Here is a 57,400-nt window from a genome sequence, read left to right on the forward strand (position 1 = left end):
ACGTGGTAGCCGGCCTTCACGGCGCGGCGGGCCAGGTCGACCTGGAAGCAGTAGCCCTGCGAGGCCACGTCGGTGAGGCCGAGGCCCTCCAGGGTCTCGCGGCGGAAGGCGCGGTAGCCGCCGGTGACATCACGCAGCGGGACATCGAGCAGGACCCGGGAGTAGAGGCTGCCGCCGCGGGAGATGAACTCTCGGCTGCGCGGCCAGTTCACCACCCGCCCGCCGGGCACCCAACGTGAGCCGAGCACCAGGTCGGCGCCCTTGAGGGCGGTGAGCAGCCGGGGCAGTTCCTCGGGCTGGTGGGAGCCGTCGGCGTCCATCTCGATCAGTACGCCGAAGTCGCGTTCCAGGCCCCAGCGGAAGCCGGCGACGTAGGCGGCGCCCAGGCCCTCCTTGCCCTGCCGGTGCAGTACGTGGACCTGCTCGTCCTCGGCGGTCAGCTCGTCGGCAAGCTTCCCGGTGCCGTCGGGGCTGTTGTCGTCGGCCACGAGGACGTGCGCCTCGGGGACCGCCGCGCGCACCCGGCCGACGATGGTCTTGACGTTCTCCGCCTCGTTGTACGTCGGGATGATCACCAAGACCGTGCCGAGCGGACCGAAACGCCCGCTCTTGGCCGGTGTGCCCGGCACCCCGTCACCGTCGTTCACTGCTGCCCCTTCGAGTCCGTCCGCAGGCGTCCACCATAGTGGCCGCGGCCTGCGGTGACGTGACAGCACAGTCGTACGGCCCGCACGATCGCGCAAGTGTCGGGGGCGAGTCCGGGCAGGCGGGCAGGAACCGGGCGGAATGACGCTCGGGGCTGCGGATGGGGGCCCGGCGCCCTTCGGGCCGACCTGGGACCCGCTGGCTGCGAATCGTCCGAAAGCCGTTGTCTACTGAGCACCCGGGCCCCACCCGGGTCACACCCGCCGACCGGCCGGAACGTTCCCTCGCCGTGGCGCGGGCACTGGGCCTGGTTCCCGTGGCCGGTGCCCCGGTGCGGTGCGCCGTCCCTGACCCAGTGGCGCCGCGACGAGTACGCGGACGTTCCCCGGTCGGGCGTCCGGAGGTGGACCCGGCCGAACCTACCGGCCCCGGACCGCCGGGTGTCAACACCTGTTCGACCTGCGGTTCTTCCCCGGATCCCGCGCTGACCGGGGAGGATACGCAGGTCGAGCGACGGGGCGGCGGGCGGGGACGGGTACCGCGCCACCCCGGGAGATCACTCGCCCGGCCGTACGAACACGGTCCGGCCGCCCACCACCGTGCGCAGGCAGACCGGCAGACCGGTGCCCGGGGTGAGGTCGGGCAGGCCGGGGGTGCCGGAGCGGGGGTCGGTGGACCAGCGGGCGACCCGGTCGTCGGGCGCCTGGACCACGAGCGCGCCGGTGCGCCAGACCGCGTAGTCGGCGGGTGCCCCGGGCACCAGCACTCCCGCGTCGTCCCGTCCGATCGCCCGCCAGCCGCCCCGCGTGTGCGCCGTGAAGGCGGCGCGTACGGAGATCCGGTGCTCCGGTGTGCGGTGGAAGGCGGCGGCGCGGACGGTGCCCCACGGGTCGATCGGGGTGACCGGGCTGTCGGAGCCGAGGGCGAGCGGCACACCGGCCCGCAGCAGGGCCGCGAAGGGGTTGAGGGCGGCTGCCCGCTCGGCACCCAGCCGTTGCGCGTACATGCCGTCGGGGCCGCCCCACAGGGCGTCGAAGGCGGGCTGCACGGAGGCGGTCAGACCGAGTTCGGCGAAGGCGGCGACGGCCTCCGGGGTGAGCATCTCGGCGTGTTCGACACGGTGCCGGGCGGCGCGGATCCTGGCGAGGCCCACCTTGTCGGCGGCGGCCCGCACCCCGGTCACCACGGCGGTCACGGCGGCGTCACCGATCGCGTGGAAGCCCGCCTGGAGGCCGGCCTCGGTGCAGGCGACGACATGGGCGGCCACGGCCCCGGCGTCCAGGTAGGCGATGCCGGTGTGCCCGGCGTCGGCGTACGGCTGGTGGAGGCAGGCGGTGTGCGAGCCGAGGGCGCCGTCCACGAAGAGGTCCCCGGCGGCGCCGAGCGCGCCGAGTTCGCGGGCCTTGTCCACGTCCTGCTCGGCCCAGTAGCCGACGAGGCGGGGGCCGGGCTCCCGGGCGGCGAGCGTGAGCAGGCCGGTGAAGTCGTCCTCGGAGGAGATGTCGGGGCCGGCGCATTCGTGCAGCGAGCCGATCCCGAGGGAGGCGGCGTGCGCGAGGGCGGCGCGCTGGGCCTCGGCGCGCTGGGCGGGGGTGACGGCGGCGAGGGCGGCGGCCCGGACGGCGTGGTGGGCGTCGGCGGTCAGCGGGGCGTCCTCGCGCGGGACGTCGGCGGCGACCAGGTCGAGCAGAGCGGTGCTGACCACCGCCGAGTGGACGTCGATGCGGCTGAGGTAGAGCGGGCGGTGTCCGGTCGCCTCGTCCAGTTCGGCGCGGGCCGGCGGACGGCCGCCGGGCCAGCGGGCGGTGTCCCAGCCGTGGCCGAGCAGGACCCGGTCGTGCGGGCGGGCCGCGGCGAACTCCCGTACGAGGGCGAGGGCCGCCTCCAGGGTGGGTGCCGTGGACAGGTCGAGGCCGGTGAGGGCGAGGCCGGTGGCGGTGGTGTGCACATGGGCGTCCGTGAACGCCGGGGTGACCAGGGCGCCGTCGAGGTCGAGCACCTCGTCCACGCCGTCCGCGAAGGCGTCCGCGGCGCCCTCGGAGCCGACCCAGGCGACATGGCCGTGCTCCACGACCATCGCGGTGGCGAAGGGGTCGGCGGGGCTGTGGACCTCGCCGCGGCGGAGCAGGACGGTTCGGGGACCGGCGGTGCGTTCACTCATGCCGACAGTTTCTCCCGCCCGGCCCGGCCCGGAGCCGCCGGGGCACACCCGACGCACCCGGCCCCCCACGGCGTACGGCCCTGGAGCCCTGCCTGACGGCCGTGGGCCCCGGAACCGCGACTGACGGCCTTGCGCCCGGGAGCCGTGACCGACGGCCTTGCGCCCCGGAGCCGTGACCGTCGCCCCCGGCCCCCGAACGGACCGCCCCGGTGCGCCCCGTACCGACCCGGAGTGCGCCGGACGGCCCTGGAGCCCTGCCAGACAGCCGCTGGAGCCGTGACCGACGGCCCCTCGACCGGCAGCGGACGATCTCCGGACCGGCAGCGGACGACCTCCGGACCGGCAGCGGGCGACCTCCGGAGCGGCGGCGGGCGACCTCTGGACCGCGGACGTACGGGCGAGGGACGGGCGGCCCCGGATCCGCGGCGGCGGCCCGCGGGTGTGGAGGAGGGCCGGGCGTCGACGGGGGGGGGGAAAGAACCCCGGCGGACGGACTAGATCCGCGGTGGTCGTGCCTCGTACGGCGTGGACAGGACCACCGTCGTCCGGGTGGACACCCCCGCGAGCGACCGCAACCGGGCCAGCAGTTCCTCCAGTTCGTGGGGGGTCGAGACACGGACCTTGAGGATGTAGTTCTCGTCCCCGGCGACGCTGTGGCACGCCTCGATCTCGGGGACCCCGGCGAGCCGGTCGGCGATGTCGTCCGGGGCGCTGGGGTCGAAGGGTTTGACCGAGATGAACGCGGTCATCGGCAGCCCGACGGCCTCGGGGTCGACCACCGCGGCGTATCCGCGGATGACCCCGCGCTGCTCCAGCCGCCGCACCCGCTGGTGCACGGCGGAGGTGGACAGGCCGGTCGCCTTGCCCAGGTCTGTGTAGCTCATCCGCCCGTCCTTGACGAGCAGCTGCACGATATGACGGTCCAGCTCCTCCATGGCGCAAGAACCTACAGTGCCGTTGATCTCCGCGGATACCTCGGCGGTCCCGGTCCTCCCCCGTTCGTGATGCGGAGCGAGCGGACCGGGCACCCCGCGGGGTAGTGTCGCCGGGAGATCGTCGGCCCGTCGTTTACCCCGCCCGGGGCATCTGCGGACGGCATGTGACGAACGCCACAAGACCCGAGCGCCCTTCGTGATGTTCTCGTGATTACCCCGGAGAGCGGACGGGAAGTGCTTGGTGTGGTCGAGGCCGCAGTGCCTTCACGGCCCAGCCCGAGGGGGAGAACCCAATGCAGAGTCTTAAGCGCCCTGGTCGTACCGCGTCCAAGCGGCAGCAGCCGGTCGTGGAACTCGTTCCGGAGGGCGTCGCAGCCGACGCCCTCGACGGCGACGAGTCCGACGCGTACGACACCTTCGAGATGTACCGGGTGATCTGCCCGGACTGCGCGCAGCCCATCGCCCTGCTGGCGGAGGAGGAGGTCCTGCCGGAGCACGCGCTGTGTGTCTCGCCGTGGAACCCGTTCGGGCTCACGGTCTGCGCCGGAACCGGCCGTCGGGCCGGCGACGCCCGTCCGGCGGACGAGTCGGTCGAGCCCCAGGAGCAGGACACCGCCTTGCTGTTGACGCTCCCTCAGGGACTCGACTGGCGGACCCAGCCGTTCTCGCACGTGGGCGGCCCGGGCTCGCGCCCGATGCGGGTTCCGGTGATGCGCCGCGACGCGGCCTGAGCCCTCGCTCCCACCGCGAACTCACGGTCGATTCCCGGGATCGGTGACCTGCCGCGGGGCAGGCGCGTTGCCCTGGTATGACCCCCATCCTCTCCACCACAGGGCGTCAGCTCCGGCTCTTCGTGTCGGCGCCCGCAGAATCGGTTCCGCAGCCGGGGTGGCCGGCCACACCGCCCGCCCCGGCACCGCTTCCGTTCGCCCCGCCGCAGCATCAGGACCCGCCGATCTACCAGGAGTTGCTGCACACCTGGGCGCACCGCGGGTGTGCCCTGCCGGGGCGCCACGACCCGGAGTGGGTCCGGTTGGCGGCGCCCCAGGTGAGACCCGGGCAGTTCAGCGGCTTTCAGGACCCACCAGGTGGCGGCCGATGACCATCCGCTGGATCTGGTTGGTGCCTTCCACGATCTGGAGCACCTTGGCCTCGCGCAGGTAGCGCTCGGCCGGGAAGTCGGCGGTGTAGCCGTAGCCGCCGAGGATCTGCACGGCGTCCGTGGTGACGTCCATCGCGGTGTCGGTGCAGAACAGCTTGGCCATGGCCGCCTGCTTGGCGAACGGCAGGTCCGCGTCCCGCAGCCGGGCCGCCGCGAGATACAGCGCGCGGCCGGCCTCGATCCGGGTCGCCATGTCGGCGAGCATGAAGCGCAGCCCCTGGAAGTCGGCGATGGGCCGACCGAACTGCCGCCGTTGGGCCGCGTACGCGACGGCCTCGTCCAGCGCGGCCTGGGCCACGCCGATCGCGCAGGCCGCGATGCCGAGCCGCCCGGAGTCGAGCGCGGACAGGGCGATCGCGAAGCCCTGTCCCTCCTCGCCGATCCGGCGGCTGTCGGGGACGCGTACGCCGTCCAGGTGAATCTGGGCTGTCGGGGAACCCTTCATCCCCATCTTCCTCTCGGGCGCCGCGGCGCTCAGCCCCTCGGCGTCACCGGGCACCAGGAAGGCGGTGATCCCCCGGGAGCCGTCCTCGCCGGTGCGGGCCATGACGGTGTAGAAGTCGGCGATCCCGCCGTGGGTGATCCATGCCTTGGTGCCGGTGAGCACCCAGGCGTCGCCGTCCCGTACGGCCTTCGTGCGCAGGGAGGCGGCGTCGGAGCCGGAGGAGGGTTCGGAGAGGCCGTACGCGCCGAGCAGCCCGCCGCCGAGCATCGCGGGCAGATGCTCGGCCCGCTGTTCCTTGGTGCCGTACGCGGCCGTCGCGTAGGAGGCGAGCGTGTGGACGCTGACGCCGAGGCCGACGGTCAGCCGGGCGGCGGCGAGTTCTTCGAGGACCTGGAGGTAGACCTCGTAGGGCTGGTCCCCTCCCCCGTACTCGCCGGCGTACGGCAGGCCGAGCAGTCCGGAGCGGGACAGCAGGGTGAAGAGTGCGCGGGGGAAGGTGCCCGCGTCCTCCTCCTCGGCGGCCTGCGGGGCGATCTCCCGTACGGCGATGTCACGGACGAGTGAGATCAGCTCCCTGGCCTCGTCCGTGGGCAACTGCCGGTCCACCGGCTGCGGGGCGCGGTCGGGCATGGCGACGCTCTCCTCCCTTTCGGGCGCGGGGCGGGCGTCGCCTCGGGTGGTGGCCACTCCGCCGGAGTCTTTCCGGTGCGCCGCCGTGGCCCGTACGTCCGGGTCACGAACGCTGCTGACCAGCGGCTGCGCGCTGTGAGTATGCCCGATCGGGACCGGCAAGTCACTCGTTAACGACCGCTTACTCCAAGAAATGCGCCACGCGCGCTTCACGGGATCCACCCGGCCCTGGCGCATCACCCCGCCCACGCCTTGGCCCCGACCGGGTCCGGTCGCCCGGCGTCGCACCGGTCAGGACATCGCATGGCCGAAATTGGTCCGAACCATTGACCCTACTGGTCTAGTCCTCCTAGTGTTTCCGGTCAGTCGCCGCATCATCGCGTCCATGCCAATCGGCCCGCGTTCTCTTCCCTTCCAGGAGACCACCCTGATGCGAACTCCCCACCGTTCCCGCTCCCGGTTCCGGGCGCTCGTGGCCGCGGCGTGTACCGCCGTCCTCGGCGCCGGACTGCTGGCCGGCGCGGGCACCGCCACCGCGAAGGCCGAGCAGCCGGCGGCCAAGCCACCGGCCCGTTCGGACTCCAAGGTGATCGGTTACTTCACCGAATGGGGCACCTACGGCCGCAACTACCTGGTCAAGAACATCGACACCTCGGGGTCGGCCAAGAAGCTCACCCACATCAACTACGCCTTCGGCAACGTCGTGGACGGGAAGTGCGCGCTCGGCGACACCTACGCGGCGACCGAACGCGTCTACACCGCGGCCGAGTCGGTGGACGGCCGCGCGGACACCGAGACCCAGCCGCTGCGCGGCACGTTCAACCAGTTGCGTGAGCTGAAGAAGAAGTACCCGCACATCAAGGTGCTGTACTCGTTCGGTGGCTGGTCCTGGTCCGGCGGCTTCGGTGAGGCGTCCAAGGACCCGGAGGCGTTCGCGGAGTCCTGCCAGAACCTGCTGGAGGACCCGCGCTGGAAGGACGTCTTCGACGGGATCGACATCGACTGGGAGTACCCGAACGCCTGCGGCGCCACCTGTGACACCAGTGGCCGGGAGTCCTTCAGGAACGTGATGCGGGAACTGCGCGACGAGTTCGGCAAGCGGTATCTGGTCACCGCGGCCATCACCGCCGACGCCAGCCCCGGCGGAAAGATCGACGCCGCGAACTACGCGGGCGCGGCCCGGTACGTCGACTGGTATCTGCCGATGACGTACGACTTCTTCGGCGCCTGGGCGTCGAACGGCCCGACCGCGCCGCACTCGCCGCTCAACGGATACCCGGGCATCCCGAACGCCGACTTCCACTCCTCGGCCACCATCGCCAAGCTCAAGAGCCTCGGCATCCCGTCCTCCAAGCTCCTGCTCGGCCTCGGCTTCTACGGCCGCGGCTGGACCGGTGTCACCCAGGCGGAGCCCGGCGGCACGGCGACCGGACCCGCGGTCGGCACCTTCGAGCCCGGCTTCGAGGACTACAAGGTGCTGAAGAACACCTGCCCGGCGACCGGGACCGTGGGCGGCACCGCGTACGCCAAGTGCGGTGACAACTGGTGGAGTTACGACACCCCCGCGACCATCGGCACCAAGATGGCGTACAAGAACAAGCAGGGGCTCGCCGGCACCTTCTTCTGGGAGCTGAGCGGTGACACCGCCGACGGCGAGCTGATCAGGTCCATCAAGTAGCGCGCACCGCAGTCGACTCGGGGTGGGGATCGGCGGATCCTCGCCCCGAGGCCATGTCCGGATCCTCGCCCCGAGGCCATGTCCGGATCCCGCGCCGGAGGCCGATCCACGCCACCGCGCGCCGGGGTCAGACCCAGTCGCCGCGGCTGCGGTCCGGGGCCGGGTGGTCCGCGTCGAGTTCCTCGATGGCGAGCAGGGTGCCGCCGAGGGTTCCGACCATCAGGCCGCACATCTCCTCGCGGGTCAGCACCGGGCGGTCGATCCAGTCGAGGACGGCGCCCTCCACCCCGCAGACCCAGCTGAGCAGTCCGGTGCGGGCGATCGGGGCGATGTTCTTGCGGCCGTAGGCGCCTTCGGCGATGGTGTCCACGATCGCCTCGCGCACTCCCTCGCGGATCGACTGCACCTCGGTGTCGAAGCCGACGCCGCCGCTGATGATGGTGCGGTAGGCCGCCTGGTTCACCTCGGCGTAGCCGAGATAGCCGTCGATGGTGCGCCGGACGCGGTCGGCCGGGTCCAGTTCGAGACCGCGGGCGGCGAAGGCGATCAGATCGGCGACGGCGTCCTGGATGATCGCCAGGTAGTAGCCGCGCTTGGACTGGAAGTAGTAATAGATCAGGCCCTTGGCGACCTGGGCGTGGCGGGCGATGTCGTCCATCGACAGCGCGTCGTACGACGTGTCGGCGAACAGCCTGCGGCCGATGGCGATGAGTTCGGCGCGGCGGGCCAGCGAGCGCTCGGAGCCTCGCGCCCGGGGACCGGGTGCGGTGGCGCGCTGTTGACTGATATTCACATTCGACCCTGGTCTCCGACAGGCGGCGGGAATGAGCAGTATGCCAGGCCGAACCGGTGGTCAGCTCACCGAAGGGGCAAAATGTGGATCACCGAAACAGAACCCGCCGGACCGGCTCAGATCAGGCCCAGTCGGGTCACCAGCATCGCGATGACCACGACGAGCAGCCAGCCCGCGAGGTGCTCGACGAGTTGCGGGCCGTCCGTCTCGGGCCCGCCGGTGCGGGCGCGTGCGGTGGTGGCTGAGTGCGCGTTCATGGGCGTCTCGCTCGGGTCGTACGTGCGGTGCGGGGGTCCGGCGGCTCGCCGGTCCGTCCACCTTGCCACCGTCGGCGGCTTTTGCACCCGAGAGCTTGGTCACAGCGGAGCGGCCCCCGGCTGATCACCGGGGGCCGCTTCGCCGGTGGTGCGGCGAGCCGCGGTCAGCGCACCCCGACCGCCGCGAGGGCCTTGCGCCGGCGGGCGGAGAGGCGGGCCGGGAAGTAGAGGTAGCAGACGCCGCCGGTGCCGGAGACCACCTTGCCGGCGGCGTTGTACCGCTTGGTGCGGAGCCAGATGTTCTCCCACTCGCGCCGTTTGTAGACCCGGCGGACCGCCTCGTTGCTGGGTGACGCGGGGTCGTTGGCGATCACATCACCCTCAGAGGTGAATCCGATGACCGTCATCAGATGACCGGCCGTGCCGTAGCCGGCGCCCGTCAGTTCGGATTCCAGGAAGGACTGGGAAGTGATGACCGGAATGCCCGCCTTGATCAATGTCTCGACGTCGGTGAGCGAGCCGAGCCGGGTCACCACACCCTGGAGGCCGTCGAAGGTGGCCGCGTAGGCGGCGTTGAACGGCCAGTTGCCGCAGCCCGCGTACTGGTGGTCGTACGTGTACCGGGCCGCGTGGCACACCTGCGGGTCGGTGTAGTCCGGGTCGACCCAGGAGAGCTGGTCCTCGGTGAGCCGGCCGCCCCAGTACTCGATGATCATCTGGGAGGAGGTGGGGCTGCACCATGCCTCGCCGCCGTTGTCGTACTCCGGGTACCGGCCCTTGTGGATCTCCTGCGAGTAGCGCGGGACGGCCAGTTCGGCGGCGGCGCCCGGGGTCGAGGCCGGGACGGTGAAGCGGTCGGGGACGTCCGAGCCCATGGCGCCGGTGCGCCGGACGGTGGGGGTGAGCCGGGTGCCGGGCGTGCGGTACAGGGTCAGCCGCAGCCGGTAGGAGGCGAGCCGCAGTCCGGAGGCGGCGTCGTCGATCGAGAAGGTGTCGGTCCAGACGCTGCTGCGGCCGTCGCCCTGGTCGTCCACCGAGGTCCGCCGCAGGTCCCCGTCCCCGGCCGTCCAACGGCCCATGACGTACCACGGGGTCGGGGTGCCGTCGGAGTAGGTGCCGGTCAGCTCGATCTGGAGCCAGGTGCCGTCCGGGGTGTCCGCGTTCCAGGAGGCGATGACCTCGGTGGCGGGGACGCTGAGCCGGTGCACCGGCGAGGTCCAGGTGGCGTACTCCCAGGCCGCGGTCCGTCCGGTGTGCGGATCCGCGTACTCGACGGTGCCCGCGGGCTTCGCGATCACCAGCCCGGGACGCGCGCCCGGCACGGCCCGGGTCCCGCGCGCGGTGCCACCGCGCCAGTCGTCGTACGAGATCCAGGCCCGGTTGTCGACCGGGCGGGCCGGGGCGCCGCCGGGGCGCGGGGCCCGGTGCGCGGAGGCGGCGGACGCGAGGCCCGTACCGCCCACGACGGCGGCGGCGACGGTCGCCGCAAGAACGGTTCTGCGGGACGGCTGTTCGGCACTGCGCATCGGTGTGTGACCCCCAGGTGTCCGAGTCGGGCGGCGCGGCGGTGGTACCGCCGTGGCCGTGGGCCAACTATGGACGCCGGGGGCGGGGTCCGGCCAGCGTCCGGGCCGTGCGACGGCGAGCAATATTGGTCCAGTCCACTGAGGGGGCCGGGTGGGTCGGACGGACCACGTCGGCCGGACTCCGCTCCCCCGGCATCCCCGGCGCAGGCACCCGACCCGGCACCGCAGACCGCACCGGCACCCGCACCCGCACCCGCACCGGCACCCGCACCGGCACCGGCACCGGCACCGGCACCGGCACCGGCACCGGGGATGATGGGGGCATGCCCAGTCCCCCACCTGACCCCCTGCCCGGCCCGCCCGCTGCGTCCGACCTCTCGTCCCTCGCCCGCGAACTGTCCGCGCTGCCGCCGTCCTGCGGGCCGGTGCGGCTGATCGGCGTCGACGGGTACGCCGGTTCGGGGAAGACGACCCTCGCCGCACGGCTGGCCGCGGCGCTGGGCGGGGCGCCGGTGCTGCATCTGGACGACATCGCGAGCCACGCCGAGCTGTTCGGCTGGACCGACCGCCTGCTGGAGCAGGTGATCGCTCCGCTCGCGCGGGGCGAGGACGCGCGCTACGCCCCCTACGACTGGCGGGCCCGCGCCTTCGGTGCGCCCCGGACGCTGCCCGCCGCGCCGGTGGTGATCGTGGAGGGCGTGGGGGCGGGCCGGCGCGCGCTGCGGCCGTGGCTGGCGCGGCTGCTGTGGATGGACGTACCGCGTGAGGAGGCGTGGGCGCGGGGCCGGTCGCGGGACGGGGCGGAGCAGCGGGACTTCTGGGCCGGGTGGGTCGAGGCGGAGCGCCGGCACTTCGCCGAGGACCCTTCGCGGCCCTTCGCCGAGCAATTGGTACAGCAGTTGCCGGAGGGGTACATGGTGCTGGTGGGGCCTGCGGGAATTCCAGGTACAGACCAGACCCTCACTGAGGGTGACGGGCCATCGGCAATGTGCTGAAGCTGTGAAGACCCTCGCCCGGGAACTTGTGCGAGTGCCTCAACTCGGCTTGACCCAAGGGCCGTACAGGACTTACGTTCTCAATGTGCGGCCCGTCGAGGCCGCCGCAGGACACGAAGCCCCCGGTTGTTCCCCCGTGATCGGGGGCTTCGTTCTGCCCTCCCCCTTCTTTCACGGCGCGAGACGCCCCCTGAATCTCACCCTCGGTCACCGTCCGGTCTCCGCCCGGTCCACCGCCAACTCGCCGGACGAGCTGTGCGGCACCCTTCGGCGGGCCGTGCCGCCGCGGGTACCATGCCCTCGGTGCGACCTGTGGACAACTGCTGCGCGCACCTTGCAACTCCGGTCCGCGGCCCAGTGGTTGGCTCCGTCGGCCACCGGGTAACGGCCCGGCGGGAGACCGACGGGGGCACGGTTTGTGGGGGGACGTGATGGACTTCGGCACGCAGGGCGGCCCCGAGGCCCCGGCCGACCTGGCCTGGCTGCGCGGCGTGGACGCCTACACGATGGGCGCCTATCCGCAGGCCGAGGAGGAGTTCCGGACCGCGGTGCGGATCGACCCCGGCATGGCGGACGGCTGGCTCGGGCTGCACGCGCTGCGGGTGGACACCACCACAGCGCTGCTGCGCATGTTCCGGCACAGCGACCGCTTCGGCGAACAGCGCGCCCGGCACCGCCGCACGCTCAACTCCTGGTACTGGCTGGGCTGGTGGGTGCAGCCGGTGCTGGAGAGCCCGCGTGATCTGCTGCTCGCGCACGCCTCGCACTGGCTCGACGGACGGCATGTGCCCGAGCTGGACCGGGCGCTCGCGGGACTGCCGCCGGTCGACACCGACCAGCAGGTGCGCTTTCTGCACGCCTGCCGGTCGTACCTGGTCAAGGACTGGGAACAGCTCGTACGGCACACCGACTCGCTGCTCGGTGATCCGCTGCTCGGTATCGAGGCCGGGCTGTTCGGCGGGATGGCGCGGGTGCGGCTGGAGATGTTCGGGCAGGCCGAACCGATGCTGTCGGCCGCGCTGATGCGGTGCCGCAGCGAGCAGCCGCAACGCAAGGAACTGCGGTACTGGCTGGCGCGGGCGCACGAGGGCACCGGGCGCAGTGCCGCCGCGCTGCCGCTGTACCGGGCGGTGCACCGGGTCGACCCCGCCTTCATGGACACCTCGGCCCGGCTCGCGGCGATCGCCGAGGGCGACGGGTACGACGACGCCGACGGGCTGGCGCTCACCCTGACCGGCGCCGGGCCGGACGGCCTCGACGGCCCGGACGGGCTCGATCCGCTCTTCGGCCCGGAGGACCGCAATCTGAAGCTGTCCGAGCCGGGCGGGCCGGGGGGACCGGCGCCCGCCGGGCCGCTGCCCGCGGTGCCTGACCCGGTGGTGCGGGCCAAGACGGTGCTGCCCGAGCAGGCGCTGCCCGCCGGGCCCACCGACTCCGCGTTACTGGAGGAGGCGCTCGCCGAACTGGAGCGCATGGTGGGCCTTGAGCCGGTGAAACGGCAGGTCAAGGCGTTGTCGGCGCAGCTGAACATGGCGCGGCTGCGGGCCGGGCAGGGGCTGCCGGTCCAGCCGCCGAAACGGCACTTCGTCTTCTCCGGGCCCTCCGGCACCGGCAAGACCACGGTCGCCCGGATCCTCGGCCGGGTGTTCTACGCCCTCGGACTGCTCGGCGGCGACCACCTCGTGGAGGCCCAGCGGGCCGACCTGGTCGGCGAGTACCTCGGGCAGACCGCCGTGAAGGCCAATGAGCTGATCGACTCCGCGCTCGGCGGGGTCCTGTTCGTGGACGAGGCGTACGCGCTGTCCAACTCGGGGTACGGCAAGGGCGACGCGTACGGGGACGAGGCGCTCCAGGTGCTGCTGAAGCGGGCCGAGGACAACCGGGACCACCTGGTGGTGATCCTCGCCGGGTACCCCGAGGGCATGGACCGGCTGCTCGCCGCCAACCCCGGGCTCTCCTCCCGCTTCACCACCCGCGTCGACTTCCCCTCCTACCGGCCGCTCGAACTCACCTCCATCGGTGAGGTCCTCGCCGCGGAGAACGGGGACGCCTGGGACGAGGAGGCGCTGGACGAGCTGAGGTCCATCGCCGGGCATGTGGTCGATCAGGGCTGGATCGACGAACTCGGCAACGGGCGGTTCCTGCGGACGCTGTACGAGAAGAGCTGCGCGTACCGGGATCTGCGGTTGTCGGGGTACCCGGGGGCGTTGTCGCGGGACGACCTGGCGACGCTGCGGCTGCCGGATCTGATGCAGGCGTACGGGGAGGTGCTGTCGGGACGGGGGCCGCAGGATCCGTCGGCGCCGTAGCCCCCGCGGGCGGCGGCCCCTAGGTGGCGAGTGCCTGTTCCGGCAGGGTCGGGGGGTGGTGGGCCGGGTCGCTCACCTCCCCGACCAGCAGTTCGAGTACGTCCTCCAGGGCGATCAGGCCGAGGACCCGGCCGTGGGCGTCGGCGACCTGGGCCAGATGGGTGGCGGCCCGGCGCAGGACGGTGAGGGCGTCGTCCAGGGGGAGGTCGGGGCGCAGGGTGGGCATCGGGCGCCAGATGTGCGGCGGGACCGCGCGGTCGGAGTCCTCCAGGTCGAGGACGTCCTTGACGTGGACGTAGCCCATGAAGGCGCCGCCCTCGGCCGCGACCGGGAAGCGGGAGTAGCCGGTGCGGGCGGTCAGCCGGACGACCCCGGCGGGGGTGACGGACGGGGCGACCGTCACCAGCAGGGCACGATCCAGGAGGACGTCGGTGACCGGGTGGGAGCCCAGTTCCAGGGCGTCCTCCAGCCGTTCCTGTTCCTCCGGGGCGAGGAGGCCGGCCTGGCCCGCGTCCTCCACCAGGCGGTTGAGCTGTTCGCTGGTGAAGACGGCCTCGACCTCGTCCTTGGGTTCGACGCGGAAGACCCGGAGCACCGCCTGGGCGCACGCGCCGAGGGCCGCGGTGACGGGCCGGCACAGCCGGGCGAAGGCGACCAGGCCCGGGCTGAGCCAGAGCGCGGCCGTCTCGGGGGCGGCCATCGCGAGGTTCTTGGGGACCATCTCGCCGATGACGAGGTGGAAGAAGACGACGACGGCGAGGGCCACGGCGTAGCCCAGTGGGTGGATCACCGCGTCCGGGAGGCGCAGCCAGGCGAAGACCGGTTCGAGGAGACGGGCCACGGTCGGCTCGGCGACCGCGCCCAGTGTCAGCGAGCAGACGGTGATGCCGAACTGGGCGGCGGCCATCATCTGCGGCAGATGCTCCAGGCCGTACAGCACCTGGCGGGCGCGGGCGGTACCGAGGGGTTCGATCTGGCTGCGGCGCACCGAGACCAGGGCGAACTCGGCGCCGACGAAGAAGCCGTTGGCGAGCACCAGCAGCCCGGCGAAGAGAAGGTGGAGCACGCTCATCGGGCCGCCTCCAGCACCGGGGCGGTCCGCACGAGGCGGACCCGTTCGGCGCGGTTGTGGCCGACCTGGCGTACGGCGAGCCGCCAGCCGGGCAGCTCGGCCCGGTCACCGACGGCCGGGATCCGGCCCAGCAGATCGGCGACGAGGCCGGCGACCGTCTCGTAGGGGCCCTCGGGGACGTCGAGGCCGATCCGCTGGAGGGCGTCGACACGGCAGGCGCCGTCGACGTCCCAGGCGGGGCGGCCGTCCTCGGGTGGGGCGGCGCACAGGTCGGGCGGTCCGGCGAGCAGGTCGTCGTGCTCGTCGCGGACCTCGCCGACCAGTTCCTCGACGATGTCCTCCAGGGTGACGACCCCGGCGGTGCCGCCGTACTCGTCCACGACGACGGCGATGGGCTGTTCGCTGCGCAGCCGGGCGAGCAGGGGCTGCACCGGGAGGCTCTCGGGGACCAGCAGCGCGGGGCGGGCGATCCGGGAGACGGGGGTGCGCAGCCGTTCGTGGGCGGGGACCGCGAGGGCGTCCTTGAGGTGGGCCATGCCGGTGATCTCGTCGATGCGGTCGCGGTAGACGGGGAAGCGGGAGAGCCCGGTGGCCCGGGTGAGGTTGACGACGTCCTCGGCCGTCGTGGACGCCTGGAGGGCGCTGACCTTCACCCGGGGGGTCATGACGTGCTGGGCGGTGAGGCCGCCGAGGGACAGGGTCCGTACGAACAGGTCGGCGGTGTCCTGTTCGAGGGCGCCGGCGCGGGCGGAGTGCCGGGCCAGGGAGACGAGTTCGCCGGGGGTGCGGGCGGAGGCCAGTTCGTCGGCGGGCTCGAAGCCGAGCGCGCGGACCAGCCGGTTGGCGACCCCGTTCAGGCCGGCGATGACCGGCCGGAACAGCCGGGCGAACCGGTGCTGCGGGCCGGCCACGAACCGGGCGACCTGGAGGGGGCGGGAGACGGCCCAGTTCTTGGGCACGAGTTCGCCGACCACCATCTGCACGGCGGAGGCGAGGAGCATCCCGACGACGACGGCCACCCCGGGAACCACGCCCTCGGGCAGGCCCGCGGCGGACAGGGGGCCGTCCAGGAGCCGGGCGAGGGCGGGTTCGGCGAGCATGCCGACGACGAGGGAGGTGAGGGTGATGCCGAGCTGGGTGCCGGAGAGCTGGAAGGAGAGTTCCTTGAGCGACGCGACGACCTTGGCGGCGCGGCGGTCGCCGCCCGCGGCGGCCCGTTCGGCGTCGGGCCGCTCGACGGTGACGAGGCCGAACTCGGCGGCGACGAAGAAGCCGTTGGCGAGAATCAGCAGGAACGCGGCTGCGATCAGCAGCAGGGGGCTGGTCATGAGGCCGCCGCCCGGGTCGTATGTCGACCGGGGGCGGCGCAGGTACTACAGGACGATCCGTCCATCGCCGGAGGGGGTCACTCCTCGGGTAGCAGGAACCCCTGCGCACCGGGGGCGGGGCAGGGGCGGAGGCGGCTGAGGGGAGAACAGGAAGACCGGAAAGCAGGAGAACGGGAAAGCGGGAACAGAGGAACAGGGGAAAGCGGGAACGCGGGAACACGGACAGCGGGAAAGCGGTGATGCGGTGATGCGGTGTACCGAGAACGCCTCCGCCACCAGACTAGTCACGGCGGCCGGGTATGGGGCGGGGACGACACCGTCGGGTCAGTCGTGGTCCCCGTGTGCCGACTGTCCCGCACGGGCCTCGACCAGGGCGCGCAGGCTGCGCGCGTCGGCGATGGCGTGCTCCTTGGCGATACCGGGCTGGATGCCGATGACGGCGAGGCTGGTGCCGTCGCTGAGGTCGAGGAAGACCCAGGGGTCGCCGACCCGCAGATTGACCCCGACGATCTCGGCCCATTCGAGGTGACGGCGGCTCGCGAAGTTGACGACGGTGACGCCGGACTCCTCGGCGACGACCTTCGGGCGGGCCAGCACCAGCGCCACGGCGGAGAACAGCAGCGCCGTGAAGACGAAGCTGATCCGCTCGGGGGTGCTGAGCCGGTCGAGGAGCAGCGCGACCGCGGAGACGGCGAGGAAGATCGCCACGGCGGCGGTGAGCAGCACGGCCCGGGTGCGGGCGGGCCGGAAGGTGACCGGCAGGGTGGTCGCGGCGGGGGCGGCGGGGTGGTCGTGGGACGGCACGGCGGTCTCCTTCGGCATCGGTGTCGTGCCCGTCAGAGCCGGCAGGCGTGGATCGCGGTGGTCAGGATGGCCCGGGCGCCGATCTCGTAGAGGTCGTCCATCAGCCGCTGGGCGTCCTTGGCCGGGACCATGGCGCGTACGGCGACCCAGCCCTCGTTGTGCAGCGGGGAGATGGTCGGGCCCTCCAGGCCGGGGGTGATGGCGACGGCCTCTTCGAGGTGCTCGGCGCGGATGTCGTAGTCCATCATCACGTAGCTGCGGGCCACCAGGACGCCCTGGAGGCGGCGCAGGAACTGCTGGACCTTGGACTCCTCGGCGTCGGCCCCGGTACGGCGGATGACGACGGCCTCGGAGGTCATGATGGGCTCGCCGAGGATCTCCAGGCCGGCGTTGCGCAGCGAGGTGCCGGTCTCGACCACGTCGGCGATGACCTCGGCGACGCCGAGTTCGATGGCGGTCTCCACGGCGCCGTCGAGGTGTACGACGGAGGCGTCGACGCCGCTGTCGGCGAGGTGCCGGGCGACGATGCCCTCGTAGGAGGTGGCGACGGTCCGGCCGCCGAGTTCCTTGACGGAGGTGGCGGTGCCGGGCTTGGCGGCGTAGCGGAAGGTGGAGCGGGCGAAGCCGAGCGGGAGGATCTCCTCGGCGTCGGCGCCGGAGTCGATCAGCAGGTCCCGGCCGGTGATGCCGATGTCGAGGCGGCCGGAGGAGACGTAGATCGCGATGTCGCGGGGGCGGAGGTAGAAGAACTCGACCTCGTTGACGGGGTCGACGATCCGCAGTTCCTTGGACTCGCGGCGCTGGCGGTAGCCGGCCTCATGCAGCATGTCCGCCGCAGGGCCGGAGAGTGAACCCTTGTTGGGGACGGCGATGCGCAGCATGAGGTCGGCTTCCTTTGCGTCAGGCGGGGGGTGGGAACTGCGGGGGGGGGGCTGCGGGTCTACAGATGGGCGTAGACGTCGTCCAGGGAGATGCCGCGGGCGACCATCATCACCTGGACGTGGTACAGCAGCTGGGAGATCTCCTCGGCCGCCGCTTCCTTGCCCTCGTACTCGGCGGCCATCCAGACCTCGGCGGCCTCTTCCACGACTTTCTTGCCGATGGCATGGACGCCCTTGCCGACGAGTTCCGCGGTGCGGGAGGTGGCGGGGTCGCCGTGGGCTGCCTTGTGCTGGAGCTCGGAGAACAGCTCCTCGAACGTCTTCTTGGACATGGTGGCGCCCACTTTACGCGGTGCGCCCACCGGCCTGACGCCAAGGTTCGGATACTGAGCGGAGGGTGGCCGCCGTGGCGACGGCGGCGGTCACCGCCTCGTGTCCCTTGTCCTCGCTGGAGCCGGGCAGTCCGGCGCGGTCCAGGGCCTGGTCGTCGGTGTCGCAGGTGAGCACGCCGAAGCCGACGGGGACGCCGGTGTCGACGGAGACCTGGGTGAGGCCCTGGGTGACGCCCTGGCAGACGTACTCGAAGTGGGGGGTGCCGCCGCGGATGACGACGCCGAGGGCGACGATCGCGTCGTAGCCGCGTCCGGCGAGTACCTTGGCCACCACGGGCAGCTCCCAGCTGCCGGGGACCCTGAGCAGGGTCGGTTCGGCGATGCCGAGGTCGTGCAGGGCGCGCAGGGCGCCGTCGACCAGTCCGTCCATCACCTTCTCGTGCCACTGGGCCGCGATCACGGCGACCCGCAGGTCTCCGACGTCGCGTACGGACAGTTCCGGTGCGCCCTTGCCACTCACGTTCTCGTGTCTCCTCGGGATGTATGAGGGGGTCTGAAGGGGGTCTGGGGATCAGAGGGGGATCCGGGGGGTCTGGGGGCCGGGTGCTACTGGTTGCCGCAGGTGGCCGGGCCGGGGGTGTCCAGCCAGGGCAGGTCGTGGCCCATCCGGTCCCGCTTGGTGCGCAGGTAGCGCAGGTTGTGCTCGCCCGCGGTGACAGGCATCGGCTCGCGGCCGGTGACGGTGAGGCCGTGGCGGACGAGCGCGTCGGTCTTGTCGGGGTTGTTGGTCATCAGGCGCACGCTGCGGACGCCCAGGTCGGCGAGGATCTGGGCGCCGGCCGCGTAGTCGCGGGCGTCGGCGGGCAGGCCCAGCTCCAGATTGGCGTCCAGGGTGTCCCGGCCGCGCTCCTGGAGTTCATAGGCGCGCAGCTTGGACAGCAGGCCGATGCCGCGGCCCTCGTGTCCGCGCAGGTAGACGACGACGCCCCGGCCGGCGGCCTGGATCCGGTCCATGGCGGTGCGCAGTTGGGGGCCGCAGTCGCAGCGCAGGGAGTGGAAGACATCGCCGGTGAGGCATTCGCTGTGCACCCGGACGAGGACGTCCTCGCCGCCGCCGAGGTCGCCGTGGACGAGCGCGACGTGCTCGACGCCGTCGGCGGTGGAGCGGTAGCCGTAGGCGGTGAAGGCGCCGTGCGCGGTGGGCAGCGGGGTCTCGGCCTCACGGCGGACGGTGTGGCCCGTACCCGGGGGCGCCTCGCCCGCGTGGCCGACGGACGGCCGGATCCGGCCGGGGGGCGGGGTGCTCGTCCGGGTGGCGGGGGGTGCGGGGGATTCCAGGGCGCGGCGGTGGGCGATCAGGGCCTCGATGGAGATGATCGTCAGGCCGTGCTTGCGGGCGAAGGGGATCAGCTCGGGCAGGCGCAGCATGCGGCCGTCCTCGCCGGCGATCTCCACGATGGCGCCGGCGGGGCGCAGTCCGGCGAGGCGGGCGAGGTCGATGGCGGCCTCGGTGTGGCCGTTGCGGGCGAGGACGCCGCCGGGGCGGGCGCGCAGCGGGAAGACATGGCCGGGGCGGACGAAGTCGTCGGGCCGGGCCTCGCCCCCGGCGAGCAGCCGGAGCGTGGTGGCGCGGTCCGCGGCCGAGATGCCGGTGGTCACGCCGTGGGCGGCGGAGGCGTCCACGGTGACGGTGAACGCGGTCCTCATGGACTCGGTGTTGTCCTCGACCATCTGCGGCAGCCGGAGCCGGTCCAGTTCCTCGCCCTCCATGGGGGCGCAGAGCATGCCGCGGCACTCGCGCATCATGAAGGCGACGATCTCGGGCGTGGCCTTCTCGGCGGCGATGATGAGGTCGCCCTCGTTCTCGCGGTCCTCGTCGTCCACGACGACGACCGGGCGGCCGGCCGCGATGTCGGCGACGGCCTGGGGAACGGGGTCGAGCCGGAGGTCCTCCGGGCCGTCGGTGCGGTAGAGGATGGGGGCCGTGGTCATGCGGGCGCTCCTTCCAGGAAGGGCCGCGCGTCCTTGCGGGTGCGCAGCCACCAGTCGCGCATGCCCCACAGGACGAGCGCGCCGTAGATGACGTAGACGAAGCCGGAGAAGGCGTAGCCGTTGGCGAAGTTGAGGGGGACGCCGACGAGGTCGACCAGGAGCCAGGCGAACCAGAACTCGACCATGCCGCGAGCCTGGGCGTACATGGCGACGATCGTGCCGACGAAGATGTACGCATCCGGCCAGGGGTCCCAGGACAGGCTCGGGTAGGCGGTGAAGACGAGGGCGACGCCGACCGTGCCGAGGCCCGCCGCGCCGATCATGGCGAGGCGTTCGCGCCAGCTCGCGAAGCGGACCGCGATACGGCCGTCCGCGGCGCGGTTCCCGCCGCGCTGCCGCTGCCACTGCCACCAGCCGAAGAGGGCGACGGCCATGACGACGGCCTGCTTGCCCGCGCTGCCGGTGAGGTGGCCGTAGAAGGCGCCGAAGAGGATCAGGCCGGACACGAACTGCACGGGCCAGGTCCACACCGAGCGGCGCCAGCCGAGGGCGAGTCCGATGAGGCCGAGGATGTTGCCGATCATGTCGGACCAGATGATGTGCTGGCCGAACAGGACGAACGCCTCGGTGTTCAGCCAGCTCACCGGGATGCCTCCGGCTCGGTGTCCCGCTCCGTGCCGGGCTCCCGCGGGGCGGTGGCCCGGACACCGGGCTCCTGCGGGGCGGTGGTCCGGACACCGGGCTCCTGCGGGGCGGTGGTCCGGACACCGGCGCCCGTGCCGTCGCCGACGGTGAGCAGCCGCTCGACGTACTTGGCGATCACGTCGACCTCCAGGTTGACGGGGTCGCCGGGCTGCTTCACGCCGAGGGTGGTCAGGGCGAGGGTGGTGGGGATCAGGCTGACGGTGAAGTGGTCGAGACCGGCGTCGACGACGGTGAGGCTGATGCCGTCGACGGTGATGGAGCCCTTCTCGACGACATAGCGGGCCAGCGCGGCGGGGAGGGAGATCCTGACGATCTCCCAGTGCTCGGAGGGGGTGCGTTCGAGGACCGTGCCGGTGCCGTCGACGTGGCCCTGCACGATGTGGCCGCCCAGGCGGGCGCCGACGGCGGTGGGGCGTTCGAGGTTGACCCGGGAGCCGACGGCGAGGGCGCCCAGGCTGGAGCGGGCGAGGGTTTCGGCCATCACGTCGGCGGTGAACTCGTCGCCCTCGTGTTCGACCACGGTGAGGCAGACGCCGTTCACGGCGATGGAATCTCCGTGCTGTGCGCCCTGGGTGACGACAGGGCCGCGGAGCCGGAAACGACAGGCGTCGCCGAGGTTCTCGACGGCGGTGATCTCGCCCAGCTCTTCGACGATTCCGGTGAACACTTCCCGGGTCCTCCTGCCTCTTCGGGCACGGACTCCGGGGCTGTCGAGGACGACAGACGATCACGGACGGAGAACACCAGGGCGACGCCGGACGGCACCCGTCCCGGGAGGGAACGGGCCGATATCGGCGGCGCGCAGGGGTCTGCTCGCCCGCCGCGCACTGCCTACCATCCGGACTTTAACCGTCGGTCCAGGAGTTTCACCTGGTCAACCGGTCGCTGGAGACGACCGGGTCGCGGACTGTAACCGCCGGTTCGGACTTTCACCGACCCCGGAGTGCGCTGCTGTTGTTACCCAGTCAGTGTGCCACGACCGCAAGACATCCATACGGGCAGCGTGTGTGGGCTGACTCACAGGTTGTGAGCGGAGGGCTGCGCCGTGGAGCGTGATCATGGGCTTCTGCGGTGATCGCGAGCTTTCGTCGTGGTCGCCGGCTTTCGTCGCGGACGTGGTGATCGCGGGCTTCGTCGTGATCGACAGTCGGATCACGGTCGGCTCACAGTCAGCTCACGGTCGAACCGAAGGCGGCTCACGGTCGACCCAAGGGCGGCTCACGGTCGAACCGAAGGCGGCTCATGGTCGCGCGGGCGGCGGCTCGCGGCGGGGGGCCGCGGCGGCTCCGGGGCGGGTTAAGGGAGGCTCAAAGCCGGGTTAAGGCTGCCTCAGGGTCGCCACCCAGGCCAACTGACCCCGCCGAAGGGCTGGTTGAATTGGTCCATACCTATTGACGCACTGGTCTAGTCCTCTTTACTGTCTGCGCAACTTCCGTGGAGAGGAACCGACTGTGCCTTCCCCCTCACGCTTTTCCCCCCGCCGCGCAAGACCCGCGTTGATCGCCTCCGTCGGCGCGATCGCCGGCCTTCTGATCGCCGGTCTCCCGGCGACCACGTCGCACGCCGCCCCCGATCAGGAGTCCTGTCGCCCCGAAGGGCTGTACAAGACCCCCGGCGTGGACGTCCCGTACTGCTCGGTCTACGACACCGAGGGCCGGGAGAAGATGGGCGCGGACCACCAGCGCCGCATCATCGGGTACTTCGCCAACTGGCGTACCGGCAAGGACGGCAGGCCCGCCTACCTCGCCAACAACATCCCGTGGGACAAGATCACCCATATCAACTACGCCTTCGCCGGTATCGACGCCGCCAACAAGATCAGCGTCGGCGCCGACGGCCCCGAGAACCCCAACACCGGGATGACCTGGCCGGGTGTCGCGGGCGCCGAGATGGACCCGGCACTGCCTTACAAGGGCCACTTCAACCTGCTGAGCAAGTTCAAGAAGGCGAACCCCGATGTCAAGACGCTGATCTCGGTGGGCGGCTGGACCGACAGCGGCGGTTTCTACAAGACGACGACGAACGCCGACGGCTCGGTCAACCAGGCCGGTATCGACACCTTCGCGGACTCCTCCGTCGCCTTCCTGCGCAAGTACGGGTTCAACGGGCTCGACATCGACTACGAGTACCCGACCTCCATGAAGGACGCGGGCAACCCGGCCGACTGGACGGTGGCCAACGCCCGCCGCGCCGGGCTCAACAAGAGCTACGCCGCGCTGATGAAGACCCTGCGCGAGAAGCTGGACCGGGCGAGCGCCGCCGACGGCAAGCACTACCTGCTGACCGTCGCCGCCCCCTCCTCCGGCTATCTGCTGCGCGGCATGGAGACCTTCCAGGTCCAGAAGTACCTGGACTACGTCAACATCATGTCGTACGACCTGCACGGCACCTGGAACGAGCACGTCGGGCCGAACGCCGCGCTCTACGACGACGGCAAGGACTCCGAGCTGGCCGGGTCGGGCATCTACAACGCCTCCCAGTACGGCGGTATCGGTTACCTCAACACCGACTGGGCCTACCACTACTTCCGCGGCTCGATGCCGGCCGGCCGCATCAACATCGGTGTGCCGACCTACACCCGCGGCTGGAAGAACGTGCAGGGCGGTACCGACGGGCTGTGGGGCAAGGCGTCCGCCACCACCTGCCCGCCCGGCTCCGGGCTGACCAAGTGCGGTGACGGTGCCGTCGGCATCGACAACGTCTGGCACGACAAGGACACCAACGGCCAGGAGGCCCCGGCCGGGTTCAACCCGATGTGGCACGCCAAGAACCTGGAGAAGGGGATCGTCCCCGACTACCTGCCGAAGTTCGGGCTGCCCGCGAACACCAAGCTGACCGGCACCTACGCGCGCAAGTACGACCCGACGCTGGTCTCGCCGTGGCTGTGGAACGCCGAGAAGAAGGTCTTCATCTCCACCGAGGACGAGCAGTCCATGGGGGTCAAGACCGACTACGTGGTCGACAAGGGCCTCGGCGGCACCATGATCTGGGAGCTGGCCGGCGACTACGACTACAACACGGCCAAGGGCCAGTACGAGCCCGGCGACTCGCTGATCACGCTGATGTACGACAAGTACAAGGCGGCCAAGCCGTACGGCAACAAGAAGTCCAACACCGCGCTGCCGACCGAGGCCGTGGACATCGCCGTCGACTTCGGGCAGTTCCCGCTGGGTGACACCAACTACCCGATCAGCCCCAAGCTGAAGATCACCAACAACACCAACGCGACGCTGCCCGGCGGCACCGAGTTCCAGTTCGACTACGCGACCTCCGCGCCGGCCAACGCCAAGGACCAGTCGGGCTTCGGCACCACGATCGTGCGCAGCGACCACACCGGGAACAACGTCGGTGGGCTGAAGGGTGACTTCCACCGCGCCTCGCTGAAGCTGCCGGCCTGGCAGACGGTGGCGCCCGGAGCCTCCATCGAGCTGGACTTCGTGTACTACCTGCCGGTGTCCACGCCCTCCAACTGGACGGTGACGTTCGGCGGGAAGACCTACGCGCTCGCCGGTGACCTGGCCCGCGGCACCACCGTGGTGCAGCCGGGCGGCGGTGGCGGCACCCCGACCCCGACCCCGACGCCCACCGGCCCGTGCACCCCGGTCGCCTGGAGCGCGACCGCGGAGTACGGCACCGGCACGGTCGTCTCCCACAAGGGGCGCTCCTGGAAGGCCAAGTGGTGGACGAAGGGCGAGGAGCCCGGCAGCACCGGCCAGTGGGGCGTGTGGCAGGACCAGGGGGCCTGCTGACCCCGTGAGACCGGCCCGGCGGCGGTGACGACGGCCCTTGCCCGCCGCCGGGCCATCCAACCCCGGCCCCGGCCCCGTACGCGGTTCGCGTGCGGGGCTTCGCCGTGCCGTGGCGCGGGCCGCGGGGGTGCCGGGGGCGCGGGGGTGCGGGGTGCGCGGGCGCGGGGCGCGGGGGTGCGGTTGGTGATCGATCCGGAGAGGCTGGTGTCTGTACGACGTCGGCTGGGGCGGTGCGGGCGGTGACGGTGGTGACGGTGTGACCGGGGTCTCCCCCGGGTGGCCTCCGCGGCTGTCACATTCCGCCCGGGCCGGGCGGTCTCAGCCTCCGTAGGGCGCTCCGGCCGGGAGCGCGCTCTCCTGATGAGGGGCTGGACGACATGACGACGATCCTGGTGACCGGCGGTACCGGAACGCTCGGCCGGCACGTGACCGAGTTGCTGCGGGCGGACGGGCACGAGGTGCGGGTGCTCAGCCGGCACGCGCAGCCCTACGCCGTGGACCTGCGGGAGGGGGGCGGGGTGCTGGACGTGGCGCTCGCGGGCGTCGACGTCGTCGTGCACTGCGCCAGCACGCCCCGGGGTGGGGACGAGCGGGCCGCGGGCCATCTGATCGAGGCCGCGCGCAGGGCCAGGGTCCGGCATCTGGTGTACATCTCCATCGTCGGCGTCGACGCCGTGCCGCTCGGCTACTACCGGTCCAAGCTGGCCGTGGAACGGCTGATCGAGGCGTCGGGGCTGGGGTGGACGGTGCTGCGGACCACCCAGTTCCACGATCTGGTGGCACGGGTGCTGGAGGTGCTCGGCAGGATGCCGGTGCTGGTGCTGCCCGCGGGGGTCGGAGGTCAGCCGATCGAGGTGCGGGAGGTCGCCGCGCGGCTGGCCGAACTGGCGGTCGGGGCGCCTGCGGGGCGGGTCGCGGACATGGGCGGGCCCGAGGTGCGGTCGCTCGCGTCGTTGGCGCGGGCGTATGGGGTGGCTGCGGGGCGCCGGCGGCGGGCTGTGGTGCGGGTGCGGTTGTTTGGGCGGGTGTATCGGGCGTTTCGGGCGGGTGGGCATGTGGTGCCCGGGCCGGGGGCGGGGGCGGGGGTGGGGACGTTCGAGGGGTATCTGGGTGAGCGGTTCGGGGGTGGGGAGGGGAAGTGACGGGGGGTGTGGGGGGGTTGGGGGTGGGGGCGGTCGTTCTTCGGCTTTCCGTGGGTGGGGGTTGAGCGCGCAGTTCCCCGCGCCCCTTTAGGGCATGGGTCAGCCGTTCGTGAAAGGGGCGGGGCGCTTTCCGTGGGTGGGGGGCTGAGCGCGCAGTTCCCCGCGCCCCTTTAGGGCGTGGGTCGGCCGTTCGTGAAAGGGGCGGGGGGCTTTCCCCTTTAGGGCGTGGGCCGGCCGTTCGTGAAAGGGGCGGGATCCCTTAGGGCGTGGCTGGGGCGTTTGTGTAGGGGAAGAGGGAGTCCTGGGCTCGGGAGCGGGCTGTGAGGAGGGCTCCTTTGAGGACCGCGGTGCCGCCGAGGGGGCTGGGGCGGACCTCGGTGGGCAGGGGGGACATCCGGCGGACCCGGGGTTCGACGCGGGCGGCCAGTTCCTCGCCGCCCGCCCGGCCGACCTCGCCGCCCAGGACCACGCAGCCGGGGTCCAGGATCGCGGCGACCGACGCCACGCCGATCGCGATGCGGTCCGCGAGGGTGTCGAGGAAGCGGTGGGCCCCGGTGTCGTCGGGATCGCCCGCCCGGGCCACGGCCGCCCGGACGACGCCCGCGGCCAGCGGCTCACCGGGCTCCGGGTCCAGGGCCGTCAGTCCGTACCGCTCCCCCAGGTGTTCGATGGCCGCCGCCCCGGCCAGGCCGTGGAAGCCGCCCTCGCAGTCGGTCGCCGACGGTACCCCCGTGGTGCCCGGCACCGGGAGGAAGCCGATCTCGCCGGTGCCGCCGGAGGCACCGCGGCGCAGGGTGCCGTCCAGGACCACGGCGGCTCCGGTGCCGTTGCCGAGCCAGAGCAGCACGAAGGTGTCCCGGTCGTGCGCGGCGCCGTCGCGCTGTTCGGCCAGCGCGGCGAGGTTGGTCTCGTTCTCGACGGTGACACGGGCCTCGGGGAGCCGCTCCGTGAGGGCGGCGATCAGTCTTCGGTGCCATTCGGGCAGGCCGGTGGAGTCGTGCAACTCGCCCGTGCCCGGGTCGATCAGGCCAGGGGCGCCGATGCCGACGGTGTGCAGCCGGCCCTCGGCGCCGCCCTCCTTCGCCGTCCGCTCCACCAGCGCCACCGCCTGCTCCACCGCGGGCCCGGTCCCGAGGTCGCCGTCGATCGGCACCGAAGCCTCCGCCAGGACCCGGCCCAGCAGATCGCAGACGATGACGGACACACCCTCCATCCGGACATCGACCGCGGCCAGATGGGCGCGGTCGGCGACGATGCCGTAGAGCCGGGCGTTGGGGCCGCGCCGCTGCTCCCCCGCCTCCCCCACGACCTCGATCAGCCCGGCGGCGGAGAGCCGCTCCACCAGGTCGGCCACGGTGGGCCGGGACAGTCCGGTCTGCTGTTTCAACTGCCCTGCCGTCAAGGGGCCTTGCTCCATGAGCAGACGGAGGGCGAACCGGTCGTTGATGACCCGGGCGGTGCTCGGGGATGCGGGCATGCCGGGATCCTCCCAGAAAGGTCGGGCCGCGCCGCGCACGGCCACCGAACAATCTCCCTATCTATCAGGCAGGGACCCTGATAGTTTACGGCAGCGGAACGGGGGAGCGACATCCGCCCCCCTTGCCGTGTCCTGACGACACCCGACGGGGAGAGTGCGGAGCATGAGTGGGATGGCCCGAGGGATCCATGACCAGCGGGTGGTGCGGCATGCCAGGTATGCCGTCGCCGCCGTGTTCCTGGTGCATGGCTCCGTGACCGGCTCGTTCGCGACCCGGGTGCCCTGGATCCAGGACCACGCCGGGGTCAGCGCGGGCCAACTGGGCCTCGCGCTCGCCTTCCCGGCGCTCGGCGCCTCGCTGACGATGCCGCTGGCGGGCCGGATCAGTCACCGGTTCGGCGCGAAGACGGCCCTGCGGGGTCTGCTGGCGCTGTGGACGCTGGCCCTGACCCTGCCCTCACTGGCACCGAACCTGGGGACGCTCTGTCTCGCCCTGTTCGTGTACGGCGCCACCGCCGGTATGTCCGATGTCGCGATGAACGCGCTCGGCGTCGAGATCGAGAACCGGCTCGACCGCTCGATCATGTCCGGGCTGCACGGCATGTGGAGCGTGGGCGCCCTGCTGGGCTCGGTCGGCGGCACCCTCGCCGCGCACCTGGACACCGACGCGCGGGTCCATCACCTGATCGCGGCGGGCGTGCTCACCGTGCTCGGCCTCGTCGCCTGCACCTGGGTCCTCGACCTCCAGCCCACCGAGGACGAGGAGGCGCCGCCGCGGTTCGCGCTGCCGCCCAAGTCGGCGGTGCTGATCGGCGCGGTCGGTTTCTGCGCGGTCTTCGCGGAGGGCGCGAGCCTCGACTGGTCGGCGGTCTACCTGGAGGACGAGCTGGGCACCTCGGCGGGTCTCGCCGCCGCCTGCACCACCGGCTTCACCCTGACGATGGCCATCGCCCGGCTCGCCGGTGACAAGGTGGTGGACCGCTACGGTGCCGTCCGCACGGTCCGGCTCAGCGGTGTCGTCGCCACCCTCGGCGGGCTCCTGATCGTCTTCGGCGGTCATCCGGCCGTCGCCATGACCGGGTTCGCGCTGATGGGTCTCGGCATCGCGGTGGTCGTGCCGCTGTGCTTCGCCGCCGCCGGCCGCAGCGGGAACAACCCGAGCCAGGCCATCGCCGGTGTCGCGACCATCACGTACACCTCGGGGCTGATCGCGCCGAGCGCGATCGGCGGACTGGCCCAGCTCACCAGCTTGGTGGTCTCCTTCGGTCTGGTGACCCTGCTCTCCTGCGGGCTCGCCGTCTTCGCCAAGGTGCTGCGGGCCGGCGACCGCGGCGGCCCGAAGGTCGACACCCCCGGCGCGGCGGCCCCCGAGCCCCTGCACTGAGCGCCCCCTACAGGGGGGCGCGGTGGCGGAGTGCTTCCAGCCAGCGCGGCACGAGCGCGGCGAGCCGCTCGGGTCGTAGGCGTGCGGGATCCCCCGTGACGAGGGCCAGCAACGGCTTCGCCGCGGGGTCGTCCGCGTCGCAGGTCCCGCACAGGAGGGTCTCCCTGAGGCCCTCCACCGGGGTGCCGGAGCGGTTGTGCCAGGTGTGCGGGTGGCGGGCGAGCAGGACGGCGGGGGCGGTGCAGCGGGGGCAGGGCGGGGTGGTGGAGAAGCGGAGTTCGAGGGTGCGGGTGCCGGAGCGCCGCGGCCCGGGGCCGTGGGTCATGCCACGCCCTCCCATGCCTCGGGGCCGAAGGCGCCCTTCACCTCGGAGGCGAGGGCGGAGGCGTCGACCGTGGCGGGCAGCGCGTAGACGGTGGTGGTGCGGGTGCCCCGGACGGTGAGGCGGACCGGGCTGTCGCCGGGGTGCTCGGCGAGCATCCGCCGGAGCGCGGCGACGGACCGCTCGGTGACCCGGTGGGCGGGGAGGGTGAGGCGGACGGGCGGGCGTCCGCCGTGCTCGGCGCCGGAGACGTCGAGCACGGTGACCTCCTTGCCGAAGACCGTGAGGGTGCCGTCGCGGTCCTCGACGCGGCCCCGCACGCTGACCACGGTGTCCTCGGTCAGCGCCGGCTGGACGAGCGGGAACACGGCGGGGAAGAACAGCACCTCGACGGCGGCGTCCCGGTCGGCGAGCTGGACGACGGCCCAGGCGTTGCCCTGCCGGGTGAGTCTGCGCTGGACGCCGGTGATCAGACCGGCGAGGCGTACGTCGGCGGCGGCGCGGCCGGAGCCGAGCAGGTCGGCCACGGTGCGGTCGCGGGCCGCGGCGAGGAGGTGCTCGGCGCCGTCCAGCGGGTGCGCGGAGACGTACAGGCCGAGCATCTCGCGTTCGGTGGACAGGAGCAGGCGGCGCGGCCATTCGGTGTCGTCCACCGGGAAGTCCAGGCCCAGGAGGGTGTCCGGGCCGTCGCCGGGGTCGGGGGCGAGGCCGGAGAAGAGGTCGTCCTGGCCGAATCCGGCGGCCTTCCTCACCGGGGTCACGGCGTCGATCGCCGCCTCGTGCACCGCGGTCAGGCCCTTGCGGGTGTGGCCGAGGGAGTCGAAGGCCCCGGCCTTGACGAGGGACTCCACGGCCCGCTTGTTGAGTGCGGGCAGGTCGGCCTTGGCGAGGAAGTCGGCGAAGGAGACGTAGGGGCCCTTGCCGCGGCGGCCCGCCACGATCGCCTCGATCACCCCGTCCCCGACATTGCGCACCGAGCGCAGTCCGAAGCGGACGTCGTCGCCGACGGCGGTGAACTCGGCGGCGGAGGCGTTCACGTCCGGCGGCAGCACCCGCACGCCGTTCCCGCGGGCGTCGGCGAGGTAGACGGCCGCCTTGTCCTTGTCGTCGCCGACCGAGGTGAGCAGCGCGGCCATGTACTCGGCGGGGTGGTTGGCCTTGAGGTAGGCGGTCCAGTAGGAGACCAGGCCGTAGCCGGCGGTGTGGGACTTGTTGAAGGCGTAGCCGGAGAACGGCAGCATCACGTCCCAGACGGCGCGTACCGCCTCGTCGGAGAAGCCGTTGGCCCGCATGCCGCCGTGGAACTTCTCCCACTCGGCGGCCAGCACCTCGGGTTTCTTCTTGCCCATGGCCCGGCGCAGCATGTCGGCGCCGCCGAGGGTGTACCCGGCGAGCTGCCGGGCGATGGCCATGATCTGCTCCTGGAAGATCAGCAGGTGGTGGGTGGAGCCGAGGATCGGGTCGAGGGCCTCCTTCAGTTCGGGGTGGATCGGGGTGGGGTCCTGCCGGCCGTTCTGCCGCAGGGCGTAGTTGGTGTGGGCGTTGGCGGCCATCGGGCCGGGCCGGTAGAGGGCGTTGGCGGCGGCGATGTCCTCGAAGCGGGTGGGGGCCATCAGCCGCAGCAGGGCGCGCATGCCGGCGCCGTCGAGCTGGAAGACGCCGAAGGTGTTGCCGTCGGCGAGCAGCCGGTAGGTCCTGGCGTCGTCCAGCGGGATGACACGGGTGTCGGGGTCGCCGTCGAGCGGGTCGACGGTGGCGAGCCGGATGCCCCGGTTCTCCCGGATGTTGGTGATCGCCTGGTCGATGACGCCGAGGTTGCGCAGGCCGAGGAAGTCCATCTTGACCAGGCCCATGGCCTCGCACGACGGGTAGTCGAAGCCGGTGATCCGGGCGCCGTCGGCGGCCCGCAGGTGCAGCGGGATCCGGTCGGTGAGGCGGGTCCTGGAGAGGATCACGGCGGCGGCGTGCACTCCGGTGCCGCGGGTGAGCCCTTCGACGCCGCGCGCGGTGTCGACGACCCGTCGCACATCCGGTTCGCTGTCGTACAGCCCGCGGATCTCGCCGGTCTCGGCGTGCCGGGGGTGGCCGGGGTCGAACAGGGCGTCCAGGGGGGCGGAGGTGCCGTTCTGGTCGGGCGGGAGGGCCTTGGTGATGCGCTCGCCGTGGGCGTAGGGGTAGCCGAGGATGCGCGCGGAGTCCTTGATGGCGTTCTTGGCCTTGATCCGGCCGAACGTGTTGACCAGGGCGGTGTACTCGTCGCCGTACTTCTCGGTGACGTAGCGGACCATGCGGTCGCGGCGGCGGTCGTCGAAGTCGAGGTCGACGTCGGGCGGGTTGATCCGCTCCGGGTTGAGGAACCGCTCGAAGAGCAGCCCGTGCTCCAGGGGGCACAGCTCGGTGATGCGGGTGGCGTAGGCGACGATGGAGCCGGTGGCGGAGCCCCGGCCCGGTCCGACGGGCACCCCGGTGTCCCGGGCGTGGCGGCAGATGTCGGCGACGACGAGGAAGTACGAGCTGAAGCCCATCGGCCCGATGACCGCCATCTCGGTCTCGAACCGCTCCAGGACGGGGGCGGGCAGCGGGTCGCCGTAGCGCAGGGCGAGGCCCTTGAGGCACTCCTTGCGCAGCCAGGACTCCTGGGTCTCGCCCTCGGGCACGTCGGGGAAGCGGGGCATCTCGTCGACCTGGTCGAAGACCTCGTCGTAGGGCTCGACGCGTTCGGCGATCAGGAGGGTGTTGTCGCACGCCTCGGGGAGTTCGGCGAACAGGGCGCGCATCTCGGCGGCGGTGCGCAGGTGGTAGCCGGAGCCGTTGAAGCGGAAGCGCTTGGGGTCGTCCTTGTTCTTGCCGACGCCGATGCAGAGCAGGGTGTCGTGGGCGTCGGCCTGGTCCTCGGTGACGTAGTGGGCGTCGTTGGTGGCGAGGAGCGGGAGGCGCAGGTCGCGGGCGAGGCGCAGGAGGCCGTCGCGGACCTGGCGCTCGATGGCGAGGCCGTGGTCCATGAGTTCCAGGAAGTAGTTCTCGGGGCCGAAGATCTCCTGGTAGGCGCCGGCCGCCGCTCTGGCCTCGGCGTACTGGCCGAGCCGCAGCCGGGTCTGGATCTCGCCGGAGGGGCAGCCGGTGGTGGCGACGATCCCGCCGGGCCGCTCGGCGATCAGCTCGCGGTCCATGCGGGGTTTGCCGGCCGGGAACTGGCCCTCGTAGCTGGCCCGGGTGCTGAGCCAGAACAGGTTGCGCAGTCCCTGGGCGGTCCGCGCCCACATGGTCATATGGGTGAAGCGTCCGCCGCCGGAGACGTCCTTGGAGCCCTCGCCGTCGTCGCCGGTCGCGCGGCGTCCGCCGGGGCCCCAGAACTCGCGGGTGCGGGCGAAGCGGGAGGAGGGGGCCACGTACGCCTCGATGCCGATGACCGGCCGGACGCCGTCGAAGTCCTGGGCGACCCGGGCGAACTCGTAGGCGCCGAACATGTTGCCGTGGTCGCTCATGGCGATCGCGGGCATGCCCTGCCGGGCCACCTCGGTGAACAGGGGGCGCAGTTTCTGGGCGCCGTCGAGCATGGAGTACTCGGTGTGGTTGTGCAGATGGACGAAAGAGTCAGACATGGCGAAGCCCTCTCCGGGTGAGTGACGGAGCAGGTCAGAGGTGGAATTGGGGCCATCAAAGCGCCCGCGGCGCGGCCGGATCAAACAACCTTCCGGCCCGCGTGCCACAACCGTTCGTTGTGTCCCTAGGCTGTGGCTGTGGATCTCAACGCCGTACGCACCTTTGTCGCCGTCGCCGAGGCCGGTCAGTTCCAGCGGGCCGCCGTCGATCTCTCCCTCACCCAGCAGGCCGTCTCCAAGCGGATCGCCGCGCTGGAGCGGGAGCTGGGGGTGCGGCTGCTGACCCGGACGGCGCGCGGGGCCGACCTCACCATCGACGGGCAGGCGTTCCTGCCGCACGCCCGCGCGCTGCTGAGCGCCGAGGAGCGGGCCACGGCCGCCGTACGGCCCGGCAGCAGGGCGCTGCGGGTGGACATCGTCGGGCGGCGGCTGTGCCTGGCCGGGGTGCTGCGGGAGTTCCACCGGCTGCGGCCCGACCTCGCGCTGGACGTGGTGACCCTCCCGAGTGCCGAGGCGGCGGTGGCCGCGCTGGGCGACGGCACGATCGACGCGACGTTCCGGGCGATCACCATGCCGGGACAGCGGCTGCCCCGGGAGATCGAGGCGGAGCCGGTCCTGGACGAACCGCTGTTCCTGTTCACCGGCCCCGGTCATGTCTACGCGGGCGCGGCCTCGGTGAGCCTGCCGGATCTGGCCGGGCACCGGATCTGGATGCCCGGCAACGCGCCCGGCACCGAGTGGGCCGCCTACTACGAGGCGCTCGCCGCCGACTTCGGGCTGACCATCGACACCCTCGGCCCGAACTTCGGCGTCGAGGGCCTCATCGACACCGTCGCCGGCTCCACGACCGTCGCGACCTTCCTCGGCGAACACACCCCGCTGGTCTGGCCCTCCGGCTACGACCTGCGGCTCGTCCCGGTGCGCGACCCCACCCCGGTGTACCCGCACTCCCTGCTCTGGCACGGTGAGAACCCGCATCCGGCGCTGGCCCCGCTCCGCGCTCATCTGGCCGCCGTCCAGCCGGACCGGGACGAGGCGGGCACCTGGCGGCCGGGCTGGGCACGGCGCCCGCGGGGACACCACTGAGCCGCGCGCCCCTGGTCAGGAGCATCCGCCCCCACCCCCGACAATGTTCCTGACCTGCACGCACGACGAAAGCGACACCCCATGGATCTCGGCGTCCGCTGGAAACTGCACGGCGACGGACGCACCCCGGCGCCCGGCGCGGTGGTCCGGCCCGATGAGCGGCTGTCGTGGCCGCGTACCGCCGGGCTCGGCGCACAGCATGTGGTGGCGATGTTCGGCGCGTCGTTCGTCGCGCCGGTGCTGATGGGGCTCGATCCCAACCTGGCCATCATGATGTCGGGTGTCGCGACGATCATCTTCCTGCTGGCGACCCGGGGCCGGGTGCCGAGCTATCTCGGCTGCTCGCTGTCGTTCGTCGGGGTCGCCGCCGTCATCCGCGCCCAGGGCGGCAGCAGCGCCACGGTGACCGGGGCGGTGCTCGTGGTCGGCGCCGCGCTGTTCCTGGTGGGGCTCGCCGTGCAGCGGTTCGGCGCGCGGATCATCCACGCGGCGATGCCGCCGATCGTGACCGGCGCCGTCGTGATGCTGATCGGCTTCAACCTGGCCCCGGTGACCGCGACCACCTACTGGCCGCAGGACCAGTGGACGGCGCTGCTGGTGATGCTCTTCACCGGGCTCGCGGTGGTGTGTCTGCGCGGCTTCTGGTCCCGGATCGCGATCTTCCTGGGGCTGCTCTTCGGGTACGGGATCTCCTGGCTGTTCGACCGGGTCTTCGGGCAGATCCACTCGGCGGACGGCAGCGGCAAGGTCACCGACCACTGGCGGCTCGACTTCTCCGCCGTCGGCCAGGCCGACTGGATCGGGCTGCCCGCCTTCCACGGCCCGTCCTTCGAGTGGTCGGCGATCCTGGTCGCGCTGCCCGTGGTGATCGCGCTGGTCGCGGAGAACGCGGGCCATGTGAAGGCCGTCGGCGAGATGACCGGCGACAACCTGGACAGCAAGCTCGGTACGGCGATCTCCGCCGACGGCGTCGGCTCGATGCTGTCCACCGCGGTCGGCGGCCCGCCCAACACCACCTACTCCGAGAACATCGGCGTGATGGCCGCGACCCGCGTCTACTCCACCGCCGCCTACTGGGCCGCCGCCGGTTTCGCCCTGCTCTTCGGCCTGTGCCCCAAGTTCGGCGCGATCGTCGCCGCGATCCCGGGCGGGGTGCTCGGCGGGATCACCGTCATCCTCTACGGCATGATCGGTCTGCTCGGCGCCCAGATCTGGATCAACGCCAAGGTCGATCTGCGCAATCCGCTGAACCTGGTCCCGGCCGCCGCGGGCATCATCATCGGCGTCGGCAATGTGTCCCTGGAGATCTCCGACAACTTCTCCCTCAGCGGCATCGCGCTGGGCACGCTCGTCGTCATCACCGGCTATCACGCCCTGCGCGCCTTCGCCCCCGCCCATCTCAAGACGCAGGAGCCCCTGCTGGACGAGGGCACCAGTTCCTACGACGCCCCGTCGCCGCCCGCCAAACCGTAGGCGCGGTCCGGGGTGGAGGTCCCGGGGCCGCCCTCGCGCCCCGTACGGGCCCTCCCGACCCGGACGGGTCCCCCGTTCTGGGGAAGCGTCGGGCACGCCGGTACCCGGGGCGGCCCAGGGCTGGGACTCTGCCTGCATGACGCAGTTGGAACAGGTCACCACTCCCGTCGACGCGGTCCTCGCGCGGATGCGCGCGCTGGACGGGACGTTTCCCTCGGGGGACGGGGTCGCGGTCTTCCACCGCGTCCACCTCGCCGTCACGGAGGCCGCGGACCGGCGGACCGACACCGGCCGCCTCCCGGGCCGCGGGGCCGCGACCGCGCTGGACGCGCGGTGGGCGGAGCGCTATCTGACAGCGGTCGACGCGGCGGCGGAAGGGCGCCGTCCGCCCGCCTGCTGGCGTCCGCTGTTCCAGCTCCGCAGACATCCCGGGGTACGGCCGTTGCAGTTCGCGCTGGCCGGGATCAACGCGCACCTCGGGCATGATCTGGCGCTCGCCGTCGTGGACACCTGTCGTGCGCTCGACTGCGCTCCCGCCGATCTGGAGGACGAGTTCGACCGCGTGGGCGATCTCCTCGGGACGCTGGAGGAGCGTGTCCGCGACGATCTGATGCCGGGCCCCGACCTGCTGCGGATCGCCGACCCGCTGACGCATCTGCTGAGCGCGTGGAGTCTGGAGCGGGCCCGCGAGGCGACCTGGTCGGCGGCGCGGGCCCTGTGGGCGCTGCGCCATCTCCCGGATGTCGCGGAGGAGTTCACCGACCGCCTGGACGCGGCGGTCGGCTTCGCGGGCCGCATGATGCTGACCCCGCTCCCCCGCTGAGCCGGTCGGGCACGCAGGCGGGGCGGGGCGGGTACGGCGTTCAGTCCTCCGGCAGTTCCACCGGCGCGATCTCGTCGTAGAGGTCGCCGGGCCCCGGGTTGGCCGGGTCGCCGGCCCCGCCGAAGTGGCGCATGACGCCCCAGACGGCGTTGAGCGCGGTCTGCACGGCGCCCTCGGCCCAGCCCGCCGTCCAGGAGATGTCGTCGCCCGCGAGGAAGATGCCCCGCTTGTCGGCGGGCAGCCGGTCCTGCATGAAGTGGGTGAACAGCCGCCGCTGGTAGCGGTAGTGGCCGGGCAGGTTGGCCTTGAACGCGCCCATGAAGTAGGGCTCGTTCTCCCAGGAGACGGTGACCGGGTTGCCGATGATGTGGCGGCGGATGTCGACCTGGGGATAGATCTCCCCGAGCGACTTCAGCATGACCTCCATCCGCTCCCCGGCGGACAGCGGCAGCCACTTCAGACTGTCGTCGCACCAGGTGTACGACAGACAGATCACGGCCGGCCGGTCGGGACCGTCGTCCAGCAGATAGGTGCCGCGGGTCATCCGGTCGGTGAGGGTCATCGACATGGTGTCCCGGCCGGTCCGCTCGTCCTTGTCCAGCCAGAACGGCCGGTCCACGGGCACGAACAGCTTGGACGACTCCATGTAGTGGGTGCGTTCGATCGCGGTCCAGTGGTCGATCGGGAAGAGCGCGTCGTCGCAGGCGATCTTCGACAGCAGCATCCAGGACTGGGCGGTGAAGACGGCCGCCCGGTAGGTGCGGATGTCCCCGGCCGCGTCCGTCACGGTGATGCGGTTGCCGGCGGTGCGGTGCAGCCGGGTGACGGCCGGGCGCGGCTCGCCGTTCTCGTGCAGCGCGGACAGGGACGTACCGAGGGCCCAGTGCACGAGCTTGCGCGGTGCGCGCTCCCACAGGCGCAGCGGAAGCTGCTGGGAGCCGCCGACGATGCCGCGGTGGTGGTCGTCGGCCTCGGTGTAGACGACCCGCAGGATCTCCAGGATGGAGTTGGGGAAGTCGGTGTCCCAGCCGCCGGTGCCGAAGCCGACCTGGCCGAAGATCTCCCGGTGCCGGAAGGACTTGAAGGCGTCGGAGTCGCAGAGGAAGCCGTAGAAGGTCTGGTTGTCGAGCCGCTCCACCAGCCGGGCCCAGATCTCCCGGATGCGTGGCACGTCCCGCTCGCGCAGGGCGCGGTTCATGTCGGAGAAGTCGGCGCCCTCTTCGAGGCAGCGGTTCCAGGCGGCGGCGACATCGCGGTAGACCTGGGGGAGGTCGGCGGCCGTCTCCGCGTAGTGCGACTCGCCCTTCAGGTCGACGACCGTGGAGGGGGTCGCCTCGGCCAGCGGGTTGGGGAACGGCCGGGTCTCCAGGCCCACCAGGTCGATGTAGTGCTGGAGGGCGGTGGAGGAGGGCGGGAAGCGCATCGCGCCCATCTCGGCGGTCAGGCCCTCGGTGCTGGGGCCGTCGAAGCCGACGGTGCGCAGCCGGCCGCCGATCTGATCGGCCTCGTACACGACCGGCTTGAGCCCCATCTTCATCAGCTCGTACGCCGCGACGATCCCGGAGAGCCCGCCGCCGATGACGGCGACCTCGGCGCCGTGCTCGGTCGCGGGGATCTGGCCGAGGCCCGCCGGGTGGGCGAGGTAGTCGTCGTAGGCGTAGGGGAAGTCCGGACCGAACATGGTGATCGGCGGCTGCTGCTCGTCGGCGTGCTCGACGGCGTTGGGCACGGTGGACGTCATGGGGTACGGACTCCTTGCGGGTGGTGCCTGGATACGGCGGCCGTGGCCCGTTCCGGAGCCGCCCGGCGGGCGGGGCGTTCGGCGACGGCGGCGGGCGTCCCCGCGGGCGCGTCGGCACGGGCGAGCGCCCGGGGACGTGCGGGGGCGTGCGGGGACGTCTACGAAGGTACGGGCCGGGCCCGACCGGGGACAAGGCGTGACCGTTGCGTGTGACCAGGCATTTCGTTGCGCGCCTGGCGGGGTTCCCGGCGATTCGTTGCGCGGGGCCGGGCGGTCGGGTCAGGGGGGACCGGGCGGTCGGGTCAGGGGGGACCGAGCGGTCGGGTCAGGGGGTGGTGGGGCGGCCGGGTCAGGGGGTGGTGGGGGGTGCCGGGGGTGTTCCCTGCGGCCCGGCGGAGAAGCGGCGCAGCAGCGGGGAGAGGACCAGGACCGACTTGGTGCGTTCCACGAAGGGCTCGCCCGCGATCCGCTCCAGCACCCGTTCGAAGTGGCGCATGTCGGAGGCGAAGACCTGCACGACGGCGTCCGCGTCGCCGGTGACGGTGGAGGCGGACACCACCTCCGGGTAGCGTTCCAGGCCGCGTTCGATCGCCTCCGGGGAGGTGTTGCGGCGGCAGTACAGCTCGACGAACCCCTCGGTCTCCCAGCCGAGTGCCGCCGGGTCGACCCGCACGGTGAAGCCGGTGATGGCGCCGGCGGCGCGCAGCCGGTCCACCCGCCGCTTCACCGCCGGGGCGGAGAGCCCGACCAGGGCGCCGATGTCGGCGTAGGAGCGGCGGGCGTCCTCGGCGAGGGCGTGGACGATACGTTCGTCGAGTTCGTTGAGTCGCACGGCGGGTGGTTCGCACTTTCGCAGGTCGTACGGGCGCGGAACCCGGGCCGGGAGGCCCCGGACGGTGCCCCGCGCCCTCGGGGGGGGTGCCCGGGTCGCGGGGACCCGGGCGGGGGCTCAGCTCCAGCTCGCGTGCAGCGGCTTGCCCTCGGCGTAGCCGGCCGCGCTCTGGATACCGACGATGGCCTTGTCGGCGAACTCCTCCAGGGAGGCGGCGCCGGAGTAGGTGCAGGAGGAGCGGACGCCCGCGATGATCGAGTCGATCAGGTCCTCCACGCCCGGCCGGTCCGGGTCGAGGTACATCCGGGAGGTGGAGATGCCCTCCTCGAAGAGCGCCTTGCGGGCCCGGTCGTACGCCGACTCCTCGGAGGTCCGGTTGGCGACCGCGCGGGCGGAGGCCATGCCGAAGGACTCCTTGTAGAAGCGTCCGCCGGCGTCCTCCTGGAGGTCGCCCGGGGACTCGTAGGTCCCCGCGAACCAGGAGCCGACCATCACGTTGGACGCGCCGGCGGCCAGCGCCATCGCCACGTCGCGCGGGTGGCGGACACCGCCGTCGGCCCAGACGTGCTTGCCGTACTTCTTCGCCTCGGCGGCGCACTCCAGCACGGCGGAGAACTGCGGGCGGCCGACGCCGGTCATCATCCGCGTGGTGCACATGGCGCCGGGGCCGACGCCGACCTTGATGATGTCGGCGCCCGCCTCGACCAGGTCCTTCACGCCCTCGGCCGACACGATGTTCCCGGCGACGATCGGTACCGCCGGGTCGAGGTCGCGGACCAGCTTGATCGCGCTGATCATCGACTCCTGGTGGCCGTGCGCGGTGTCGATGACGACGGTGTCCACCCCCGCGCCGAGAAGCTGCTCGGCCTTGCCCGCGACATCGCCGTTGATCCCGACGGCGGCGGCGATCCGCAGCTTGCCCGCCGCGTCGACCGCCGGGGTGTACAGGGTGGCGCGCAGGGCGCCGGTGCGGGTGAGGATGCCGGCGAGCCGGCCGTCCTTGGTCACGGCGGGCGCGTAGCGGCGGTTGGCGCCGTCCAGGGTGTTGAACGCCTCGCGCGGGTCTATGTCGGCGTCGAGCAGCAGCAGGTCCCGGGACATCACCACGGCGAGCTGGGTGAAGCGGTCGACGCCGGTCAGGTCCTGGTCGGTGACGACACCGACGGGCCGGTACTCGGCGTCCACGACGACACCCGCGTTGTGCGCCCGCTTGGGCAGCAGCGCCAGGGCGTCGGCGACCGTCTGGTGCGGGGAGAGCACGATCGGGGTGTCCAGGACCAGGTGGCGGCTCTTCACCCAGGACACGACCTCGGTGACGACCTCGATCGGGATGTCCTGCGGGATGACCACGAGCCCGCCGCGCCGGGCCATCGTCTCCGCCATGCGCCGCCCCGCGACGGCGGTCATGTTGGCGACGACCAGCGGAATCGTGGTGCCCGTACCGTCCGGGGAGCTGAGGTCCACGGCCTGCCGTGAACCCACCGCGGAGCGGCTCGGCACCATGAACACGTCGTCGTACGTCAGGTCGTACGAGGGCCGGATGTCGTTGAGGAAACGCACGTGCTGCACATCCCAGTCGTTCAGAGGCGGCCCCCGGACAGGACAGCCAGGGGGAAGAGCACGTACTTCATTGTCCCATGCCCCCCGGAACACACCGCCCGGTCGTATCATCCAGGCTGGTCAGAGGGGAAGTGGGAGGTTTCTCCAAGGGGGGTGGGGGGGTTCTGGGGCTCCTGGGCTCCTGGGCTCCTGGGCTCCTGGGCTCCTGGGAGGGTCTCGGGGCGTGGGGGCGGGGTTTCCGGGCCTCCGGGCCCCCAAGGGCTTTCAAACCGCCGGGGGGGTCCCGGGGCTGAGAGTCGGGGTCTCCGGGGCCCCAGGGCCTTCAGGCCGCCGGGTCCGAGTCTCCGGGTCTGGGCCTCCCGACCTCCCGACCGCCCGGGGTGACGACGACGAGCGCCTCGGCGGCGGCCACCCGCTCCCCCACCGCCCGTACCGGGGCCGGTGGCCGCGCCTCCGTGTCATTGCCGCCGAGGACGGCCGAGCAGTCGTGGTCGGCGGCAAGGCCGCTCAGATCGACGTCGAGTCCCTCGCGTCGGGCCGCGTACCCGGCGCTCCACTTCGCCGGGGTCGGTCCGTACCGCCGCCGCCGCGGCAGGCGCAGGCGCCACAGGTGTCGTAGGTGACGTCTACGACACACGAGAGGGCGGCCGGGGTGACGTGGCTTCCGCCATGCCGTCCCGGCCGCCCTCATGACCCGCTGTGGGCTGTCAGACCCCGTCCGGATCCGCCCGGTTCCGGGTGGACCGGGGCGGCGGTCCGGCCGTCATCAGGTAGTCGGCCGCGGAGGTGTCCGTGACCAGGCTGGTGACGAGCCCGGAGCGCAGGACGGCGTCGATCGCCGCCGCCTTGCGCTGTCCGCCCGCGATCGCGACGACCTCCGGGACCCGGCGCAGCTGGTCGGCCTTGACCGTGATGCACCGCTCCCCCAGGTCGCGCCCGACCCGGCGGCCCTCGGAGTCGAAGAGGTGCGCGGCCATCTCGGCGGCCACGCCGAGCGAGGCGTAGTGCGCTCGCTCCTCGTCGCTGAGCATGTCGTGCACGGTGGAGATGCCCGGCTCCCAGGACCCGATGGAGACACAGGCGACGGTGACCTTGTCGAAGTACTCGAAGGCCCGCGCGATCCCCGTCTGCTGCCGCAGGGCGGTGGCGGTGGCCGCGTCCGGCAGCAGCATCGGGGCGTAGATCGGGTGGGCGTCGCCGCCGGACACCTGGGCGGCGCGGCGCACGGCCTCGACCGAGCCGCGCTCCGAGGTCCCGGCGTCGTACACCCCCGTGAGCTGCACCACCGTGCACGGCGGCAGCCGGTCGAGCGCCGCGGCCATGTGGATGGTGGAACGGCCCCAGGCCAGCCCGAGGACATCGCCCTCGTTGACGAGTTCGGCGAGAAGATCGGCGGCGACCTCACCGAGGTTCTCGGGGTCCGGGGTCTCCTCCGCCTCGGCCGGGGACTCGACCACGACGGCGTGCCGCAGACCGTAACGGGCCCGGAGCGCGTCGGAGCGCTCCGCGTCCAGTTCGGCCGGCACACGGATCTCGATGCGTACGAGATCCCGTTCGAGGGCGGTCTCCAGGACCCGGGCCACCTTGAAGCGGCTGACGCCGAACTCCTCGGCGATCTGGATCTTGGACTTGCCCTCTAGGTAGAAGCGGCGGGCCATGGCCGCCGCCTGGACCAGCTCAGCGGGTCCCATCCGCATGGCTGACCGGCCCGCCGACATACCCGACACGGCGTTCTCCTCACTGCTGTTCACATTCTGTATCCACCGTTCATCCTTGCAGATCCGGCGGAGTTGATCAGCCCTGATGGGCGCCGTTCACATTCCCTTGGCCTGGGGTCCGCCCGGTGGGGCATCTCCCGGACGGGGGTTCACCTCGGACTTCCGGGTGGAGCGGGCCCTAATGAGCGCAGGCCCAGGAGGCGCGGGCGGTGGCCGATTCCGCCTGCGCACGCAGGGCGCGGACCGCTTCGGCCGGGTCGTCCGCCCCGTACACCGCCGATCCGGCGACGAAGACGTCCGCACCGGCGTCGGCGCACTGCTCGATGGTGGCCGCGGAGACGCCGCCGTCGATCTGGAGCCACAGTTCCAGACCGTGCTTGGCGATCAGCTCACGGGTACGGCGGATCTTGGGCAGCATGATGTCGAGGAACGCCTGGCCACCGAAGCCCGGCTCGACCGTCATGATCAGCAGCATGTCGAGTTCGGGAAGGAGATCCTCGTACGGCTCGATCGGGGTGGCCGGCTTCAGCGCCATGGAGGAGCGGGCGCCCTTGGCGCGGATCTCGCGCGCGAGGCGGACCGGAGCGGCGGCGGCCTCGACGTGAAAGGTGACGGAGGAGGCACCCGCCTCGACGTACTGCGGAGCCCAGCGGTCGGGGTCCTCGATCATCAGATGGCAGTCCAGCGGGGTGTCCGTGGCCCGCGCCAACGACTCCACGATCGGTACGCCGAGCGTGAGGTTGGGGACGAAGTGGTTGTCCATCACATCGACGTGGAGCCAGTCGGCACCGTCCACCGCCTTCGCCTCGTCGGCGAGGCGGGCGAAGTCGGCGGACAGAATGCTGGGGTTGATCTGAACGGCCATGCCCTAAGCGTCCCATGCCGACGGGGTCGCGCGGGCGGGGTGGGTGAGGGTTGCCGAACGCGACGACCCACGCACCGTACGTGGCCGGGTCGGGGCCGGCGGGGCGCCGGTCAGCCCGTGCGGCGGATGAGGGCCAGGTACATGGCGTCCGTGCCGTGGAGGTGGGGCCAGAGCTGGAGGTCGGGGCCGTCGCCCAGGTGCGGGACGCCGGGGAGCAGGGGGCGGGCGTCGATCAGGTCGGCGGCCGGGACCTGCTTGAGTACGTCCGACACCACGGCACGGGTCTCGGCGAGGTGGGGCGAGCAGGTGGCGTAGCCGACGACACCGCCGACCCGCACGGACTCCAGGGCCGTCCGCAGCAGCGCGCGCTGGAGCGGGGCGAAGCCGTCGAGGTCGTCGGGGCGGCGGCGCCAGCGGGCCTCGGGCCGACGGCGCAGGGCGCCGAGACCGGTGCACGGTACGTCCATCAGGACCCGGTCGAAGCTGCCGGGCCGCCACGGCGGACGGGTGCCGTCGGCGGTGATCACCTGGTAGGGGCCGGGGTTGCCGTCGAGGGCGCGGGCGACCAGCCCGGCCCGGTGCGGCTGCCGCTCGGCGGCCAGCAGCGTGGCGCCCCGCTCGGCGGCCAGCGCGGCGAGCAGCGCGGCCTTGCCGCCGGGCCCGGCGCAGCCGTCCAGCCACTTCTCGTCGGGGCCGTCGAGGGGCGCGTGGGCGAGCGCCAGCGCGACCAGCTGACTGCCCTCGTCCTGGACCCCGGCCCGCCCGTCGCGCACGGCGTCCACGGCCCCGGGCTCCCCGCCCTCGGCCAGCCGTACCGCGTACGGCGACCAGCGCCCGGGCACGGCGGCCTCCTCGCGCAGGAGTTCGTCGGTCGTGGACCGCCCCGGCCGGGCGACGAGCGTCACCTCCGGCCGCTCATTGTCCGCGGCGAGCAGTTCCTCGATCCCGGCGCGGCCCCCGCCCAGCGAGTCCCAGAGCGCGGAGACGACCCAGCGCGGATGGGAGTGCACGACGGAGAGGTGGTCCTCCGGGTCCTCGTCGTAGGGCGGGGCGACCTTCTCCAGCCAGCCGTCGAGATCGTCCTGGGCGATTTTCCGGAGCACGGCGTTGACGAACTTCGCGCGTCCGTCGCCGAGTACGACCCGGGCCAGCTCCACGGTCGCGGACACGGCGGCGTGGCTGGGGATGCGCGTGCCGAGCAGTTGGTGCGCGCCGAGGCCGAGCACATCGAGCACCGGCGGGTCGACCTCACGCAGCGGCCGGTCCACACAGGCGGCGATGATCGCGTCGTACGTCCCCTGCCGCCGCAGCGTCCCGTACACCAGTTCGGTGGCCAGCGCCGCGTCCCGCCCGTCGAAGTCGCCCTTCTCGCGCGCCTTGCGCAGCAGCGGCGGCAGGACGAGGTTGGCGTACGCGTCCCGCTCGTCCACGGCCCGCAACGCGTCGAAGGCGAGGATCCGGACGGGATCCTTCTTGGGACGGCGGTAGGGCTTGCCGGTCTTGCGGGGACGGCGGGCGGTGTCGCTCACGAAAAGGTGCTCCGGATGAATGCGGTGACGTGTAAGTCCAGCCTACGTCGCGGGGGACGCCCTGTTCCCCCGCGGCCGGACACCACACCCTCGGACCACGCCGCTGTCCCCGGCCGACCCACCGCACCTGGCCCACCCGCTGTCCCCAGCCGACCCGCCGCACCTGGCCCACCCGCAGTCCCCGGCCGACCCGCCGCACCTGGTCGCCCCGCTGTCCCTGGTCGACCCGGCCGGTTCCAGCCGGCTCGCCGTCCCCCTCCCCAGCCGCCCGCCAGTTCCAGCGGACCCGCCATCCCCAGCCAACTCACCGTCCCCGGCCGACCCACCGTCCCCGGCCGACCCACCGGTTCGGCCGACCCGCCGGTCGCCGCAGGTCAGGCCCCCAGCGACTCACCGTCGGTGATCCGTGCCCCGCGCGCCCAGTCCGCCGCGCGCATCGGCTTCTTGCCCTGGGCCTGGACCCAGAGCAGTTCGACGGCATGGGAGCCGGTGCCCACGTGGACGTCGTTCTTGCCCACGGAGAGCCGCCCCGGCGGCAGGTCCGTCCGCTCCGGGCGGCCCGCGACCTGGATGAGCTTCAGCCGCTCGCCGCGGAACACGGTCCAGGCACCCGGCGCGGGGGTGCAGCCGCGCACGACCCGGTCGACCCGCAGCGCGGGTGCCGCCCAGTCGACGTGCGCGTCCTCGACGTTGATCTTCGGCGCGAGGGAGACCCCGTCGGCGGGCTGCGGTACGGCCTTCAGCGTGCCGTCCTCGATGCCGTCCATGGTCGCCGCGAGCAGCCCCGCCCCGGCGAAGGCGAGCCGGGTCAGCAGATCACCGCTGGTGTCGGTGGGCCGGACGGACTCGGTGACGGTCCCGTACACCGGCCCGGAGTCCAGCCCCTCCTCGATGAGGAAGGTGGACGCGCCGGTGATCTCGTCGCCCGCCATGACGGCGTGCTGCACCGGTGCCGCGCCCCGCCAGGCGGGCAGCAGGGAGAAGTGCAGATTGACCCAGCCGTGCGTGGGCACGTCCAGGGCGACCCGCGGCAGCAGTGCGCCGTAGGCGACGACGGGGCAGCAGTCCGGGGCGATCTGCCGCAGCCGCTCCAGGAACTCCGGCTCCCGGGGGCGGCCCGGCTTCAGTACCTCGATCCCCTCCTCCGCCGCCCGCTCGGCCACCGGCGAGGCGACCAGGTGCCGGCCCCGGCCGGCCGGGGCGTCCGGCCGTGTGACGACGGCGGCGACCTCGTGCCGCCCGGAGGCGAGCAGGGCGTCCAGAGCGGGAACGGCGACCTCGGGGGTTCCGGCGAAGACCAGCTTCATGGGTGGGTTCGGGCCTCTCGAACAGACAGGACAGACAGGAACAGGCAAGAACGGGGAGGACGGGGAGGACGGGGAGGACGGGGAGGACGGGCAAGGACGGGCTGGGGCGAACAGGGGCGGACGAGGATGGCGGACCGGGGACGGACAGGGGACCGGGGACGGACGGCGGACACGCTGAAGGGACACGGCCGGGGCCGGTCGCCCGGGCGGGCAGCGCACCAGTCTATGGGGCGGCGCCGCCCGCGCACACGGCGCCACCGGGGGCGTACGCATATGCCCTTACGCCCCTGAAGCGTGACCCGTGGCGCGAAGACGCGTTGGTCAAGAAAGAGTTGACCCAACGAGCCGCCGTCGCGGTTCGACCCCTTTTCTCCCCTTCTCCTCAACGCCGGTTCGAGAGGCTTGTTCATGGCCGACCACGCAACCCACGACGCCCAGGCTCGGGCCAGCCTGCACTTGCTGGTGCGGGACATCGAGCGGGTCCGCCGGCAGGTGGACGCGCTGCGCACGCTCACCGCCCAGCTGGGCAACGTCTACCGCCCGCGCCGCTCCGGCCCCTCCACGGGCTTCGTCGTCTACGGGCGCGCGCCCGCCCCCACCGTCCGACTCGCCCAGGAGCTGCGGGACAGCGTCGAGACCCTGGTCACCGCCGCCGTCGACTTCGACCGCTCGCTCGGGTTCTCGTGGGACGCGGTGGGCTCCGCCCTCGGCGTCACCAAGCAGGCGGTGCACCGCCGTTACGGCTCCCGCCGGGCCACCACCCAGGCGGCGGCGGAGGCCGAGCGCGCCACGGACCCGTCGGGCTCCCGCCCGCTCAACGTCCCGAGCGTCCCCGGTGTCCCGGGCGTCCCGGGCGTTCCCGGCACCATGCCGACCGTCCCCGCCGCCCGCGCCATGCCCACCCAGCCCACCGCAGGCAGCCCGTCCCTCCGGGAGGACCCCCGCCCCACAGCCTTCCCCGGCCCCCGCAACGGCTGACCCACCCCCCGCACCTGCCCTCCCGGCCCCATTCCGGGAGGGCAGCCGTTCGTTCCGGGGGGGGACCAGCCTCCCGCAGGCCCGGGGCGGGGGCGACCGCCGATGTCCGACCGACGGAGTCGACCGCCGATACCCGGCTGGCGGGGCCGTCAGCCGATGTCCGGCGGATCGATGCGTACCCGCACCACGCCCTCGTCCCCGCGTGCCATCCGGGCGGCCTGCGCGGTCTTCAGGGCGGTCGCGAGGGCCGCCCCGCTGCCCGGTGGCACCCGCACCAGGGCACGGTCCCAGCGCTCCCCCGGCGGCGGCGCACCGGTCCGGCGGGGGCGGTCCGGGGGGATGACCGGCAGCGGGACCGGCCCCAGGACCTCGGCGTCCGGGGGCAGGTCGACGCCGGTGACGAACTGGACGACCGCGTCGGGCGGCCCGGACACCGACGCCATCCGGGACACCGGCGGAAAGCCCAGTTCGGCCCGCTCGGACAGTTCCCGCCGCGCATGCCCCACCGGATCCCATCGCACCAACGCCTGCACCGGCCGCAAGGTCGGCTCGGCGACCACCACGACCGTGCCGCCCGAGCGCTGGTCGCGCACGAGCGCGGCGGCGGCGATCCAGCGCCGCAGCGCGTCCTCCTCGGCCCGCAGATCGGGCCGGCCGAGCATCGCCCAGCCGTCCAGCAGCAGCGCCGCCGCGTACCCGCCCTCGGCGACCGGTTCGGCCCCCGGGGTGCTCACCACCAGCGCCGGCGCCCCCGGCACGGTGTCCAGCACATGCTCACGCCCGGACGTCCGTACCGGCACCGCGGGGAACGCCCGACCCAGTTCCTCGGCCGTCCGCCGCGCCCCCACGACCTGGGCACGCAGCCGGAACCCCCCGCACTCCGCGCAGTGCCACGCGTTCTCCTCGCGCCCGCACCACCCGCACACCGGTGCCTCCCCGTCGGCCCGCGCCGCCAGCGGACCCGAGCAGTGCCGGCACCGCGCCGGTTCCCGGCACCGCGCGCACGCCAGCCGCGGTACGTACCCCCGCCGCGGCACCTGGACCAGTACGGGTCCGTGCCGCAGTCCCTCCCTGACCGCCTGCCAGGCGAGGGTGGGCAGCCGGGCGGCCCGCGCCGCCCCGTCCCGGGCGAGTTCCCCGTCCCCGACGGTCCGTACGAGGGGCGCGGCGGCCCGCACCCGCTCCCTGGACGCCACGATCGGCCGCGCCCAGCCGCTCTCCACGAGCTGGGCGGCCTCGACCGTGCAGCTCCAGTCGCCCAGCAGGAACGCGCACCTGTCCTGGGCGGCCCGCAGCAGCAGTACCTCGCGCGCGTGCGGCTGCGGGGCGTGCAGTTCGCTGTGGCTGTCGTCGCCGTCGTCCCAGACGGCGACCAGCCCGAGGTCCCGGACCGGGGCGAACATCGCGGCCCGGGTGCCCACCACCGCCCGCACGGATCCGCGCCGCACGGCCAGCCACTGCCGGTACCGCTTCTCGGGCCCCGCCTCCGCCGTGAGCACCGCGTGCCGCCCCTCCCCCAGCAGCGCGGTCAGCGCGGCGTCGACCCGCGCCACGGCCCGCCCGTCGGGTACGACGACCAGCGCGCCGCGTCCCGAGGCGAGGGTGGCGGCGACGGCCCGGGCCAGCAGCTCGCTCCACTGCGGTCCCGGCAGCGCGTTCCACACCGCGCGCGGCGCGCCTCCCGAGGCCAGCGCCTCCACGAACGCCGCCCCGTTCTCGTACCGCTCCCACGGCCCCGCCTCGGGTGGCGGCGGCGGTGGCAGCGGCTCGGGCGACGGGCGCTTCTCCGCCTTCGCGTTGCGCGGCGGCACGGCGAGCTGGAGCACATCGGCGAGGCTGCCCGCGTACCGGTCGGCCACCGCGCGTGCCAGGGCCAGCAGCTCCGCGTCGAGCACGGGCTCGGGCGACACCACCTGGGCCAGTGCCGCCAGCGGCCCGGAGTAGTCGGACTCGGCGCGGCGCTCGATCAGGAAGCCGTCGATGAGCCCGCCGCCCTCGCGGCGCCCTTCGCGGACCCGGTGGCGTCCGGCGCCGAACCGCACCCGTACCCGTACGCCCGGCTGCGCCTCCGCGTCCAGTTCCTTCGGCACGGCGTAGTCGAAGTACCGGTCGAGATGCAGCACGCCCTTGTCGACCAGCACCCGCGCGACCGGAAGCTGCTCCGCCAGCGCCGCCCCGCGCCAGGTCCGCGGCTTGGCCCGAGGCGTCTTCGCCTGGCGCACGCTCTCCCGGATGAGCGCGAGCTGTTCCGGCGGCGCCCCCGCGGCGCCCCCGTCCTCCGACTCGTTCTCGCTGCTCACGCTTGCCTTTCTACCAAACGCCACTGACAACACCCCCGCTCCGGCGACCCTCCCCCGAAACCCCGCGACCGCCCCGCCCACCTCCCTCTAGGCTCCCGCCATGACCGACGCCCCCGACCCGAACCCGCTGGAGCAGCTCCGCGCCCGCCTCGCCGCCTTCCGCCCGGGCACGCTCGTGACCGGCACCGTGACCGCGACCACCGACCGCGAGGTCGTCGTACGGCTCGCGGACGACGCCCCCGGGAAGCCGACCGGCCGCATCCCCGGCCATCTGCTGTCCTGGACCCCCTTCGGGCATCCGCGCGAGGTGGTGGCACCCGGCCGGCGGATCACGGCGGAGGTGCAGGGCAGGAACGAGCGCACCGGTGAGGTGGTGCTGTCGTCCAAGGCGTGCGAGGACGAGGCCCTGTACCGCCATCTCCTCGGCGCGCGTCCCGGGGACGTCGTCACCGGGACGGTGGCCGCCGTCCACACCTTCGGTGTCTTCGTCCGCCTCGACGGAGCGCCCCCGCACCCCGTCCACCCGGGCACGGGTTTCATCCGGGTCCCGGATCTGAGCTGGGGCCCTCTCGACCATCCGGAGGACGTGGTCCGGCCGGGCCAACGCGTCACCGGTGAGGTGGTCATCACCGACTCCCACCAGGGCGAGGTGGTCATCTCCCTCAAGGCGCTCCAGCCGAACCCGTGGGACGCGCTGGAGCCCCGGGTCGGCGAGGTGGTGACCGGTCCGGTGACGAAGGTGCTCCCGTTCGGTGTGTTCGTCCGGGTCGGCGAGGCGGCCGTCGGTCTGCTCCACTCCTCGGACCTGCCGGAGGGGACCGTCGCCTTGGGCCAGGAGCTGACCGTGCGCCTGCTGGAGATCGACCGCGCCCGCGGCAGGATCCGCCTGGGCCCACCGCGCGACCGCCCGGGCCCGGCCGCCCGCGGCTGACCCCGGACACGCCGAGGCCCGGCTCCCCGAAAGGGGAAGCCGGGCCCGGCGGAGAAACCGTCGGGGCTACTGCCCCACGGCCTTGCGCAGCGCGTCCACCCGGTCGGTGCGCTCCCAGGTGAAGTCGGGCAGCTCACGGCCGAAGTGACCGTACGCGGCGGTCTGGGCGTAGATCGGGCGCAGCAGGTCGAGGTCGCGGATGATCGCGGCGGGGCGGAGGTCGAAGACGGCGTCGATCGCCTTCTCGATCTTCTCGGGCTCCACCTTGTGCGTGCCGAAGGTCTCCACGAACAGGCCCACCGGCTCGGCCTTGCCGATCGCGTAGGCCACCTGGACCTCGCAGCGGGAGGCCAGCCCGGCGGCGACGACGTTCTTGGCGACCCAGCGCATGGCGTAGGCGGCGGAGCGGTCCACCTTGGACGGGTCCTTGCCCGAGAAGGCGCCGCCGCCGTGGCGGGCCATGCCGCCGTAGGTGTCGATGATGATCTTGCGGCCGGTGAGTCCGGCGTCACCCATCGGGCCGCCGATCTCGAAGCGGCCGGTCGGGTTGACCAGCAGGCGGTAGCCCTCGGTGTCCAGCTTGATGCCCTCGTCCAGCAGGGCCTTCAGCTCCGGCTCCACGACGAACTCGCGGATGTCGGGGGCCAGCAGCGACTCCAGGTCGATGTCCGAGGCGTGCTGCGAGGAGACGACGACGGTGTCCAGCCGGACCGCCTTGTCACCGTCGTACTCGATGGTGACCTGGGTCTTGCCGTCCGGGCGGAGGTAGGGGATCGTGCCGTTCTTGCGGACCTCGGACAGGCGGTTGGAGAGCCGGTGCGCGAGGAAGATCGGCAGCGGCATCAGCGTGGGCGTCTCGTCGGAGGCGTAGCCGAACATCAGGCCCTGGTCTCCGGCGCCCTGCTTGTCCAGCTCGTCCCCCTCCTCCCCCTGGGAGGCGCCCTCGACGCGCGACTCGTAGGCGGTGTCGACGCCCTGCGCGATGTCGGGGGACTGGGCGCCGATGGAGACGGACACGCCGCAGGAGGCGCCGTCGAAGCCCTTCTTGGAGGAGTCGTAGCCGATCTCCAGGATCTTCTCCCGGACCAGCTGCGGGATCGGCGCGTACGCCTTGGTGGTGACCTCACCGGCCACATGCACCAGACCGGTCGTGATCAGCGTCTCGACGGCGACCCGGGAGGTCGGGTCCTCGCGCAGGAGCGCGTCGAGAATGGTGTCACTGATCTGGTCAGCGATCTTGTCGGGGTGACCCTCGGTCACGGACTCCGAGGTGAACAGGCGACGGGACACAACGCTCCCTGGGGTTGCAGCGGCTGCTGGCTGATCATGGGCGGACGGGTCGGGGGCTGCGCCCGGCCGCGTCCGTGAACAGTTTATCGGTCGCGCTCCGCCGCGGGCCCACCTGTCTCGCCTCTCGGGAACGCTGTGACCTGCGGCACGGGCATTCTGCCCAATGCCGGGTGGCCTTGGCCAGGGGCGCCACGCCCCAATGTCGCCGGCACCGCGCCCCCTCCGCCAGGGGTGCGGAGCCCGGACGCGGGGCTGCGAGCGTCCTGGCCACGGGGGGCTCGGGCGTCCCGGGGGCGGGGGCCCGGACGGGCCGGGCGCCCGGTGCCGGGAGCCCGGGTGACCGGGGAGACGCGGTCAGCCGAGCCGGGCGGCGACGAGGTCCCAGACCGTTTCGGCCAGGGCTTCTTTCGGGCCGTACGGCACGGGCGTCTCGGAGCCGTCGGCGCCCAGCACGACGGCCTCGTTCTCCTCGGAGCCGAAGGTCTTGCGCTCCCCCACCTCGTTGACCACGAGCAGGTCGCAGCCCTTGCGCTCCAGCTTGGCGCGGCCGTTGGCGAGCACGTCGTCGGTCTCGGCGGCGAAGCCGACGATCACCTGTCCGGCCCTCGCGCGTTCGGCCGAGATCTCGGCGAGGATGTCCGGATTCCGTACCAGGGTGATGGGGTCGGGCTCATGGCCGTCCCGCTTCTTGATCTTGCCGGCGGCGTAGGCGGCGGGGCGGAAGTCGGCGACGGCGGCGGCCATGACGACCGCGTCGGCATCGGCGGCGGCCTTCACCACGGCCTCGCGCAGTTGGACGGCCGTGCCGACCCGGACGAGGTCCACTCCGGCCGGATCCGGCAGGTGAGCATTGGCCGAGATCAGCGTGACGCGGGCACCGCGGGCGGCGGCGGTGCGGGCGAGGGCGTAGCCCTGCTTGCCGGAGGAGCGGTTGCCGAGGAAGCGGACCGGGTCGAGGGGTTCGCGGGTGCCTCCGGCGCTGACCACCACATGGCGGCCGGCGAGGTCGGGCCCGGTGACTCCGCGGGCGAGCACCCGGCGGCAGATCTCGAAGATCTCGGCGGGGTCGGGGAGCCGGCCCTTGCCGGTGTCGACGCCGGTGAGCCGGCCGACGGCGGGCTCGATGACGACGGCTCCGCGGCGGCGGAGCGTGGCCACGTTCTCCTGGGTGGCCGGATGCTCCCACATCTCGGTGTGCATCGCGGGGGCGAAGACGACGGGGCAGCGGGCGGTGAGCAGGGTGTTGGTGAGCAGGTCGCCGGCGAGGCCGTGGGCGGCCTTGGCGAGCAGGTCGGCGGTGGCGGGGGCGACCACGACCAGGTCGGCGTGCTGGCCGATGCGGACGTGGGGGACCTCGTGGACGTCGTCCCAGACCTCGGTGGCGACGGGGTTCCCGGACAGCGCGGACCAGGTGGCGGCGCCGATGAAGTGCAGCGCGGACTCGGTGGGCACCACCCGGACGTCATGTCCGGACTCGGTCAGCCGGCGCAGCAGCTCACACGCCTTGTAGGCGGCGATACCACCGCTGACCCCCAGCACGACCTTCGGCTTGTCCACCGCTGCTCCCCTGCTTCCTGTGGGCTCGACAGGTACCGCGTGCGCGCCATGATCGCGCACAGGTTCTATGACACACCACAGGCCCGGCGACATGCCGCCGGGCCTGTGGAAAAGTCTGCCGCAAGCAGAAAATACTATGGAATCCGCCTGGGTTCTTGCCGCGCCGTGGTTACTGCGCCGGGCCCTCGACGGCCTCGGACGTCAGGAGCCCCGCGTTGATCTCACGGAGGGCGATCGAGAGCGGCTTCTCGTGGACATGGGTGTCCACCAGCGGACCGACGTATTCGAGGAGACCCTCGCCGAGCTGCGAGTAGTACGCGTTGATCTGACGGGCGCGCTTGGCGGCGTAGATCACGAGGCTGTACTTCGAGTCGGTGGCCTCAAGAAGCTCGTCGATCGGCGGGTTGATGATGCCCTCGGGCGCGGAGATGGAAGAGGACACGCTCTACCTTCCGATGGATGGGAAATAGGGGGTGTGATCACAGACGTTCGTGATCACACGACATCCATCAAGGCTAGCAGCTCGCGCGCCACATCCTCGACGGAGGTGTTGACCAAGGTCACGTCGAACTCCGGCTCGGCCGCCAGCTCGATCTTCGCGGCGTCCAGCCGGCGCTCGATCACCTCGGGCGGTTCGGTGCCGCGCCCGGTGAGTCTGCGCACCAGCTCCTCCCAGCCGGGAGGGGCCAGGAACACGAGCTGGGCCTCGGGCATGGTGCCCCGCACCTGCCGGGCGCCCTGGAGGTCGATCTCCAGCAGGACGGGCTCACCCGCCTCCAGACGCTCGTGCACGGCGCCGCGCGGGGTGCCGTAGCGGTTGCCCGCGAACTCGGCCCACTCCAGCAGTTCGCCGTTGGCGATCAGCTTGTCCATCTCCTCGTCGGTGACGAAGAAGTAGTGGACCCCGTGCCGCTCACCGGGGCGTGGCTTGCGGGTCGTCGCCGACACCGAGAGCCAGACCTCGGGGTGTTCCTTGCGCATATGGGCGACGACCGTGCTCTTGCCGACCCCGGAGGGGCCGGAGAGCACGGTCAGCCGCGGACGTTCACTCATACAGCGATTATTCCAGCAAACCCGGACTGGTCCGGACTCAGCTGCCGGTGCTGCCGAACTCTCGCTCCAGCGAGGCGATCTGGTTGGAGCCCAGGCCCCGCACGCGGCGGCTCTCGGAGATGCCGAGGCGCTCCATGATCTGCTTGGCGCGGACCTTGCCCACGCCGGGGAGCGACTCCAGCAGCGCGGAGACCTTCATCTTTCCGATGACGTCGTTCTCCTGGCCCTGCTTGATGACCTCGTGAAGGGAGGCGCCGGAGTGCTTCAGTCGATTCTTGACCTCGGCCCGCTCCCGGCGAGCCGCGGCGGCCTTTTCGAGCGCGGCTGCGCGCTGTTCGGGGGTAAGGGGCGGAAGAGCCACGCCTACGTCACCTCGGATGTCGAACTGTCGGATACGGACCGGTGAGGAACCTAGTCGCCCCACACCTGGGGAGCCACGAGCAACACGCTGCCCGCTCTCCCCCACTGCCTGGAGGGCGTGGGAGGTGCCCCCACTCGTCGGAGACTAGCGGTCAAGGCCGCCGGAGTCAGCGAGAACAGCGGAAAACTCCAGGTCAGCCTGAGCCAGGACGGTACATTTCAGGCATATTGCCCAGGATTTGAGAATGTATCCCGCCCCAGAGCCGTCCACCGCAGTCATCGGAGGTTTATTCCCCCGCTTGTTCTGGCGCTTGTTCCGGCGCTTGTTCCGGTGCTCGATCCGCTGCCTGGTCCGGTGCCTGGTCCGGTGCCGCCACGGCCGCCCGGATCTCCTCCGTGTACCGCTCCGCGGCACGGCGCAGGGCCCCGATGTCCGGCCCGTGCCGCAGGACCCCGCGGCTGACGCTCGGCAGCACCTGTCCCACCGCCGCGCCGAAGACCCCGGGAAGATCGGCGGGGGCCGCGCCCTGGGCCCCGATGCCGGGGGCGAGCAGCGGACCGCCGATGGAGAGGTCGTACGACGACAGATCACCCAGGGTGGCGCCGACGACCGCGCCGAAGGAGCCGAGCGGCTCCTCCCCCCGGTTCTCCTCGGCGAGGTGGGCGAGCATCGTCGCGGCCACGTCCCGGCCGTCCGCGCGCAGCGCGCGCTGCACCTCGGCGCCCTCCGGGTTGGAGGTCAGCGCCAGCACGAAGAGCCCGGCGCCGCTCTCGCGCGCGAGCGTCACGGCCGGGCGGAGCGAGCCGTAGCCGAGGTACGGCGAGACGGTCAGCGCGTCCGAGAACAGCGGGGCGTCCCGGTGCAGGAAGCTCTCGGCGTACGCGGCCATCGTGGAGCCGATGTCGCCGCGCTTGGCGTCCATCAGCACCAGGGCGCCCGCCGCGCGCGCGTCCTGGACCGTCCGCTCCAGCACGGCCACGCCGCGCGAGCCGAAGCGCTCGAAGAACGCGCTCTGCGGCTTGAGCACCGCGACCCGGTCGGCCAGCGCCTCCACGACCGTACGGCTGAACCGCTCCAGGCCGCTCACCCCGTCGTCCAGGCCCCACTCGGCGAGCAGCGAGGCGTGCGGGTCGATGCCCACGCACAGCGGTCCGCGCCCGTCCATGGCACGGCGCAGCCGTGTGCCGAAGGGTTCCGGGCTCATGCTGATGTCCTCACGTCGGCGCCGACCGCGTCGGCGAGGGTGGTGTACGGGCTGGTCCGCAGGCGGGCGACCAGCCCCTTGTGGATCGCCCGGGCGTAGAAGGGGCCCTCGTAGACGAACGCGCTGTAGCCCTGGACCAGCGTGGCGCCGGCCAGGATGCGCTGCCAGGCGTCCTCGGCGTTCTCGATCCCGCCGACGCCCACCAGGGTGATCCGGTCGCCCACGCGCGCGTAGAGGCGGCGCAGCACCTCAAGGGAGCGTGCCTTCAGGGGGGCGCCCGACAGTCCGCCGGTCTCCTTCAGCAGGGCGGGGTCGGAGGCCAGGCCGAGGCCCTCGCGCGCGATGGTGGTGTTGGTGGCGATGATGCCGTCCAGGCCGAGTTCCACGGCCAGGTCGGCGACGGCGTCCACGTCCTCGTCGGCGAGGTCGGGGGCGATCTTCACCAGGAGCGGGACCCGCCGGGCGGGGACGGTGCGGTCGGCGGCCTCGCGCACGGCGGTCAGCAGCGGGCGCAGCGCCTCGGTGGCCTGGAGGTTGCGCAGTCCGGGCGTGTTGGGCGAGGAGACGTTGACGACGAGGTAGTCCGCGTGGGCGGCGAGCCGCTCGGTGGACTTGACGTAGTCGCCGGTCGCCTCGGCCTCGGGCACGGCCTTGGTCTTGCCGATGTTCACCCCGACGACCGTCCGGAACACGGGCGTCCGGGTGGCCAGGCGGGCGGCGACGGCCAGCGAGCCCTCGTTGTTGAAGCCCATGCGGTTGATCAGCGCCCGGTCGGCGACCAGCCGGAACAGCCGCTTCTTGGGGTTGCCGGGCTGCGGTTCACCGGTGACCGTGCCGATCTCGACATGGTCGAACCCGAGCATCGCCATTCCGTCCACCGCGTGGGCGTTCTTGTCGAAACCGGCGGCGAGTCCGAACGGGCCGTGCATCCGCAGTCCGAGGGCCTCGGTGCGCAGTTCCTTGTGGCGGGGGGCGAGCACCGCCGCGGCGAAGGTGCGCAGCACGGGCACGCGCGCGGCGAGCCGGATCCAGCGGAAGGCGAGGTGGTGGGCCCGCTCGGGGTCCATCCGGCGGAAGACGAGATTGAAGAGGATCTTGTACATGGTGTCCTTGTGTCCTGCACCGTGCGGGGCGCGTCAGGAAGAGCCCAAGAAGAGGGGGACACCGGTTCCGGTGTCCCCCTCGGGGCTGCTAGTCGCGGGCCGCGATCAGGTGTTCGGCGTGTTCTTGGAGCGAGCGCACGCCCACGTCGCCCTGGGTGAGGGCGTCGATGCCCTGGACGGCGGCGGCGAGGGCCTGGACGGTCGTGAGGCAGGGCACGGAGCGGGCGACGGCGGCGGTGCGGATCTCGTAGCCGTCGAGCCGGCCGCCGGTGCCGTAGGGGGTGTTGACGATGAGGTCGACCTCGCCGTCGTGGATGAGCTGGACGATGGTCCGCTCGCCGCCGGGTCCGGTGCCCTCGGACTGCTTGCGCACGACCGTGGCGTGGATGCCGTTGCGCTTGAGGACCTCGGCGGTGCCGGAGGTGGCCAGCAGTTCGAAGCCGTGGGCGACCAGTTCCCGGGCCGGGAAGATCATCGAGCGCTTGTCGCGGTTGGCGACCGAGATGAAGGCGCGGCCCTTGGTGGGCAGCGGGCCGTAGGCGCCGGCCTGCGACTTGGCGTAGGCGGTGCCGAAGACCGAGTCGATGCCCATGACCTCGCCGGTGGAGCGCATCTCGGGGCCGAGGACGGTGTCGACGCCGCGGCCGTGGATGTCCCGGAAGCGGGACCACGGCATCACGGCCTCCTTGACGGAGATCGGCGCGTCCAGCGGCAGCTCACCGCTGTCGCCGGTGGCCGGGAGCAGCCCCTCGGCCCGCAGTTCGGCGATGGTCGCGCCGAGCGAGATCCGCGCGGCGGCCTTGGCGAGGGGCACGGCGGTGGCCTTGGAGGTGAAGGGGACCGTGCGGGACGCGCGCGGGTTGGCCTCCAGGACGTAGAGGATGTCGCCGGCCAGGGCGAACTGGATGTTGATCAGTCCGCGTACCCCGACGCCGCGCGCGATGGCTTCGGTGGAGGTCCGCAGCCGCTTGATGTCGAAGCCGCCCAGGGTGATCGGGGGCAGGGCGCACGCCGAGTCGCCGGAGTGGATGCCGGCTTCCTCGATGTGCTCCATGACACCGCCGAGGTACAGCTCGGTGCCGTCGTAGAGCGCGTCGACGTCGATCTCGATGGCGTCGTCCAGGAACCGGTCGACCAGGACCGGCCGGGAGGGGCTGATCTCGGTCGACTCGGCGATGTAGGCGGCGAGGCGGGTCTCCTCGTAGACGATCTCCATGCCGCGTCCGCCGAGGACGTAGGACGGGCGGACCAGGACCGGGTAGCCGATCTCGTCGGCGATGGCCTTGGCCTCGGTGAAGGTGGTGGCGGTGCCGTGCTTGGGGGCGGGCAGTCCGGCCTCGGCGAGGACCCGGCCGAAGGCGCC

Annotated in this window: 48 protein-coding genes and 1 riboswitch (2 of these 49 only partly in view); of the genes, 12 read left to right on the top strand and 36 right to left on the bottom strand. The window is 72.6% G+C overall.

What is annotated here, in order from left to right; translation table 11 throughout:
• The 3 genes from ACIQNG_RS29160 to ACIQNG_RS29170 all read right to left on the bottom strand — a co-directional run.
• Positions 1-647: the 5' portion of a polyprenol monophosphomannose synthase gene (locus ACIQNG_RS29160; RefSeq protein ID WP_401489147.1), read on the bottom strand. 277 nt of this gene lie to the left of the window's left edge; the window shows 647 of its 924 coding nt (coding positions 1-647); the start codon lies at positions 645-647; its stop codon lies beyond the left edge, outside the window.
• 554 nt (positions 648-1,201) lie between these two features.
• The gene (locus tag ACIQNG_RS29165; RefSeq protein ID WP_401489149.1) at positions 1,202-2,806 is read right to left on the bottom strand and encodes an amidohydrolase; all 1,605 of its coding nucleotides are present in this window, start codon (positions 2,804-2,806) and stop codon (positions 1,202-1,204) included.
• A 494-nt stretch (positions 2,807-3,300) separates the two neighbouring features.
• A complete protein-coding gene (locus tag ACIQNG_RS29170) occupies positions 3,301-3,741 on the bottom strand; it encodes an Lrp/AsnC family transcriptional regulator (protein WP_401439669.1) in 441 nt (146 codons plus the stop codon).
• Between the two features lie 293 nt (positions 3,742-4,034).
• Between ACIQNG_RS29170 and ACIQNG_RS29175 the strand changes: the two genes are divergently transcribed.
• A complete protein-coding gene (locus ACIQNG_RS29175; RefSeq protein ID WP_401489151.1) occupies positions 4,035-4,472 on the top strand; it encodes a hypothetical protein in 438 nt (145 codons plus the stop codon).
• A gap of 333 nt (positions 4,473-4,805) precedes the next feature.
• Here the strand turns inward: ACIQNG_RS29175 and ACIQNG_RS29180 are convergent, their stop codons facing one another.
• On the bottom strand, positions 4,806-5,978 hold the full coding sequence (locus ACIQNG_RS29180) for an acyl-CoA dehydrogenase family protein (protein WP_401489297.1): 1,173 nt from the start codon (positions 5,976-5,978) through the stop codon (positions 4,806-4,808).
• Between the two features lie 430 nt (positions 5,979-6,408).
• Here ACIQNG_RS29180 and ACIQNG_RS29185 point away from each other — a divergent pair, with 430 nt between their 5' ends.
• Complete coding sequence (locus tag ACIQNG_RS29185) at positions 6,409-7,656, top strand: glycoside hydrolase family 18 protein (RefSeq protein ID WP_401489153.1); 1,248 nt, start codon at positions 6,409-6,411, stop codon at positions 7,654-7,656.
• 127 nt (positions 7,657-7,783) lie between these two features.
• Here ACIQNG_RS29185 and ACIQNG_RS29190 read toward each other — a convergent pair whose 3' ends face one another.
• The 3 genes from ACIQNG_RS29190 to ACIQNG_RS29200 all read right to left on the bottom strand — a co-directional run bounded on the left by ACIQNG_RS29190 (position 7,784) and on the right by ACIQNG_RS29200 (position 10,232).
• Positions 7,784-8,449: a TetR/AcrR family transcriptional regulator gene (locus tag ACIQNG_RS29190; protein ID WP_401439676.1), complete on the bottom strand. Its 666-nt coding sequence runs from the start codon at positions 8,447-8,449 to the stop codon at positions 7,784-7,786.
• 116 nt (positions 8,450-8,565) lie between these two features.
• On the bottom strand, positions 8,566-8,706 hold the full coding sequence (locus tag ACIQNG_RS29195) for an SCO1431 family membrane protein (protein ID WP_401439679.1): 141 nt from the start codon (positions 8,704-8,706) through the stop codon (positions 8,566-8,568).
• Positions 8,707-8,870: 164 nt separating this feature from the next.
• Positions 8,871-10,232: a peptidase C39 family protein gene (locus tag ACIQNG_RS29200; RefSeq protein ID WP_401489155.1), complete on the bottom strand. Its 1,362-nt coding sequence runs from the start codon at positions 10,230-10,232 to the stop codon at positions 8,871-8,873.
• Between the two features lie 323 nt (positions 10,233-10,555).
• On the opposite strand from ACIQNG_RS29200, the gene ACIQNG_RS29205 reads away from it, so the two are divergent.
• Entirely contained in the window at positions 10,556-11,227 is a 672-nt protein-coding gene (locus tag ACIQNG_RS29205; RefSeq protein ID WP_401489157.1) for a uridine kinase, read from the top strand.
• Positions 11,228-11,658: 431 nt separating this feature from the next.
• Positions 11,659-13,536: an AAA family ATPase gene (locus ACIQNG_RS29210; RefSeq protein WP_401489159.1), complete on the top strand. Its 1,878-nt coding sequence runs from the start codon at positions 11,659-11,661 to the stop codon at positions 13,534-13,536.
• Between the two features lie 19 nt (positions 13,537-13,555).
• Here the strand turns inward: ACIQNG_RS29210 and ACIQNG_RS29215 are convergent, their stop codons facing one another.
• The 9 genes from ACIQNG_RS29215 to ACIQNG_RS29255 all read right to left on the bottom strand — a co-directional run bounded on the left by ACIQNG_RS29215 (position 13,556) and on the right by ACIQNG_RS29255 (position 21,317).
• A complete protein-coding gene (locus ACIQNG_RS29215; protein ID WP_401489161.1) occupies positions 13,556-14,608 on the bottom strand; it encodes a hemolysin family protein in 1,053 nt (350 codons plus the stop codon).
• A complete protein-coding gene (locus tag ACIQNG_RS29220) occupies positions 14,605-15,936 on the bottom strand; it encodes a hemolysin family protein (RefSeq protein WP_401489163.1) in 1,332 nt (443 codons plus the stop codon). Before ACIQNG_RS29220 ends, ACIQNG_RS29215 begins: the two co-directional genes overlap by 4 nt.
• A 324-nt stretch (positions 15,937-16,260) precedes the next feature.
• Positions 16,261-16,758, bottom strand: a complete 498-nt coding sequence (locus tag ACIQNG_RS29225) for a PH domain-containing protein (protein ID WP_401439693.1) — start codon at positions 16,756-16,758, stop codon at positions 16,261-16,263.
• 14 nt (positions 16,759-16,772) lie between these two features.
• On the bottom strand, positions 16,773-17,621 hold the full coding sequence (hisG, locus tag ACIQNG_RS29230; protein ID WP_401439695.1) for an ATP phosphoribosyltransferase: 849 nt from the start codon (positions 17,619-17,621) through the stop codon (positions 16,773-16,775).
• A gap of 59 nt (positions 17,622-17,680) precedes the next feature.
• On the bottom strand, positions 17,681-17,953 hold the full coding sequence (locus tag ACIQNG_RS29235) for a phosphoribosyl-ATP diphosphatase (RefSeq protein ID WP_401439697.1): 273 nt from the start codon (positions 17,951-17,953) through the stop codon (positions 17,681-17,683).
• A gap of 13 nt (positions 17,954-17,966) precedes the next feature.
• Positions 17,967-18,473: a 6,7-dimethyl-8-ribityllumazine synthase gene (ribH, locus tag ACIQNG_RS29240; RefSeq protein ID WP_401439700.1), complete on the bottom strand. Its 507-nt coding sequence runs from the start codon at positions 18,471-18,473 to the stop codon at positions 17,967-17,969.
• Between the two features lie 86 nt (positions 18,474-18,559).
• Positions 18,560-19,945 carry a GTP cyclohydrolase II gene (gene ribA, locus ACIQNG_RS29245; protein WP_401489166.1) on the bottom strand — a complete coding sequence of 462 codons (1,386 nt, stop codon included), beginning with the start codon at positions 19,943-19,945 and terminating at the stop codon, positions 18,560-18,562.
• A complete protein-coding gene (locus ACIQNG_RS29250; RefSeq protein WP_401439706.1) occupies positions 19,942-20,589 on the bottom strand; it encodes a nicotinamide riboside transporter PnuC in 648 nt (215 codons plus the stop codon). Before ACIQNG_RS29250 ends, ribA begins: the two co-directional genes overlap by 4 nt.
• A complete protein-coding gene (locus tag ACIQNG_RS29255; RefSeq protein ID WP_401489168.1) occupies positions 20,586-21,317 on the bottom strand; it encodes a riboflavin synthase in 732 nt (243 codons plus the stop codon). Before ACIQNG_RS29255 ends, ACIQNG_RS29250 begins: the two co-directional genes overlap by 4 nt.
• A 153-nt stretch (positions 21,318-21,470) precedes the next feature.
• Positions 21,471-21,601, bottom strand: a riboswitch (FMN riboswitch).
• A 500-nt stretch (positions 21,602-22,101) separates the two neighbouring features.
• On the opposite strand from ACIQNG_RS29255, the gene ACIQNG_RS29260 reads away from it, so the two are divergent.
• Positions 22,102-24,399: a chitinase C-terminal domain-containing protein gene (locus ACIQNG_RS29260; RefSeq protein WP_401489171.1), complete on the top strand. Its 2,298-nt coding sequence runs from the start codon at positions 22,102-22,104 to the stop codon at positions 24,397-24,399.
• Between the two features lie 377 nt (positions 24,400-24,776).
• The gene (locus tag ACIQNG_RS29265; protein ID WP_401489173.1) at positions 24,777-25,541 is read left to right on the top strand and encodes an SDR family oxidoreductase; all 765 of its coding nucleotides are present in this window, start codon (positions 24,777-24,779) and stop codon (positions 25,539-25,541) included.
• A 259-nt stretch (positions 25,542-25,800) separates the two neighbouring features.
• On the opposite strand, the gene ACIQNG_RS29270 is transcribed toward ACIQNG_RS29265, so the two are convergent.
• Entirely contained in the window at positions 25,801-27,018 is a 1,218-nt protein-coding gene (locus ACIQNG_RS29270) for an ROK family transcriptional regulator (protein ID WP_401489175.1), read from the bottom strand.
• Between the two features lie 172 nt (positions 27,019-27,190).
• On the opposite strand from ACIQNG_RS29270, the gene ACIQNG_RS29275 reads away from it, so the two are divergent.
• Positions 27,191-28,402, top strand: a complete 1,212-nt coding sequence (locus ACIQNG_RS29275) for an MFS transporter (protein ID WP_401489178.1) — start codon at positions 27,191-27,193, stop codon at positions 28,400-28,402.
• A 7-nt stretch (positions 28,403-28,409) separates the two neighbouring features.
• Here the strand turns inward: ACIQNG_RS29275 and ACIQNG_RS29280 are convergent, their stop codons facing one another.
• Both ACIQNG_RS29280 and dnaE read right to left on the bottom strand, forming a co-directional pair.
• Positions 28,410-28,727: a DUF6300 family protein gene (locus ACIQNG_RS29280; protein WP_401489180.1), complete on the bottom strand. Its 318-nt coding sequence runs from the start codon at positions 28,725-28,727 to the stop codon at positions 28,410-28,412.
• The gene (dnaE, locus tag ACIQNG_RS29285; RefSeq protein ID WP_401489182.1) at positions 28,724-32,326 is read right to left on the bottom strand and encodes a DNA polymerase III subunit alpha; all 3,603 of its coding nucleotides are present in this window, start codon (positions 32,324-32,326) and stop codon (positions 28,724-28,726) included. The genes ACIQNG_RS29280 and dnaE overlap by 4 nt, the downstream gene beginning before the upstream one ends.
• Before the next feature lie 138 nt (positions 32,327-32,464).
• Between dnaE and ACIQNG_RS29290 the strand changes: the two genes are divergently transcribed.
• The 3 genes from ACIQNG_RS29290 to ACIQNG_RS29300 all read left to right on the top strand — a co-directional run bounded on the left by ACIQNG_RS29290 (position 32,465) and on the right by ACIQNG_RS29300 (position 35,708).
• Complete coding sequence (locus ACIQNG_RS29290; RefSeq protein ID WP_401489184.1) at positions 32,465-33,412, top strand: LysR family transcriptional regulator; 948 nt, start codon at positions 32,465-32,467, stop codon at positions 33,410-33,412.
• A gap of 81 nt (positions 33,413-33,493) precedes the next feature.
• A complete protein-coding gene (locus ACIQNG_RS29295) occupies positions 33,494-34,885 on the top strand; it encodes a uracil-xanthine permease family protein (RefSeq protein WP_401439727.1) in 1,392 nt (463 codons plus the stop codon).
• 136 nt (positions 34,886-35,021) lie between these two features.
• Complete coding sequence (locus ACIQNG_RS29300) at positions 35,022-35,708, top strand: DUF5995 family protein (protein ID WP_401489188.1); 687 nt, start codon at positions 35,022-35,024, stop codon at positions 35,706-35,708.
• 40 nt (positions 35,709-35,748) lie between these two features.
• Here ACIQNG_RS29300 and ACIQNG_RS29305 read toward each other — a convergent pair whose 3' ends face one another.
• The 8 genes from ACIQNG_RS29305 to fmt all read right to left on the bottom strand — a co-directional run bounded on the left by ACIQNG_RS29305 (position 35,749) and on the right by fmt (position 45,260).
• Positions 35,749-37,449 (bottom strand): flavin monoamine oxidase family protein, encoded by a 1,701-nt coding sequence (locus tag ACIQNG_RS29305; protein ID WP_401439731.1) that lies wholly within the window; start codon positions 37,447-37,449, stop codon positions 35,749-35,751.
• A gap of 349 nt (positions 37,450-37,798) precedes the next feature.
• A complete protein-coding gene (locus ACIQNG_RS29310) occupies positions 37,799-38,281 on the bottom strand; it encodes an Lrp/AsnC family transcriptional regulator (RefSeq protein WP_401439733.1) in 483 nt (160 codons plus the stop codon).
• A 117-nt stretch (positions 38,282-38,398) separates the two neighbouring features.
• A complete protein-coding gene (locus ACIQNG_RS29315; protein WP_401439771.1) occupies positions 38,399-39,841 on the bottom strand; it encodes a GuaB1 family IMP dehydrogenase-related protein in 1,443 nt (480 codons plus the stop codon).
• Between the two features lie 322 nt (positions 39,842-40,163).
• Positions 40,164-40,478: an NAD(P)H-dependent oxidoreductase gene (locus ACIQNG_RS29320; RefSeq protein WP_401489192.1), complete on the bottom strand. Its 315-nt coding sequence runs from the start codon at positions 40,476-40,478 to the stop codon at positions 40,164-40,166.
• A gap of 70 nt (positions 40,479-40,548) precedes the next feature.
• On the bottom strand, positions 40,549-41,592 hold the full coding sequence (locus tag ACIQNG_RS29325) for a sugar-binding transcriptional regulator (RefSeq protein ID WP_401439735.1): 1,044 nt from the start codon (positions 41,590-41,592) through the stop codon (positions 40,549-40,551).
• A 145-nt stretch (positions 41,593-41,737) separates the two neighbouring features.
• The gene (rpe, locus tag ACIQNG_RS29330) at positions 41,738-42,424 is read right to left on the bottom strand and encodes a ribulose-phosphate 3-epimerase (RefSeq protein WP_401439737.1); all 687 of its coding nucleotides are present in this window, start codon (positions 42,422-42,424) and stop codon (positions 41,738-41,740) included.
• A gap of 110 nt (positions 42,425-42,534) precedes the next feature.
• Entirely contained in the window at positions 42,535-43,953 is a 1,419-nt protein-coding gene (locus ACIQNG_RS29335; RefSeq protein WP_401439739.1) for an RsmB/NOP family class I SAM-dependent RNA methyltransferase, read from the bottom strand.
• Between the two features lie 374 nt (positions 43,954-44,327).
• Positions 44,328-45,260 carry a methionyl-tRNA formyltransferase gene (fmt, locus tag ACIQNG_RS29340; protein WP_401439741.1) on the bottom strand — a complete coding sequence of 311 codons (933 nt, stop codon included), beginning with the start codon at positions 45,258-45,260 and terminating at the stop codon, positions 44,328-44,330.
• Between the two features lie 408 nt (positions 45,261-45,668).
• On the opposite strand from fmt, the gene ACIQNG_RS29345 reads away from it, so the two are divergent.
• Entirely contained in the window at positions 45,669-46,238 is a 570-nt protein-coding gene (locus ACIQNG_RS29345; protein ID WP_401489195.1) for a hypothetical protein, read from the top strand.
• Between the two features lie 149 nt (positions 46,239-46,387).
• Here the strand turns inward: ACIQNG_RS29345 and ACIQNG_RS29350 are convergent, their stop codons facing one another.
• Entirely contained in the window at positions 46,388-48,538 is a 2,151-nt protein-coding gene (locus tag ACIQNG_RS29350) for a primosomal protein N' (protein ID WP_401489197.1), read from the bottom strand.
• Between the two features lie 100 nt (positions 48,539-48,638).
• Between ACIQNG_RS29350 and ACIQNG_RS29355 the strand changes: the two genes are divergently transcribed.
• Positions 48,639-49,469 (top strand): S1 RNA-binding domain-containing protein, encoded by an 831-nt coding sequence (locus tag ACIQNG_RS29355; RefSeq protein WP_401489200.1) that lies wholly within the window; start codon positions 48,639-48,641, stop codon positions 49,467-49,469.
• 66 nt (positions 49,470-49,535) lie between these two features.
• Here the strand turns inward: ACIQNG_RS29355 and metK are convergent, their stop codons facing one another.
• The 8 genes from metK to carB all read right to left on the bottom strand — a co-directional run.
• A complete protein-coding gene (gene metK / locus ACIQNG_RS29360; RefSeq protein ID WP_401439750.1) occupies positions 49,536-50,759 on the bottom strand; it encodes a methionine adenosyltransferase in 1,224 nt (407 codons plus the stop codon).
• A gap of 354 nt (positions 50,760-51,113) precedes the next feature.
• A complete protein-coding gene (gene coaBC / locus ACIQNG_RS29365) occupies positions 51,114-52,316 on the bottom strand; it encodes a bifunctional phosphopantothenoylcysteine decarboxylase/phosphopantothenate--cysteine ligase CoaBC (protein ID WP_401489202.1) in 1,203 nt (400 codons plus the stop codon).
• 169 nt (positions 52,317-52,485) lie between these two features.
• A complete protein-coding gene (gene rpoZ / locus ACIQNG_RS29370) occupies positions 52,486-52,758 on the bottom strand; it encodes a DNA-directed RNA polymerase subunit omega (RefSeq protein ID WP_003988945.1) in 273 nt (90 codons plus the stop codon).
• A 53-nt stretch (positions 52,759-52,811) separates the two neighbouring features.
• Positions 52,812-53,369, bottom strand: coding sequence for a guanylate kinase (gene gmk, locus ACIQNG_RS29375; RefSeq protein ID WP_401439753.1), 558 nt, complete (start codon positions 53,367-53,369; stop codon positions 52,812-52,814).
• 37 nt (positions 53,370-53,406) lie between these two features.
• Complete coding sequence (locus ACIQNG_RS29380; protein ID WP_003977346.1) at positions 53,407-53,730, bottom strand: integration host factor; 324 nt, start codon at positions 53,728-53,730, stop codon at positions 53,407-53,409.
• 286 nt (positions 53,731-54,016) lie between these two features.
• On the bottom strand, positions 54,017-54,934 hold the full coding sequence (pyrF, locus tag ACIQNG_RS29385; protein ID WP_401489206.1) for an orotidine-5'-phosphate decarboxylase: 918 nt from the start codon (positions 54,932-54,934) through the stop codon (positions 54,017-54,019).
• The gene (locus ACIQNG_RS29390) at positions 54,931-56,037 is read right to left on the bottom strand and encodes a quinone-dependent dihydroorotate dehydrogenase (protein ID WP_401489208.1); all 1,107 of its coding nucleotides are present in this window, start codon (positions 56,035-56,037) and stop codon (positions 54,931-54,933) included. The genes pyrF and ACIQNG_RS29390 overlap by 4 nt, the downstream gene beginning before the upstream one ends.
• An 88-nt stretch (positions 56,038-56,125) precedes the next feature.
• Positions 56,126-57,400, bottom strand: partial view of a carbamoyl-phosphate synthase large subunit gene (gene carB / locus ACIQNG_RS29395; protein WP_401489210.1) — the 3' end only. 2,070 nt of this gene lie beyond the right edge of the window; the window shows 1,275 of its 3,345 coding nt (coding positions 2,071-3,345); its start codon lies beyond the right edge, outside the window — the gene reads right to left on this strand; its stop codon occupies positions 56,126-56,128.

Source organism: Streptomyces sp. NPDC091377, from assembly GCF_044757045.1.
In the GTDB taxonomy this organism is placed as follows: Bacteria; Actinomycetota; Actinomycetes; order Streptomycetales; family Streptomycetaceae; genus Streptomyces.

Coding starts and splice junctions, on each gene's coding strand:
- ACIQNG_RS29235 (WP_401439697.1), bottom strand. CDS start 17,953: ATGTCCAAGAAGACGTTCGAGGAGCTGTTCTCCGAGCTCCAGCACAAG.
- ACIQNG_RS29195 (WP_401439679.1), bottom strand. CDS start 8,706: ATGAACGCGCACTCAGCCACCACCGCACGCGCCCGCACCGGCGGGCCC.
- ACIQNG_RS29185 (WP_401489153.1), top strand. CDS start 6,409: ATGCGAACTCCCCACCGTTCCCGCTCCCGGTTCCGGGCGCTCGTGGCC.
- ACIQNG_RS29215 (WP_401489161.1), bottom strand. CDS start 14,608: ATGAGCGTGCTCCACCTTCTCTTCGCCGGGCTGCTGGTGCTCGCCAAC.
- pyrF (WP_401489206.1), bottom strand. CDS start 54,934: ATGAGCCCGGAACCCTTCGGCACACGGCTGCGCCGTGCCATGGACGGG.
- ACIQNG_RS29170 (WP_401439669.1), bottom strand. CDS start 3,741: ATGGAGGAGCTGGACCGTCATATCGTGCAGCTGCTCGTCAAGGACGGG.
- ACIQNG_RS29305 (WP_401439731.1), bottom strand. CDS start 37,449: ATGACGTCCACCGTGCCCAACGCCGTCGAGCACGCCGACGAGCAGCAG.
- rpe (WP_401439737.1), bottom strand. CDS start 42,424: ATGGCCGTTCAGATCAACCCCAGCATTCTGTCCGCCGACTTCGCCCGC.
- ACIQNG_RS29295 (WP_401439727.1), top strand. CDS start 33,494: ATGGATCTCGGCGTCCGCTGGAAACTGCACGGCGACGGACGCACCCCG.
- fmt (WP_401439741.1), bottom strand. CDS start 45,260: ATGAAGCTGGTCTTCGCCGGAACCCCCGAGGTCGCCGTTCCCGCTCTG.
- ACIQNG_RS29210 (WP_401489159.1), top strand. CDS start 11,659: ATGGACTTCGGCACGCAGGGCGGCCCCGAGGCCCCGGCCGACCTGGCC.
- dnaE (WP_401489182.1), bottom strand. CDS start 32,326: ATGTCTGACTCTTTCGTCCATCTGCACAACCACACCGAGTACTCCATG.
- ACIQNG_RS29265 (WP_401489173.1), top strand. CDS start 24,777: ATGACGACGATCCTGGTGACCGGCGGTACCGGAACGCTCGGCCGGCAC.
- ACIQNG_RS29220 (WP_401489163.1), bottom strand. CDS start 15,936: ATGACCAGCCCCCTGCTGCTGATCGCAGCCGCGTTCCTGCTGATTCTC.
- ACIQNG_RS29345 (WP_401489195.1), top strand. CDS start 45,669: ATGGCCGACCACGCAACCCACGACGCCCAGGCTCGGGCCAGCCTGCAC.
- ACIQNG_RS29280 (WP_401489180.1), bottom strand. CDS start 28,727: ATGACCCACGGCCCCGGGCCGCGGCGCTCCGGCACCCGCACCCTCGAA.
- ACIQNG_RS29225 (WP_401439693.1), bottom strand. CDS start 16,758: ATGCCGAAGGAGACCGCCGTGCCGTCCCACGACCACCCCGCCGCCCCC.
- ACIQNG_RS29165 (WP_401489149.1), bottom strand. CDS start 2,806: ATGAGTGAACGCACCGCCGGTCCCCGAACCGTCCTGCTCCGCCGCGGC.
- ACIQNG_RS29175 (WP_401489151.1), top strand. CDS start 4,035: ATGCAGAGTCTTAAGCGCCCTGGTCGTACCGCGTCCAAGCGGCAGCAG.
- ACIQNG_RS29180 (WP_401489297.1), bottom strand. CDS start 5,978: ATGCCCGACCGCGCCCCGCAGCCGGTGGACCGGCAGTTGCCCACGGAC.
- ACIQNG_RS29205 (WP_401489157.1), top strand. CDS start 10,556: ATGCCCAGTCCCCCACCTGACCCCCTGCCCGGCCCGCCCGCTGCGTCC.
- ACIQNG_RS29275 (WP_401489178.1), top strand. CDS start 27,191: ATGGCCCGAGGGATCCATGACCAGCGGGTGGTGCGGCATGCCAGGTAT.
- ACIQNG_RS29300 (WP_401489188.1), top strand. CDS start 35,022: ATGACGCAGTTGGAACAGGTCACCACTCCCGTCGACGCGGTCCTCGCG.
- ACIQNG_RS29355 (WP_401489200.1), top strand. CDS start 48,639: ATGACCGACGCCCCCGACCCGAACCCGCTGGAGCAGCTCCGCGCCCGC.
- hisG (WP_401439695.1), bottom strand. CDS start 17,621: ATGCTGCGCATCGCCGTCCCCAACAAGGGTTCACTCTCCGGCCCTGCG.
- ACIQNG_RS29200 (WP_401489155.1), bottom strand. CDS start 10,232: ATGCGCAGTGCCGAACAGCCGTCCCGCAGAACCGTTCTTGCGGCGACC.
- ACIQNG_RS29270 (WP_401489175.1), bottom strand. CDS start 27,018: ATGCCCGCATCCCCGAGCACCGCCCGGGTCATCAACGACCGGTTCGCC.
- ribA (WP_401489166.1), bottom strand. CDS start 19,945: ATGACCACGGCCCCCATCCTCTACCGCACCGACGGCCCGGAGGACCTC.
- gmk (WP_401439753.1), bottom strand. CDS start 53,369: ATGAGTGAACGTCCGCGGCTGACCGTGCTCTCCGGCCCCTCCGGGGTC.
- ACIQNG_RS29390 (WP_401489208.1), bottom strand. CDS start 56,037: ATGTACAAGATCCTCTTCAATCTCGTCTTCCGCCGGATGGACCCCGAG.